Below are 40,892 nucleotides of genomic sequence, written 5' to 3'. Positions count from 1 at the left end.
CCAGGTCCATGGTGCGGTTGGCTGCGGCCTCGGTCAGCTTGACCACATAACCCAGACGCTCGGTGGCGTCGGTGATCTGTGACACCTCTTCGGCTTGCGGCATGTGCGGGTCAATCTGAAAATTGACGATCGCGCTATGCAGCTCGCGCGTGAGCTTGCCCACTTCCTGATACAGGCCGCGGTCACGGGTCTGGTTGAGCTCATGGATCAATTGCACAGCATCGCCAAACCTGCCCTTTTCAAGGCTCGCGACCAGTTCGACGGCGTGTTTTTTCAGGGTCGATTCAAAATCGCCCTGCGAAGATTCGTTATGCCCCATAGCTCCCCCGTGGCGCAGTTCAACCGATGCGTTCGAAAATCTTCTCGATTTTTTCTTTCAACGCCTGGGCCGTGAAGGGTTTGACCACATAGCCGTTTACACCGGCCTGGGCCGCTTCGATGATCTGCTCGCGCTTGGCTTCAGCGGTCACCATCAACACCGGCAGGTGCTTGAGCTTTTCATCGGCACGCACGTGGCGCAGCAGATCGATACCGGTCATGCCAGGCATGTTCCAGTCGGTCACCAGAAAGTCGATGCTCCCGCTGTTGAGGACCGGAATGGCGGTAGTGCCATCGTCGGCCTCGACCGTGTTGGTGAACCCAAGGTCACGCAACAGGTTTTTTATGATCCGCCGCATCGTTGAGAAGTCATCAACGATGAGGATTTTCATGTTCTTGTCCAATTCGACCTCCAAGCAGACTAAAACGCGCCCAGCACCTGGACGCGCCATTTCAATCAATCTGGCAAAGCACTCGATGACTGTCTGGAGTACAACGAAGCGAGACCGGCGCGGTTCATCACCCCACCAGCCACGTCGCAGTGCCCCCACACTGCCTTCAGCGCGCTCGCCACTCTCCCAAACGCCCCCGCAAACGGGCCGCGCACTGGCTATGTAACTGGCTGACCCGAGATTCGCTGACCCCCAGGACCTCACCGATTTCCTTGAGATTCAACTCTTCGTCGTAGTACAGCGCCAACACCAGTCGCTCGCGCTCCGGCAAATTGGCAATCGCGTCCGCCAGCGCTGCCTGGAAGCGTTCATCCTCCAGATCGCGTGACGGCTCGAGATGAGCACTCGCGCCATCCTCGTGCAGCCCTTCGTGTTCGCCGTCCTGCAACAGATCGTCGAAACTGAATAACCGGCTGCCCAGGGTGTCGTTCAAAATCCCGTAATAATCGTCGAGACTCAATTGGAGTTCGGCCGCAACTTCGTGATCTTTAGCGTCACGGCCGGTTTTAGCTTCAATCGAGCGAATCGCGTCGCTGACCATGCGGGTATTGCGGTGAACCGAACGTGGCGCCCAGTCCCCCTTGCGCACTTCATCGAGCATCGCGCCGCGGATTCGAATGCCCGCGTACGTCTCGAAACTCGCGCCTTTGCTGGCGTCGTATTTGGTCGAGACTTCCAGCAGGCCGATCATCCCGGCCTGGATCAAGTCTTCGACCTGGACACTGGCCGGCAGACGCGCCAGCAAGTGATAGGCAATGCGTTTGACCAGCGGCGCGTAACGCTCGATCAGCTCGTACTGCGCATCGCGTGCCGATTTCTTGTAGAGGTTGTAGCCGCTGGCTGTCATAGCACGGGTCCTGCCGTTTGTTGCACGAGGCGTTCGACGAAGAACTCCAGATGCCCACGCGGGTTGGCGGGCAACGGCCAGGTGTCGACCTTCTGCGCGATTGCCTTGAACGCCAGCGAGCACTTGGAGCGCGGGAATGCTTCGTAGACGGCACGCTGTTTTTGCACGGCCTTGCGCACGCTTTCGTCATAAGGCACGGCGCCGACGTATTGCAGGGCGACGTCGAGGAAACGATCCGTGACCTTGGTCAACTTGGCGAACAGATTGCGCCCTTCCTGCGGGCTCTGGGCCATGTTGGCCAGCACGCGGAAACGGTTCATGCCGTAGTCACGGTTGAGCAGTTTGATCAGGGCGTAGGCGTCGGTAATGGAGGTCGGCTCGTCGCAGACCACCAGCAACACTTCCTGGGCGGCACGGACAAAACTGACTACCGAGTCACCAATCCCCGCAGCGGTGTCGATCACCAGTACGTCGAGGTTGTCGCCGATATCGCTGAAGGCCTGGATCAGGCCGGCGTGCTGCGCCGGGCTCAAGTGAACCATGCTCTGGGTGCCGGACGCGGCGGGAACGATGCGGATGCCGCCGGGGCCCTGCAACAGGACGTCGCGCAGCTCGCAGCGACCTTCGATCACGTCGGCCAGGGTCCGTTTGGGTGTCAGCCCCAGCAGAACGTCGACGTTCGCCAGCCCCAGGTCGGCGTCCAGCAACATGACGCGCCGGCCAAGTTCAGCCAAAGCCAGGGACAAGTTCACTGACACGTTAGTTTTCCCGACGCCACCTTTGCCGCCGGTCACCGCGATCACCTGTACGGGATGCATGCTGCCCATGTTATTTCTTTACCTTGTCTTGCATAGACGGAGGCCACATTACTGGCTGCGCGTTCACAATCGGAACAATGCATGGCAGACCATCGATGTAGGTACAAAAACTATTCATTGTTACCTCAGCCTACCTGCTTGGTGGGGCTGTGGTAGATATCAGCGAACATGTCAGCCATGGCTTCTTCGCTGGGTTCTTCCTGCATTTGCACGCTCACGGCACGGCTGACCAGTTGATGACGGCGCGGCAGATGCAAATCATCCGGAATCCGCGGGCCATCAGTCAGGTAGGCTACCGGCAACTCATGGCTGATGGCCAGGCTCAACACCTCGCCCAGACTGGCCGTTTCATCCAGTTTAGTCAGGATGCAGCCAGCGAGCCCGCAACGCTTGTAACTGTGATAAGCGGCGGTTAGAACCTGTTTCTGGCTGGTGGTTGCCAGAACCAGATAATTTTTCGATTTGATGCCACGACCGGCCAGGCTTTCCAGCTGCATGCGCAATGCCGGATCGCTGGCTTGAAGGCCGGCGGTATCGATCAGCACCACGCGCTTGCGCAGCAAAGGTTCCAGCGCCTGCACCAGCGATTGCCCCGGATCGACGTGGGTCACCGACACATTGAGAATCCGGCCGAGGGTCTTGAGCTGTTCCTGGGCACCGATACGGTAGCTGTCCATGCTCACCAGCGCGATGTTCTGCGCGCCGTACTTGAGCACATAACGGGCAGCCAGCTTGGCCAGGGTGGTGGTCTTGCCCATGCCGGCAGGGCCGACCATGGCAATCACACCGCCCTCTTCCAGCGGCTCGATTTCCGGCGTGGCAATCATCCGCGCCAGATGCGCCAGCAACATGCGCCAGGCTTGGCGGGGTTCTTGAATATCGGTGATCAGTGCCAGCAAGTCGCGGGACAACGGCCCGGACAAACCGATACGTTGCAGACGGCGCCAGAGGTTGGCCTGGCCCGGGCTGCTGCCTTGCAGCTGATTCCATGCCAGGGAGCCCAGCTGTACTTCCATCAGTTCGCGCAGGCTGTTGAGCTCAAAACGCATCGAGTCAAATACCCGGGAATCCACCGCGGGCGCCGCAGCAGGCGCTGGCGCAGGGCGACGAGGCTCGGCGTAGGTCGGCTCGATCAGTGGCTCGGCGGCGGTGAGGGGCAACCCGGCGAACAACTGGCGATTGGTGGCATTGTCGCTTTCGCCGTCGCTGCGCAGGCTCAGCTCGGCCTGGGCGGTGACGATGCGCGACTGCGTCTTGCGCAGCTCGTCTTCGAGTTCCATGTTTGGCACGCGTGGCGCCAGCGCCGACAGTTTGTAATCCAGGGCAGCCGTGAGCTCGACACCACCGGCGATGCGGCGGTTGCCGATGATGGCCGCTTCAGCGCCCAGCTCATCACGAACCAGTTTCATGGCCTGACGCATATCGGCGGCGAAAAAACGCTTAACTTGCATAAACCACTACCTCAGCCGTTGGGCCCTACTGTCGCAACGATGGTCACTTGCTTGTTGTCAGGGATTTCCTGATAAGCCAACACGTGCAAACCCGGGACTGCCAGCCGGCCAAATCGCGAGAGCATCGCGCGAACCGGACCGGCCACCAGCAGAATCACCGGTTGACCTTGCATCTCCTGGCGCTGCGCCGCATCGATCAGCGAGCGTTGCAGCTTTTCAGCCATGCTTGGCTCCAGCAGAACGCCCTCTTCCGAGCCTTGTCCTGCCTTCTGCAGACTATTGAGCAATATTTGTTCCAACCTTGGCTCCAGCGTGATCACTGGCAGCTCGGAGTCAGTGCCTACAATGCTTTGCACGATTGCGCGGCTAACGCCGACACGCACCGCAGCCACCAGGGCGGCGGTATCTTGACTCTTGGAAGCATTGTTGGCGATGGCTTCGGCAATGCTTCGAATGTCACGCACCGGCACCTGCTCTGCCAGCAGCGCTTGCAGAACCTTGAGCAGTTGCGACAGCGACAACACACCCGGCACCAATTCTTCGGCCAGTTTCGGCGAGTTTTTCGCCAGCAACTGCATCAGTTGCTGCACTTCCTCGTGCCCGATCAGCTCGCTGGAATGCTTGTACAGAATCTGGTTCAAGTGAGTGGCCACTACTGTACTGGCATCGACCACTGTATAGCCAAGGGATTGTGCCTGGGCACGCTGACTGATTTCGATCCAGACCGCTTCCAGACCGAAAGCCGGATCTTTGGCGGTAATGCCGTTGAGCGTGCCGTATACCTGCCCCGGGTTGATCGCCAGTTCGCGATCCGGGTAAATCTCGGCCTCGGCCAGGATCACCCCCATCAAGGTCAGGCGGTAGGCGCTCGGTGCCAGGTCGAGGTTGTCGCGGATGTGCACGGTCGGCATCAGGAAGCCCAGGTCCTGTGACAGCTTCTTGCGGACACCCTTGATCCGCGCCAACAATTGACCACCCTGATTGCGATCCACCAATGGAATCAGGCGGTAGCCGACTTCCAGGCCGATCATGTCGATCGGCGTCACGTCATCCCAGCCGAGCTCCTTGGTTTCCTGCGCGCGCGCTGGCGATGGCAGCAACTCTTGTTGACGCTTGACCTCTTGCAACGCCTGGACCTTGACCTGGTTCTGCTTGCGCCAGAACAGGTAGGCACCACCCGCCGCCAGGGCAGCCATGGTCAGGAAGGAAAAGTGCGGCATGCCGGGCACCAGCCCCATCACCGCCATCAAGCCTGCCGACACGGCCAGCGCCTTGGGCGAAGCGAACATCTGACGATTGATCTGCTTGCCCATGTCTTCCGAACCGGAAGCACGGGTCACCATGATCGCGGCAGCGGTGGACAACAACAGTGATGGCAATTGCGCCACCAAACCGTCACCGATGGTCAGCAGTGCGTAAACCTTGCCGGCATCGGCGAAGGTCATGTTGTGCTGGAAGATACCGACCGCCATGCCACCGATCAGGTTGATGAACAGAATCAGCAAACCGGCAATGGCGTCACCACGCACGAATTTGCTGGCACCGTCCATGGAGCCATAGAACTCGGCTTCCTGTGCCACTTCCGAACGGCGGGCCTTGGCCTGGTTCTGGTCGATCAGACCGGCGTTGAGGTCGGCGTCGATGGCCATCTGTTTACCGGGCATCGCATCGAGGGTGAACCGCGCACTCACCTCGGAAATCCGCCCGGCACCCTTGGTTACCACGACGAAGTTGATGATCATCAAGATCGCGAAAACCACGATACCGACCACGTAGTTACCGCCGATCACCACCTCACCGAAGGCCTGGATCACCTTACCGGCGGCAGCGTGGCCGTCCTGACCATGGAGCATCACCACCCGCGTCGACGCCACGTTCAACGCCAGCCGCAACAGCGTCGCCACCAGCAGAATGGTCGGGAACACGGCAAAATCCAGCGGCCGCAGGGCGTAGACGCAAACCAGCAGCACGACGATGGACAAGGCAATGTTGAAGGTGAAGAACACGTCCAGCAGAAACGGCGGAATCGGCAACATCATCATTGCCAACATGACCAGCAGCAACAGCGGCACGCCCAGATTGCCTCGACTGAGGTCTGCCATGTTCGTGCGGGCACTGTTGATTAACTGAGAGCGATCCACCGGTATTCCCCGTTCCTTTGAAGCAAACTTTTGACGCCTGAAGCAGGCTCGGGGCGGCTATTGCAAGAAGCCTTCCAACTTTAGCGGGGGTTGAAATACAGGGCTTTATCGGGGGGAATTTGTATCGCATGAACGGGCCCTTTCGCGGGCAAGCCTTGCTCCTACGGGTGAATCGATATTTTGTGAGAGCGAGGCTTGCCCGCGAAGAGGCCGGAACTGCCCACCTATCAGTTCTGCTAGTACCCAACTCCTGGCAAAGCCGCCAATACTGAGCGCCTGATCTTCGGACCTTCGGAGCACCCGCTCATGACATCGCCCCGTGAAACCGTACTTTGCCGATACCACTACGATCCCCTTGATCGCCTGATCAGTCACGCCCTGCCAGACATCCCCGAGCGAGAGCGCTTTTACTGCAAGAGCAGGCTGGCCACCGAGATACAGGGCGCGATGCGGTTTTCGATTGTCCAGCAGGGTGACCAGTTGCTGGCGCAACAGCGAAGTGAAGGTGATGCGCCTGTTACCACGCTGTTGGCCACTGATCAGCAGCGTTCGGTGTTGCAGACGCTCAAGGCCAATCATCCACCGCAGCCCATCACCTATTCGCCCTATGGTCACCGCACCGTTGAAAGCGGGTTGCTCAGCCTGCTTGGTTTTAACGGCGAACGGCCAGACCCGGTGACGGGGTGTTATTTGCTAGGGAACGGGTATCGGGCGTTTAATCCGGTTTTGATGCGGTTTAATAGTCCGGACAGTTTGAGCCCGTTCGGAAAAGGCGGGATGAATCCATATGCATATTGCTTAGGGGACCCGATAAATCTGTACGATCCAAATGGGCACTTCCCCGCTATCGTCAACCTAGGATACTTTATAAAAAACAGTCTCAAGCGCGTAGGAACACTAGCACCTACTAAACAATCATTGAAGACAGACGTTTTTTGGAAACGTGTGATTCTTCAAAACGAAAGACATACAGTTCGGCAAACCAATGAAATGGCTAACCATAGGCTTAGAAATGCTTTTTTCATAGACGATTACGCACGAATTCTTACAGAAAGCCGGACTTCCATGCCTTCAAACAAAATAGTAAATAGCGGAATCATCGAATCAAACAGAAAGATCGAAAGCGAAAGACTCTTACCTTTGTACGAAAAAATCGCAAACGTCCCTGGCGTTCCCCTAGGAGGCTACAGCCCTGAGAAATTGGAAGACCTATTGAAACAGGCTTCACTTCCCGAAAACATTCGGATGGAGGATGTTAAAGTTCTTGACCGAAGGATCACCGAGATCAGAAACCCTGACGACCTTATAAATAAGCTAAAAATCGTAGATCTCACTTCCCAAATCAGATATCTACAAACAATGCGCGATCTCATGTAGGACAACAATCCAAATCTAAGAATCCGAAAGAAAAAAGAAAGAAAAAAGGGGACTGATTTATTTTTTGACAAAATAGATCAGTCCCCTTTTCAAGTCCCCTTTTCAATTCTTTTCAATTCTTTTCAATTTGTCCCCTTTTCACTCAATCATGTTTAATCGACACCGCTAGTCACAGATCCAGCCTACACATTCTTGCGCCGTAGCCTACGACTACGCCAGAATCCGCCGGCTTGTGCGCCTGAGGGCCGGGCTCTATCGTTTCCGGGTCGCTGAAAACAGCGATCGGGTTTGGTAGCCCGGTTACCTGTCGCATAACGCAACGTAATGCAGATACTCTTCATCGTCTGTTATATGGCGGTCATGCGTAGGGCGTCCTCGGGCGCGCCGGGCTCTTGCTCCAGGTAACCGGTCTACCAACCTGCGTATGGCCGCCACCTTTCGTTTGGTAGCGAGGGTGATGGCTCCCCTCTTATGTCTTACCTGGAGCTTCACCATGAGCAAACCGACCACCACCCCACCGGTATCCGACGACCCAATCGATCCACAAAAACTCCACGAAGCTGCCGACCGCGCTCTCGATGACTACATCAACCTCTCCTTCCGCATCAACGCAACCGGGCGAAAACCCAGCACGATGTTTGTCATCGCCCCCGATATCGACACCGAGAGTCTGCTGGCGCACGCCAGTGAGTCTCTGGCCTCGGCCAGCGTGCTGGCCAGTGACTTTGCGGCGGGGCTGTCGGGGACGCAACGCAATACGATGCTGGCCATCCAGCAAATCATCATGCTCGGAGAACTGGCGGTGAATGGCGCGCTGGATAACATCGATCCGCAGGGGTAGCTAAAGACTTGAGCAAGGTCAATCTCTGCGGGTGACCTTGCTCGCGATGGTCTGTCAGTCGACATCGTGGTGCCTGACGTACCATCGCGAGCAGGCTCGCTCCTACAGGGTTTGTCGCTCTATCAGGAATCGCGGCGCAAATCCGGTGGAATCGGCAAATCATCCTTGAGCGGATCCGGGCGCTTGCCCTTGCCTGCGCGGTACTGGCGGATCTGATAGACGTAGGCCAGAACCTGGGCGACGGCGAGGTAGAGGCCGCCAGGAATTTCCTGCTCCAGTTCGGTGGAGTAATAAATCGATCGCGCCAGCGCCGGCGATTCCAGCAACAGAATCTCGTTGGCCGCCGCGATCTCTCTAATTTTCAGGGCCAGGAAGTCGCTGCCCTTGGCGATCAGCATCGGCGCGCCGCTCTTGTCCGGGTCGTACTTGAGGGCGACGGCGTAGTGGGTCGGGTTGGTGATGACCACATCGGCGTCAGGGATCGCCGCCATCATTCGCCGCTGAGACATTTCGCGCTGGAGCTGGCGAATGCGCTGTTTCACCTCGGGCCGACCTTCCTGGTCCTTGTGCTCGTCGCGCACTTCCTGCTTGGTCATTTTCAGCTTCTTGATGCTTTCCCAGAGCTGGATCGGTACGTCCACGGCGGCGATGATGATCAAGCCGCACGCCATCCACAACGTACTCCAGCCGACCACTTGCAAGCTGTGGATGATCGCCCGGTCCAACGGTTCATGAGCGATGCGCAGTAAGTCGTCGATGTCCGCCGACAACACCACCAGCGCCACGAACAGCACGATGAAAAACTTCGCCAGGGCTTTGAGCAATTCGGCAATGGCCTTGGCCGAGAACATGCGCTTGAGGCCCGCGCCAGGGTTCATGCGGCTGAACTTGGGCGCCATGGTACCCGCTGAAAACAGCCAGCCGCCCAGGGAAATCGGGCCGATCAAAGCAGCCAGCAGCAAGGTGACCATCACCGGCTGAATCGCCAGCAGCGCGATCTGCCCCGAGTGCAGCAGGTAGGTGCCCATCGAACGCTGATCCAGCACCACCTCCCGCGACAGGGAAAAGTTCAGGCGCATCAGATCCATCATTTCCTCGGCCAACGCACCACCGAATATCAGCAAAGCGCCCGCACCGGCAAGCATGATCGCCAGGGTGTTAAGTTCCTTGGAACGGGCAATCTCACCCTTCTCCCGGGCGTCCTTTTTCTTTTTCTCCGTGGGGTCTTCTGTTTTGTCCTGACCGCTTTCGCTCTCAGCCATGACTCAGCGCGCCTGTGCCAGTTCGCGTAAAAACTGCAGGGCCTCGGTGGCCAGCGGTTGATACTGATTGATGATGTCCGCCAACCCGACCCAGACGATAAACAGCCCGAGCACCAGGGTCAGCGGGAAGCCGATGGAGAAAATGTTCAGTTGCGGTGCCGCTCGGGTCATCACGCCGAAGGCAATGTTGACCACCAGCAGCGCAGTGATCGCCGGCAGCACCAGCAACAGCGCCGCACCCAGCACCCAGCCGAGCTTGCCAGCCAGCTCCCAGTAATGATTGACCGTCAGGCCGCTGCCCACCGGCAACGTGGTGAAGCTCTCGGTGAGGACTTCGAACACCACCAGATGGCCATTCATCGACAGGAAAATAAGGGTCACCAGCATGGTGAAGAACTGCCCGATGACGGCGACCGAGACACCGTTGGTGGGGTCGACCATCGAAGCGAAACCCATGCCCATTTGAATGGAGACGATTTGCCCGGCAATCACAAACGCCTGGAAAAACAACTGCAGCGAAAATCCCAGTACCGCGCCTATGAGGATCTGTTCGGCAATCAGCAGCAACCCGCTCAAGTCCAGCGCATTGACCGGCGGCATCGGCGGCAGGTTGGGGGCAATGACCACGGTGATGGCGAGGGCGAAATACAGGCGGATACGTTTGGGAACCAGAGACGTACCGAATACCGGCATGACCATCAGCAAGGCGCCGACACGAAACAACGGCAACATGAACGTCGCCACCCAGGTGCTGATCTGGGTGTCCGTCAGTTGCAGTAGCGACGACATGGCTTAGCCGATGACCTGCGGAATGCTGCCGTACAACTGCAGGATGTACTCCATGAACGTCTGCACCAGCCATGGGCCGGCGACGATCAGCGTCACCAGCATCACCAGCAGGCGCGGCAGGAAGCTCAAGGTCTGTTCGTTGATCTGGGTAGCCGCCTGGAACATTGCCACGACAAGGCCCACCAGCAGGCTCGGGATCACCAGCACCGCGACCATCAACGTGGTCAGCCACAACGCCTCACGGAAGATGTCGACCGCAACTTCGGGCGTCATGGCGAAACACCGCCGAAGCTGCTGGCCAAGGTGCCGATGATCAGCGCCCAGCCATCGACCAGAACGAACAGCATGATCTTGAACGGCAAGGAAATGATCAGCGGCGACAGCATCATCATACCCATGGCCATCAACACACTGGCCACGACGAGGTCGATGATCAGGAACGGGATGAAAATCATGAAGCCGATCTGGAACGCGGTTTTAAGCTCCGACGTCACGAAGGCCGGTACCAGAATGGTCAGCGGCGCCTGATCCGGCGAGGCAATGTCCGTGCGCTTGGACAAACGCATGAACAGCTCCAGGTCACTGGTTCGGGTCTGGGCCAACATGAAGTCCTTGATCGGCACCTGGGCCTTGGCCACCGCATCCTGAGCGCTCATCTTTTCCGCGAGATACGGCTGCAAGGCGTCCTGGTTCACCCGGTCGAACACCGGTGCCATGATGAACAGCGTCAGGAACAGCGCCATGCCAGTGAGAATCTGGTTCGACGGTGTCTGCTGCAAGCCAAGGGCCTGGCGCAGGATCGAGAAGACGATGATGATCCGGGTGAAACTGGTCATCAGCATGACGAACGCCGGGATGAAACTCAGCGCAGTCATGATCAGCAGGATTTGCAGGCTGACCGAGTACTCCTGAGCGCCTTCGGCGTTGGTGCCCAAGGTGATCGCCGGGATCGACAGCGGATCGGCGGCGAACGCCAAAGGTGCGGCCAGCATCAGGGCCAGCGTCAAGACGATGCGCAGCGCACCCATTACTTCTTATCCTTCTGATCTTTGCCCAGGATATCCAGCAGGCGCTGGGCAAATTCCGGCGTCGTTTTCTCAGTCGTGCTCGGCACCTGCACCGGTTCCTTGAGCACGTGCAATGCGGTAATGCTGCCGGGGCTCAGGCCGAGCAGAATCTGCTCGTTGCCGACCTGCACCAGCATCAGCCGGTCACGTGGGCCTAGGGCGCGGGAACCGATCAGCTCGATCACCTGGCCCTTGCCGGCAGGCCCCGCTTGCTGAACCCGACGCAACAGCCAGGCGAGGAAGAAGATCAACCCCAGCACCAGCAGCAGGCCGAACACCAGTTGCGTCAATTGCCCGGCCACACCGCTGCTCGCTACAGGCGCCGCTGCAGCGGTGGCGGTCGCAACAGGCTCTGCCGCCAGCACGCTCAACGGCAACGCCAGAAGAACCCCGAGAAGCCTTTTCACTCAGCGCAGCTTCTTGATGCGTTCGCTTGGGCTGATCACGTCGGTCAGGCGGATGCCGAACTTCTCGTTGACCACGACCACTTCGCCATGAGCGATCAGCGTGCCGTTGACCAGTACGTCCAGCGGCTCACCGGCCAGGCGATCGAGCTCGATCACCGAACCCTGGTTGAGTTGCAGCAGGTTGCGAATGTTGATGTCGGTGCTGCCCACTTCCATGGAAATCGACACCGGGATATCAAGGATCACGTCCAGGTTCGGCCCTTCCAGGCTCACCGGATCGTTGTTTCTCGGCACACTGCCGAACTCTTCCATGGGCAGGCGATTGTTGGAGGATCCGGATGCATCGGCCGCCAGCAGCGCGTCGATATCCGCCTGCCCGGCATCACCGGTTTCTTCCAGGGCCGCAGCCCATTCATCAGCCAGTGCCTGGTCGTCCTGGGTATTCATATCATCAGCCATCATTTGTCCTCGGCGGGCCACCTTTGAGGGGAAGCCGTCAGTTAAAAGCGAATGTGTCAGCGTCGATCAACGACGCTCGATCGGCTCGATCACTTGCAACGCAAGGTTGCCTTTGTGCGAGCCCATCTTGACCTTGAAGGCCGGCACGCCGTTGGCGCGCATGATCATGTCTTCCGGCATCTCGACCGGAATAATGTCCCCGGGCTGCATGTGCAGGATGTCGCGAAGGCGCAGCTGACGGCGGGCCACGGTGGCACCGATCGGTACGTCGACGTCCAGCACGTCCTGGCGCAAGGCGTTGATCCAGCGCTCGTCCTGATCGTCGAGGTCCGACTGGAAGCCGGCGTCGAGCATTTCGCGCACCGGCTCGATCATCGAATACGGCATGGTCACGTGCAGGTCGCCGCCACCGCCATCGAGTTCGATGTGGAAGGTCGACACGACAATCGCTTCGCTCGGGCCGACGATGTTGGCCATGGCCGGGTTCACTTCCGAGTTGATGTACTCGAAGTTGACTTCCATGATCGCCTGCCAGGCTTCCTTCAAATCGATGAAGGCCTGCTCCAGCACCATGCGCACCACGCGCAGTTCGGTCGGGGTGAATTCACGCCCTTCGATCTTGGCGTGACGACCGTCGCCGCCAAAGAAGTTGTCCACCAGCTTGAACACCAGTTTGGCGTCGAGGATGAACAGCGCGGTGCCGCGCAACGGCTTGATCTTGACCAGGTTGAGACTGGTCGGCACGTACAGCGAGTGCACGTATTCGCCGAACTTCATCACCTGCACGCCACCGACCGCCACGTCTGCCGAACGGCGCAGCATGTTGAACATGCTGATGCGCGTGTAGCGGGCGAATCGTTCGTTGATCATTTCCAGGGTCGGCATGCGTCCACGGACGATGCGATCCTGGCTGGTCAGGTCGTAGCTTTTGACGGTGCCGGGTTCGGCGGCGTTATCGGTCTGTACCAGACCATCGTCCACGCCATGCAACAGCGCGTCGATCTCATCCTGGGACAGCAGGTCCTGCACGGCCATGTCGTGTTCCTACTGCAGTACGAAATTAGTGAAAAGCAACTGTTCGACAACCACTTTGCCGAGCTCTTTCTGCGCCACTTCCTGGACGCTGGCCGTGGCTTTCTGGCGCAGCATTTCCTGACCGACCGGCGACGCGAGCGTGGCGAAATCCTGCCCGGAAAACAGCATGACCAGGTTGTTGCGGATCACCGGCATGTGCACTTTGAGCGCTTCCAGATCGGCCTGGTTGCGGCCAAGCATGGTGATGCTCACCTGCATGTAGCGCTGACGGCCGTTCTGGTTGTAATTGGCGACAAACGCTGGCGCCATCGGCTCGAATATCGCCGGCTGCTTGCCCAGCGGCGCGGTTTCGACCACGGCGGCAGGCTTGCTCTGGGCGCTGTGCATGAAGTACCAGGTCGCCCCCACGGACAAACCGACCGCCAGCAGCAGGGCCAGCACGATCACAATAATCAGCTTGAGTTTGCCTTTGGTTGCGGGGTCTTTTACTGCTGCGTCGCTCTTCGCCATGCCAATAATCCGTCACTATTCGGGTTTTCACAGTCGCACGGCAAGGCAAGAGCAAGTGTTATGCCAGAAGTGTCGGGAGAGGGATGGGTGGGGATGTGCGCGTTTTGAAGAACACTGCGCCCCCTGTGGGAGCGGGCTTGCCCGCGAAGAGGCCGGAACATTCAACATTGATGCTGACGGTGCCGACGCCTTCGCGGGCAAACCCGCTCCCACAGGGTCATAGGTCTGCCGGGATCAGGCGTAATAGTCGACTGCGCTGGAGCCGATAACACTGGTCACCGGAGCAGCGACTTCAGCAACGGCTGGCGCCACGTCGTCATCCATCGAATCAAGACGACCACCAGTGGTATTGGTCCTGCCACTCTGCGCCTGCTGATTCTGCCCCTGATCCTGGAAGCCTCGGTTCTGGTCGGAGACGTTGACGTCAACCTGGCCCATGCCCTGCTGGGCAAACATGTCACGCAGGCGATGCATCTGCCCGTCGAGCGCTTCGCGAACACTCGGGTGCGCGCTCAAGAAGGTAACCTGGGTCTGCTGATCCGGAACCATGTTGACCCGAATGTCGAGACGCCCCAACTCTGCCGGTTGCAACTGAATGTCCGCTGCCTTGAGATTGGCGCTGGACAGGTACATGACCCGGTTCACCACCTCTTCTGTCCAGCCATTCTGATTCATGGCAATCGGTTGATTGACCGGCAAGGCGTTGGCGGTTTTCGGCGTGGCAGCCTGGGTCAGCGCCGCCAGACGGTTGGCGAAATCGTCGACCCGGGTATCGCTGCTGGCCGATTTCAAGTCCTTGAGACCGTCATCGATCAAGCCACTGAAGGCCTTATCGCCACCTTGGCTGGTGCTGTCCTTGTCGGCCTGCACCTCGAGCATACCGGCCATCCCGGCAGCAAAATTTTGCGCAGCGGTCTGTTCGCCATCGGCCTGGGCCTGGGCGGTAGTCGAAGCCGCTTTCGGCTGTGCCTGACTTGACGCGGAAACGTGGCCGCTTTGCTCCATCGCCATGCGCAAGGCCGGCAATGCATCAAGAGGATCAGCCTCGGGATCGAATTCGGCATCCGTGACAACAGCCGCCGACGCGGCTGTCACAGGAGCAGCAACTGGCGCGCCAAGCGCAGCCTCAACCGGCAATTGAGCGGCATCCACGACCGGCGTCGTCACCGGTGCAGGCGCGACCACGGCGGGTTGAACCACCAGCAGCAAGGCAGGATCAAGCGTCGGATCAACAGGTGCGGTTTCGGCGACCGGCGTTTGCGCGATATCGGTAGCATCGTCGCTGGCAGCCTGGCCTTCGGTCTGCGCCGGATTATCGGCGGGCAAGGTTTTGCCGCTATCGGCAACCTCCGGTTGCGCAGCGGCAGGTTTGTCGTCCACGACGTCTTTCTTGCCAGCGCTGTCCACAGCCTTTTCACGCACCGGTTTGACCGGGCTATCAGCTGTTGCGGCAGGTTTGTTCTGGGCTTGCTTGGCATACACCTGAGCGAAGCTTGCAGCCTTGTCCCCGGGCTCAGCGGTCAATGCCGTGGAATTGGCGGACGCCGCTTGAGCCTTGGCCGGCGCGACGGCCTGAAGAAGATTATTGGGGGTAACGGGCATTTAACGGTCTCCGCTGCACTGGGATCGTAGGTACAGTTGGAAGAGTTAACTGCAAGGGTCGCGCCAGTTTCGCCAGCAGACGACGAAAGGCGCCAAACGACTCAGCTCGCCGCCGGGGAACGCTGTCGTTCAAATTCATAGAGAGGACGAACGATGGCGAACTCGCCATCGATGTCGGTGATCAATTGGCCAATTTCGGCAGTCGGGAACGCACTGGCCATCCGCTCAAGCTGACCACACAACTCGGCGAGCCGCACAGCGCCCATGTTGCTGCTGCTGCCTTTGAAGCTGTGGGCAGCCTCGATCACTTGCGTGGCCGTATCTGCCTGTCGCAACAATTGCAGGCGTACTTCGCAGTCAGCGAGGAAGGTATCGACCAACGTCGAAAACCCATCCTCCATGACTTCCCGCAACGCGCTCAGCGCGTCCGGGTCAAGATGTGTGTCAGCCACTTGCTCACTCCTTGATCAAGAATGCGTGGATTATGCCAGAGCCTCCCAGAAAAACTCCACGCGGGCACTTCGACCATCGTCGGACCAACTGGCGTTACGCCCCAACTGACGGATCAGACTCACACCACGTCCCGACAGACGGACAGGATCAACCGGGCGATCCAGCACCCGCGCGACGTCAAACCCTTTGCCGCTGTCCTCGACGCGGATCACCAGACAACCACCTTCACCCTGCGGTGTGACCTGCAGATGCACCCGTACGTAGCCGTCCTGCAGCTCGTCCAGGCGTGTGTTGCGCTGTTGATAATAACGGGTGAACCCCGAAACATCGCGCTTGAGGCTTGAGTCCAGACCCAGGACACCATGCTCGAGCGCATTGGAATACAACTCGGCCAACACACTGTAGAGCGCCCCGCTCTGCGTCCGTAGACCATGGACCTCAAGCAGTAATTGCAGGAGGAACGGCAGTGGATTGAAGCGCTTGAGGGTCGCGGCGCGAAATTCGAAACCCACTGACCAGTCCAGCGGGCACGACTGACCGCTGTCGGAATACACCGGGGTCGGAGCAATCAGCGGCGAAGTCTCAAGCAAGCTGATTTCAACCATACTGACATCGTCGCGGGTCTCACCGCCAAAGTCGCGCAGCGCCTGGCCGATTTCCTCGAACAGCGCATCCGGTTCACGATTGTCCGAAAAAACCCGTTGCAGGCGCTCCACCCCGAACAACTGATCGTTGGCATCGCAGGTATCGATTACCCCGTCGGACAAGAGGAAAACCCGGTCACCCTCCGCCATCGGAAACACTTGCGTGCTGTCATCGAATGTCTGCGCGCTCAGCACGCCCAACGGCAAGTGCCGAGCCGACAACGGCGTGCGTTCACCCGTGGCGATGCTGTGCAGATAACCGTCGGGCATGCCGCCGTTCCATACTTCCACCGAACGGCTCTGAAAACTCAGACACAGCATCGTTGCGCAACAGAACATGTCCACCGGCAAGATGCGTTTGAGCTTGGCGTTCATCTCGCGCAGGGTTTCCGACAAGCCGTAACCCTTGGCCGTCATCCCGTAGAAAACTTCCGCCAGCGGCATGGCCCCTACCGCGGCGGGCAAACCATGGCCGGTGAAGTCACCGAGCAGCACATGCATGTCGCCCGCCGGTGTGTACGCAGCCAACAACAAGTCACCATTGAACAGTGCGTAAGGCGATTGCAGGTAGCGGATATTGGCAGCGTTCAAGCAACCGGAATGGGCCACCTTGTCGAACACGGCCTTGGCCACCCGCTGCTCGTTGAGCAGATAATCGTGGTGCCGGGCAATCTGGTCACGCTGTTGCAACACGGTCGCTTGCAGCCGCCGCAAGCGATCCATCGCCTTGATTTTGGCGGCGAGGATCACCTGGTTGTAGGGTTTTGCCAAAAAATCGTCGCCCCCGGCCTCCAGGCAGCGGGCGAGCGCTTCACTTTCGGAAAGCGAGGTCAGGAAGATGATCGGCACCAGGGTTTCCCCGGCCAGTGCCTTGATCTGCTGTGCTGCCTCGAAGCCGTCCATCACCGGCATCATTGCGTCCATCAACACCAGTTGCGGACGATTCTGGCGAAACGCCTCGACCGCTTCGGCACCGTTGGCTGCCGTCAGTACTTCGTGGCCCTGACGGCGGACAATACTCGATAGCAGCATGCGATCGGCCGCGCTGTCTTCGGCGATGAGGATCGTCAATGATTCGAGTGCAGCGTGCACGGCGGTCAACTGATGTCGAACAGTTTGTCGAAGTTGGAGATGGCGAGGATTTTCCTCACATCCGAACTGCTGTTGACCACGCGGATATCGGAGTTTTCACCGCCAGCGTGATCACGCAACAGCAGCAACATGCCCAGCGCAGAGCTGTCGAGATAGGTCGCTTCTTTCAGGTCGACTACAACCGCTCCAAGATCTTTGTGTTCGTAGGACTCACGAAACTCTTGATGCTTGGCGAAATCGAATCGTCCCTTGACCGATATCGTCAGCTTCTGGCCGTCGGGGGATACTTCTGTAACAACTGACATGTCATGGCTTCCTTGTCATTGGTGAACCTGCTTGTACAAGGTTTAGCATTTGGTAGAGGTTGGGGCAAGGCAAGGCGTTGTGACGGCCGTCGGATCGCTATCGCGGGCAAGCCATGCTCCTACAGGTTTCATGAAGCTCACAAGATCGCAACAATCCCGTAGGAGCATGGCTTGCCCGCGATGAACGATAACGCGGTCAGCCTGATTCAATACTGATCCTGCCGTGGCAAGCGCTGCGATAATTCATCCAGCAGTTTCTGTTCGCGCTTGTCCTCGATGGCCCGCGCTTCATCGGCATACCGCTGCACCAGTTTGCGCAAACCTTCGACACGGGCAAACGCCTGTTGCCAGGTGTCCCGTGCCTTGTTCAGGTTGTTCTGGTGCCAGGCCAGGCTTTGCCGCTGCTGATCGATGGCCGTGCCCAATTGCGCCAGAAACCCCTGATACCCGAGCAGCCATTGACCCGATACGCCACTGCTGCCGCGCACGATCCACTGTTCCTGATAGTCGAGACGAAAGGCTTCAAGGTCGGCGAGTTTACTTTCGGCCAGCCGCACTTGCCCTTGAAAGTGCCCCAAGCGCTGGACCGCGGTTTTTTCGGCCTTCTCGGCCATTTCCACCACGGGGGCCAGGCGCCCTGCCCGAGTCTGGGCCATGGCCGGTTAGCCGCCCGCCGCGGGCGCGAAGATCGAGGCGAGATACGCTTCGCTTTCGCCCAGGCTGATGCTGTCGTTGAGACCCTGGCGCAAGTACTTGACCAGTTGTGGTTGCAGGGAGATCGCCAGGTCGGTCTCGCGGTCACCACCGGCGACGTATGCGCCGACGCTGATCAAGTCGCGACTTTGCTGATAACGCGACCACAATTGCTTGAAATACTGCGCACGGGTCATGTGTTCCGGTGACACCACCGCTGGCATCACCCGGCTGATGGACGCCTCGATATCGATAGCCGGGTAATGCCCCTCCTCGGCCAAGCGCCGGGACAGCACGATGTGCCCGTCGAGCACGCCCCGCGCCGAGTCGGCAATCGGGTCCTGCTGGTCATCGCCTTCGGACAGCACGGTGTAGAACGCTGTGATCGAACCGCCGCCCTTCTCGGCATTACCCGCTCGTTCCACCAGTTTCGGCAACTTGGCGAACACTGAAGGCGGATAACCCTTGGTCGCAGGTGGCTCGCCGATGGCCAGGGCGATTTCCCGCTGGGCCTGGGCGAAACGGGTCAGCGAATCCATCAGCAACAGGACGTTCTTGCCCTTGTCACGAAAATATTCGGCAATGCGCGTGCAGTACATGGCGGCGCGCAGACGCATCAGCGGTGCATCGTCCGCCGGGGACGCCACCACCACCGAACGCTTGAGCCCTTCTTCACCGAGGATGTGCTCGATGAACTCTTTAACTTCACGACCCCGCTCGCCGATCAGCCCGACGACGATGATGTCGGCCTCGGTGAAGCGGGTCATCATGCCCAACAGCACGGATTTACCGACGCCAGTACCGGCGAACAGACCGAGGCGCTGGCCGCGACCGACCGTCAGCATGCCGTTGATGCAACGAATGCCTACGTCCAGCGGCTCGCTGATCGGTTCGCGTTTGAGCGGGTTGATGGTCGGGCCGTCCATCGGCACCCAGTCTTCGGCCTTCATCCCGCCCTTGCCATCCAGTGCACGACCGGCGCCATCGAGTACACGGCCAAGCATGCTCATGCCCATCGGCAAGCGACCCGTGTCGGACAAAGGAACGACGCGGGCACCGGGTGCAATACCGGCGACGCTGCCGACCGGCATCAGGAAGACCTTGCTGCCGGAGAAGCCCATGACTTCGGCTTCGACCTGCACCGGATGATAGCTGTCGTCATTGATGACCATGCAACGACTGCCCATCGCAGCGCGCAAGCCTTCGGCCTCGAGCGTGAGGCCGACCATACGCAGCAAGCGGCCTTCAAGAATCGGTGCGCCAGCCAGTTCCGTGGCCTCTGCATAGCTGCTCAGGCGCTTGGCGAAACTGGTCCGTTCAAGGCGCATCGGGGAGATCCGCATCGGCTGCGACTGCGGGCTTGTTTTCGACCGGCAGCTCAAGGCTCACGTCCGGCGCAGCTGGGTGCAGTGCCTGCTCGTGGAGCTGATCGAACAATTTGTCCATGACCTGTTTGACGCGGGTTTCCACCGTGGCGTCAATACGACTGTGCTCGGTCTCGACCCGACAGCCGCCCGGCAACAGCGATTCGTCTTCGACAATGCGCCAGGTTTCTTCATGGCGTTCGCGCAGGGCTTTGACCTGTTCGAAATCCTGCGGATTGATGTACAGCCGCACGTTGCCCACGCCCAGCGGCAACAACTTGAGCGCCTCGCGCATGACGTGTTCGATCTGCGTCGAGTCAATGGCCAGTTCGCGCTGAATCACTTGTTTGGTGATGTGCTGCACCAGATCGACCAAGGACTTTTCAATCAGGGTGTCCTGTTCGGCGATCGGCTCGAACAGATGCGCCATCAGTTGCTCCAGCCCGGCGATCTTTGGCGCCAATGCCTGTTCGGCTTCCTGGCGGACCTTGAGGGTGGTGCTATGGAAACCTTCTTTTTCACCCACCGCGAAGCCTTCGTTGTAGGCTTCCTGGCGAATGCTTTCGAGCTCCTCGAGAGTCAGTGGCTGGACTTCCTCCAGCGGCACTTCTTCCATTTCCGGCGGCTCGGGTTCCGGCTCCGGTTCAGGCTCGGGGGCTGGCGGGTCGAAGCTGGGCAGCGCCCAGGTATCGAAACCACTGACATCCCCGGCCCGGATCAGGTCAGTGGGTAAATCATCATGCTTGGCCATGGGCTTAAATCATTTCCTCGCCGCCCTTGCCACCGAGAACGATTTCTCCGGCTTCGGCCATTCGGCGGGCGATGGTGAGGATTTCTTTCTGCGCGGTTTCCACATCGCTGACGCGCACCGGGCCTTTGGCTTCGAGGTCGTCGCGCAACAGTTCGGCGGCACGCTTGGACATGTTCTTGAAGATTTTCTCTTTGACGCCTTCGTCCGAGCCCTTGAGCGCCAGCACCAGCACATCGGAAGACACTTCGCGCAGCAATGCCTGGATACCGCGGTCGTCGACATCGGCCAGGTTGTTGAACACGAACATGAGGTCTTCGATCTGACCGGACAGGTCTTCGTCGACTTCGCGGATCGAGTCCATGAGCTGGCCTTCGATCGAACTGTCGAGGAAGTTCATGATGTCCGCCGCACGCTTGATGCCGCCCAGGGTGGTTCGCGAAGCGTTGGAGTTGCCGGAGAACTGCTTCTCGAGAATCTGGTTGAGTTCTTTCAGGGCCGCTGGCTGCACGGTGTTCAGCGAGGAAACCCGCAGAATGATGTCCAGACGCACCTTGTGGTCGAAGTTGCCGAGCACTTCACCGGCCTGATCCGGGTCGAGGTAGGCCACCACGATCGCCTGGATCTGCGGGTGCTCGTAACGAATAACGTCGGCGACGGCGCGGGGTTCCATCCACTTCAGGCTGTCGAGGCCACTGGTGTTGCCACCCAACAGAATGCGGTCGATCAGGCCGTTGGCCTTGTCTTCGCCCAAGGCCTGGGTGAGCATTTTGCGCACGTAGTCATCGGAACCGACGCCCAGGCTGGTCTGGTCGCCGACGATGTCGACGAACTCGCTCATCACCTGCTCGACCTGCTCACGGTGAACGTTCCCCATCTGCGCCATGGCCACGCCCACACGCTGGACCTCTTTGGGCCCCATGTGGCGCAACACCTGGGCGGCATCGGTAGAGCCAAGGGACAGCAGCAGAATCGCGGCTTTGTCGACCTTGGTCAGCTTGGCGGCAACGGCTCGGTTATCACTCATCTGCGTTAATCCACTCTTTCACGACCTGGGCCACACGACCCGGGTCTTCTGCCACCAGACTCTTGATTGCGTTCAACTGTGCGTCATAGCCTTCGCTCGGGCTAGGCAGCAAGATGCTTTGCGGGCCGCCAAGGCTGACACGGTCGTTGGCCAGTTCGCCGTCCAGACCACCCATGCCACCCAACTCGACATCGCTGCCGATACCGGCCAGCTGCTTGCCCTTGCCACCACCGGTGATGTTGTTGAGCACCGGGCGCAGTACGCCGAACACCAGCACCAGAATGAACAGGACACCCAGCACTTGCTTGACGATGTCCCAGAACCAAGGCTGGGAATAGAACGGTATGTCGGCGATCACTTCGCCGCGATCGGCAGAGAACGGCATGTTGATCACACTGACGCTGTCACCACGGCTGGCATCGAAACCGACTGCGTCCTGGACCAGGCGAGTAAAGCGCGCCAATTCGTCGGCGGTCCACGGTGCGCGGGTGGTTTCACCGTTGGCCGGGTTGACCTTGACCTGGTCATCCACCACCACCGACACCGACAGGCGATTCAGACGCCCCTGTTGCTGCTTGGTATGGCTGATGGAACGGTCGAGTTCGAAGTTCTTGGTGGATTGTTGACGCTTGTCAGCCGGGTATGGCGCCAGCATCGGCTGGCCGGTGGCCGGGTCCATGATTTGCTGGCCGTTGGCATCGATCAGCGGCTGGCCTGGCTGGACCATCCCGGCAGCAGGCGCAGCGCCAGCGGTGGTTTGCGGGGCGGAGGCCGGCGCGGGTGGCTGGTTGCTCAAGGCACCGGGGACACCTTGCGGACCATTGCTGGCGGTACGTTGTTCGTTGACCGACTGCTCGCTGCGCAACGCCGGTTGATCGGGGTTGAACTGCTCGGAAGTCGACTCGACGGCACTGAAGTCCACATCGGCGGAGACTTCGGCTTTATAGCGATCGTTGCCCAGCACCGGTTGCAGGATGTTGTGCACACGCTGGGTGAGCATGCTTTCCATGCGGCGGCTGTAATCGAATTGCTTGCCGGCCATGGTCAGTTCGGAGTTTTCCGCCTGATCGGAGAGCAGGTTGCCCTTTTGGTCAACAACAGTGATCTGCGACTTGCTCAGCTCGGGAACGCTGGTCGCCACCAGATTGACGATGGCCACCACCTGGCCCGGCTCCAACGAGCGGCCAGAATACAGTTCAACCAGTACCGACGCACTCGGCTTGCGTTCATCGCGCACAAACACCGAGCTTTTCGGAATCGCCAGGTGCACGCGAGCACCCTTGACATTGTTCAGGCTGGAAATGGTCCGGGCCAGTTCACCTTCGAGGCCACGACGATAACGGGTCGCTTCCATGAACTGGCTGGTGCCCAGGCCCTGCTCTTTATCGAGAATTTCAAAACCGATGTTGCCATCGCTGGGAGTGACACCAGCGCCGGCGAGCTTGAGCCGCGCACGGGACAGGTCTTCAGCCTTGACCAGCAAGGCGCCGGAGTTCGGTTCGACGGTGTAGGCAATGTCGGCGGCGGCCAGGGTGTCCATGACTTGCTTGGCGTCCATACCGGCCAGGCTGCCGTACAGCGGACGGTAGTCCGGCTGCTGGGACCACAACACCACGGCAAAACCAATCGCCACGCTCGCAGCCAGGCCGACCAACAGGCCCACCTGACGCAGCATGGTCATCTCGGAGAGGTTTTCCAGGAAGGACAACCCGAACAGCGGCGGTTTGCCGTCTACTGGAGTGGCCTTGGCCGGAACATTATCGGCGACTGCTTCTGCCATGACTCAATCTCGTCCTTAAACCGGCATCTGCATGATGTCTTGGTAAGCCTGAACCAGCTTGTTACGTACTTGGGTCAATGCCTGGAAAGACACGCTGGCCTTCTGCGAGGAAATCATCACGTCCGTCAGATCGACGCCGCTCTTGCCGATCTCGAAGGCGCTGGCCAACTGAGAGGAAGCCTGTTGGGTGTCGTTCACTTTATTGACGGCCTGACCGAGCATGTCGGAAAAGCTGCTGCCATTCAGTTCAGGGACGGCGGCAGTCGATTTAGGCGCAGACATGGCATCCATTTGCATGGCGCGCATATCCAGCATCAACCGATTGAATTCAATACCTTGGCTCATGATTTCTCTCTTTGGCGGCCCGCAATTTTTTGACACTCACTCGGCGGGTAATGAGGTGTTAGCAACAAGGGTGCCAGCTTTCCAGCCAGCCCCTCTGCAAGAGCGGGTCAGGTGGCGAACAGATACGCCTCGACATCCATCCCGGCATCCCGCATCTGCGCCAGCTTGTAGCGCAAGGTGCGCGGGCTGATGCCCAGACGCTCGGCAGCTTCCTTGCGGCGGCCGCGCTCGGTGCGCAAGGTGTCGATGATCATCTGGAACTCGCGACGTCGCAGGTCATCGCCCAACGCCCCGGCAGACTCGGCGTCAACTTCCACCGTGCGCAGCGGCGTCGACAGCGGCACCAATGCCGGCAACGGCGCGCAAGCCACCGGCCCTGCCAGACAGAAATCCTGAGGCTGAATCATGCCGCCATGTTGCAGGATCAATGCGCGTTGAATCGCGTTATCCAGTTCGCGCACATTGCCCGGCCACGGGTAGGCGATCAGGCACGCCTGCGCCTCGGGCGACAACCTCGCCGCGGCATGCTTCATTTTGTTGACGTGCTTGGCCAGCAGCCGCTCGGCCAGCGGCAGAATATCGGCGGTACGCTCCCGCAGCGGCCGCCATGCCAGCGGGAACACCGACAGACGATAATAGAGATCCTCACGGAAGCGCCCCGCCGCCACTTCCCCGGCCAGATCCCGGTTGGTGGTGGCGACCACGCGAATATCCAGCGTGATCGGCTTGCGCGCACCGACCCGCTCGACTTCGCGCTCTTGCAGCACACGCAACAACTTGGCTTGCAGCCCCAAGGGCATTTCGGAGATTTCGTCGAGCAGGATGGTCCCGCCGTCGGCCTGCTCGAACTTGCCGGCCTGGGCCGCGATGGCGCCAGTGAACGAGCCCTTCTCGTGACCAAACAGCGTGGCTTCGAGCATATTGTCGGGAATCGCCGCGCAGTTGATCGCAATGAATGGCTGACTGGCGCGGTGCGAGTGCTGGTGAATGTAGCGCGCCAACACCTCCTTGCCGGTGCCGGACTCACCCGAGATCAACACTGTGGAATCGCTGCGTGCTACACGTGCGGCCAATTCCAGGAGTTGCGCACTGGCCGGCTCGAAAGCCACCGGCCCTTCGTTGTCGCTGGCGCCAAGATTGCCCAACGCATGGCGCGATACCAGATCGAGCAATGCCTTGGCTTCGAACGGCTTGACCAGATAATCGGCCGCACCCTGGCGCATTGCATCGACCGCCCGCTCCACGGCACCGTGCGCCGTCATCAGCAACACCGGCAGTTGCGGTTGTCGCGCGCGCAGCAGGCCAAGCAGTTGATGCCCGTCCATACCCGGCATGTTGACGTCGCTGACGACCAGGTTGAACGCCTCGGTTTCGACCGCCGCCAGGGCTTCTTCCGCCGAACCGACGGCTTTGTAATCATGCCCGGCGAGCAAGAGCGTATCGGCCAACGCTTCACGCAGCGCGCGGTCATCTTCGACCAGCAGAACCTTGATACCCATGACCTTCACTCCGCTCCCTGAGCGCTGCTTTTATCGCTGACAAAAAGCGGCAGGACTACCTGCGCACACGTGCCGCGACCGATTCGCGAACGCAGCTGCAATTCTCCCTGATGAGCACGGGCAACCGCCTTGACCACGGTCAGGCCGAGACCGGTGCCGGTGGCTTTGGTCGTGAAAAATGGCTCACCCAGACGCGCCAGCACGGTGCCTTCGATGCCACTGCCGCTGTCGCTGACACACACACGCAAATGGTTGTCCCGGGCATACAGATGCACCTTCAAGCGCACGTCACCGGCGCTGGCTTGAATGGCGTTTTCGATAAGGTTGAGAAGCGCACCGACCAGGGTGTCGCGATTGCACAGCAGATCACCGGCATGACTGTCGCACTGCCAGCGGATCGGCAGATCCTGCACGTGGGGCAGCGCCGCCGCTTGTAACGATTGCATCAATTGCTTCGGCGTGACGCGGTCGGTCAACGGCAACTCGCCGCGCGCGAACACCAGCATGTCGCGTACCTGATGCTCCAACTCGTGCAAACGCTCCTTGAGCCGCCCGGCGAAACGCTGCTGAGTCTCGACGGGCAACGCTTGCTCGGTCAAATGACTGGCGTAGAGCAATGCAGCGGACAAGGGCGTACGAATCTGATGGGCCAGCGAGGCAACCATGCGCCCCAGGGAGGACAGCCGCTCGTGTCGAGCCAGTTGATCTTGCAGATGACGGGTTTCAGTCAGGTCGTTGAGCAACACCAATTGACCGGGCTCAGCGTCCAGCGAACGCGTGGCAATCGACAGGCGTCGACCATCCTTCAAAGAGACTTCGTGACCATCGTCTTTACGCGGCGCAAAGCAGCGCGCAATGACATGACGCCACAACTCACCCTCGAGCGGCAGGCCGAGCAGCTCGCAGGCCGTCGGGTTGGCCTCACGCACCACACCCTGAGCGTCGATGACGATGACACCACCGGGCAACAGATCGAGAAGGTTTTGCAGACGGTTGGCCAGGCGTTCTTTTTCCGCCAGCTCCTGCATGCGCTGGGCACTGACGACCGCCAGTTCGCCCTTGAGCTCGGTGACCCGCGCTTCAAGCATGCTGTAGGAGTCGGTCAATTGACTCGACATCTGGTTGAACAGTGCGAAAGCCTGCTCGAGGCCAAGCCGGCTGGCCTGTTCTACGGACGATGATTGCCCCAGGGCATCAGGGCCATGAGACATCTGGGCGGCTTGGGGCATCGTGCTCTCTCGCTGTGCTGACCGTCAGTTAAACGGAACGTTGCGAGGGATGTAGCAATACCCGTGCCTAAAAAAAACCGCCTATAAATGAATGACTTGAAAAACAGGCGTCAATCATCCGCCTGTTCATCTCCGTCACGACGGCTCATGCCGTACTTGCGCATCTTCTCCACGAGCGTGGTGCGTCGGATACGCAGGCGTTCGGCAGCACGCGCCACAATGCCGTTGGCATCGTCGAGCGCCTGTTGAATCAAGCCCTGCTCCAGGCCACCCAGGTAGTCCTTAAGGTCCAGGCCTTCCGGCGGCAGCATGGCACCGGCGGTGAAGTCCGGGGTATGGCCGTTAATCGCCACGCGCTCTTCGAGATCACTGCGCAGGGTGTCGACCATCTGCTCGTCTTCGTCGTCGACGTAGCGGAATTTCTTCGGCAACTCGACCACGCCGATTACCCCGTACGGGTGCATGATCGCCATGCGCTCCACCAGGTTCGCCAACTCACGGACGTTGCCCGGCCAGCCATGACGGCACAGGGACATGATGGCGGCGGAGTTGAAGCGAATCGAACCACGCTTCTCGTGCTCCATGCGCGAGATCAGCTCGTTCATCAACAGCGGAATATCTTCGACGCGCTCGCGCAAGGGCGCCATCTCGATCGGGAACACATTCAGGCGATAGTACAAATCTTCGCGGAAAGTGCCGATCTCGATCATGCTTTCGAGATTCTTGTGGGTCGCCGCAATGATGCGCACGTCGACGCTCTGGGTCTTGTTGCTGCCCACGCGCTCGAAGGTGCGCTCCTGCAACACGCGCAGCAATTTGACCTGCATCGGCAGCGGCATGTCGCCGATTTCATCGAGGAACAGGGTACCGCCGTTGGCCAGTTCAAAACGCCCGGCGCGGCTGGTGATCGCGCCGGTGAAGGCGCCCTTCTCGTGGCCGAACAATTCGCTCTCGAGCAGCTCGGCAGGAATAGCCCCGCAGTTGACTGGCACGAACGGCGCTTCGCGGCGCTTGGAATGGTAATGCAGGTTGCGCGCGACCACTTCCTTGCCGGTACCGGACTCACCGAGGATCAGCACGCTGGCATCGGTGTCGGCGACTTGCTGCATCATCTGGCGGACGTGCTGAATCGCCCGGCTGGTGCCGACAAGACTACGGAAAAGATTGGGTTCGCGATGACGACCGCGCTCCCGGGCCTGGTCGTACATCTCGCGATAGACCTGGGCACGGTGCAACGAATCGAGCAATTTGCTGTAGCTCGGTGGCATTTCGAGAGTCGAAAGCACCCGGCGACGCTGGTCTTCAGGCAAGTCAATGGAAGAATTATCGCCCATTAGCAAAACCGGAAGGAACTCATCCCAGGTCGAGAGTGTCTTTAGCAAGCCCAAAAGTGCACCAGGAGCATTGACCGTCCCGATGAGGACACAGATTACTTCTCGACTAGACGACAAAGAGCCGACAGCCTGCTGCCAGTCATGGCTTCCGCAGGGTAAATTTTCTTCACCGAGAAAATTTAAAATCACCGCCAGGTCGCGGCGGCGGACGCTATCGTCATCAATCAGCAGAATTTTGGTTTCACGCCACATGCAATAGCAACTTCCCTAGTCAACTCAATGCCCAAAATGCTGGGGCAAGCTAAACGCTTGCAGGCCTGATATGCCTGAAGACGACTGAAATCTGGAACAGCCACTAGTTAAGTCAAAAATCCGTGCACAGTCAAATTTATGGCGCACTTTGTTTGGATTAACTGGCGTCAATTAACCAAACAGATGGTAAACCTTTGATGCCTTTTGTGCTTGGGTGATCTGCGACATCTCGTCGACTATCGCCTGACGCTCACCCATCGTCGCCGTCAGCAAGTCTTTATACACGGCCAACAACCCCTCAAGATTGGCTCGCACCGCATCTTCATTGATCGGTGCTTCACTGAGTACCTCATCGACACACTCCCGACATGCCGCATCCAGCTCGCCAATAGCGTCCCAATTTCGCGCCGCCAGGGCGTCGACCAGGGCCTCGCGGGTTTCTGCGATTCGCTGCAGTGCTTGACTCATGACGTCATCCTCGGCCGTCAGGCCTGTGGGCTGGCAATCGCATCCCAACCGCTTTTCAGGGTTTCGAGCAGGCCAGATACTTCGTCGATGATGGCTACATCGTTGCTAGTGTTAGCCTCTATCAATCGGTTGGTCATGTAGGCATACAAGCTGTCCAACTGTTCAATAGACGCAGGATCTTCGGTTTTCTCCGGGTTCAACCCATCCCGTAGCCCGATAATGATGTCGGTAGCCTTGCCCAGCATCAAACCCTTCAGGGCGATGTCACCCCGCTCCAGAGCACCCTTGGCTTGAGCCATACGATCAAGGCCACCCTCCATCAGCATCTGCACCAGACGATGAGGATTGGCTTCAGAGATCTGGGCATGGGAATTGACCTTCTGGTATTGGCGAAGGGCTCTCATGGGGTTCATGTTTCTACCTCGTGACAGACAACAGCTTGAAATTGGGAAGGCTCTGATCTTTATGTCGACTGAGCGACAGAGAACTTTAACGCAGACCGTCCACCAATGAAAAAACCCAGGCGCTGTCATTACAGACTGCCTGGGTTTTTATGCCCGACGAAATTAGTCGTCTTTTTGGTTATTCAGCGCATTGAGCGTAGTCATGATGCTGTCGCTCTGAGCACGAAGCTTAGCTACCAGGGAGTCCATAGCGTTGTACTTTGCCGAAAGACTGGTTTGCAACAAAGTCATACGCTCATCAAGGGTAGACTGTTGTTTTTTCAGCTCAGTGAGGCTTTCGGTCAAGGATTTCGAACGCTCGGCCAAGGTGCCCGTACTTGCCTTGGCATAGTCGTCAGTGGCCGTCGTGAGACGCTTCAGCAAGCCGGTTTCGCCATTGAAAATACTGCCGATGTCCGCAGCATTCGTAGTTATTGCTTTATCCCACTTTTTGTCGTCCATCGTCAGCAGACCCGTTGTCGAGTCTGTACTAATTCCGAACTGCGCCAGTGATTTGAAGGTTCCGTTCCCTGACATCGCATTCAGTTCGTTGCGGATCGAACTAGTCAGGGTGCGCATCGAAGCATCGCCGGTCAATGTACCCGCAGTCGGCGTTCCATCTTCGCCGATAGTGACCTTAGTCTCGTCACTTATAGCCTTCATCAAAGCGTTGTAGGTATCGACAAAACCCTTTACCCCGGATTTCATTACCGTGGTATTGGTACTTACTGCAATGGTAATCGGTGTCTGCACTCCGGTGGTGGCGTCCTTAGGTGAGACCGCCAGTAACTTGATACTCACGCCGCTGACCGCTTCCTCAATGGTATTGGTCTTGGACTCCAAGGCAATACTGCCGTCAATGGTGTACTTGGCATTCTTCGGCACTTCCACAACAGTGGCGCCGACATCGACGCCTGAATTACCCGACAACGTGATATCTGAACCAACGCCCATGGTTGTGGAGGTCAACACCAGCCGGGAACCAGTGGAGTCAGTCAGGATGTTTGCACTTAAACCGGCAGTTGAAAATTGCGAGTTGATCGAGTCACGCACTTGCTGCAGCGTCGCGCCTGCAGGCACGCTCAGATCATATTTCTTGCCCGACTGCGAAATCGTCAAGGTGGTCGGAGACGTTCCACTGTTAACCACCGAGGATGCTCCGCCAGCAAAGGTCTTGGTCGACAGTTTTGAGGCGCTGGCCAACTGCGAAACAACGAGCTTGAAACTACCGGTAGACGCGCCATTACCAGCTGTCATCGTAGCGATTTTCTCATCCGACGACGTACCGGTCAGCCCCGTGAAACTACTGCCTGTGCTCATGGTGGTAAGAGCACCACGAAAAGCATCCAGCGCCGCCTGAATCTTTCCGATCGACGACAGCGTGGTGGTTGCTTTCAACGTTTGAGTGTTGATCTGCGTTTGTTTAGGAACTCTTTCGGCATCAACCAAAGATTTAACAATCGCCTGGGTATCGATGTTCGAACCAATACCGCTAACCGTTGAACCCGCCATCGTCTTACTCCTTATCCAGTGGCCGCCGTTTTCTTGGCGAGGTGCGCCTCAATCACAGATACCAACAATATTCATGCCAGCTCAGACCTTGTCGTCAAACAACAGGCTGCTGGCTTGGCTCAGGCTTTGCGCCAGTTTTAATGCAGTTTCCGAAGGAATCTGGCGAATCACGTCACCACTTTCGGTGGCGATGACCTTGACCACAACCCGGCCGGTAGAGTCATCAATGGAAAAGTCGAGCTTGCGCTGGCTTGCTTGAACAAACTCGCGAATATCGGTAACCGCTTTTTCCAGCTCGTCGCGCTTGGGTTCTGTCGCCGCCTGGGCAACAGCTTCAACCTTCGGCCGACTGACCGGTTCAACCGGTGCAGGTTGGCTTTGAGGTGCAACCTGTGGATAAGACTGGTTCAACTTGACGCTCATATCCATGTCCCATCTCCTCATCACGGAAAAGACAAAAGGGCACGTAAACGCGCCCCTCCGTCATTTACCAAACGCTGAAATTACTGAAGCAGCTTCAGTACAGCGGATGGCAGCTGGTTAGCTTGCGACAGGATGGCAGTCGAAGCCGATTGCAGCGTTTGTTGCTTGGTCAACTCTGCAGTTTCAGCCGCAAAGTCCACGTCCTGCACGGTAGAACGAGCAGCGGTGGAGTTCTTCTGGATGTTCTGCAGGTTGTCAGCAGTGGTGGTCAGACGGTTCTGGGTAGCACCCAGACCCGAACGGACGCCGTCGATGGTGCCGATGGCCTTGTCGATAACTGCCAGTGCGTTTTGAGCATTGGTAGCATCGGTCACGTCAGTCTGAGCGATGGTTTTCTTGGTCGACGAAACAGTTGCACCAGAGAACACATCCGAGACGCCAGTAGCGGTGTCGCTCAGCGAATAGCCTTTGGCGGAGTCGAGGGAGACCTGACCGGTAACAACAGTCGTTGCGCCAACCAATGCAGTTGGGGTAGCGAATGCACCGCTGCCATCTTTTGCACCGACTTTGATGTTTGCAATCGCGTTAGCGTCAGCACCCGAGAAAGTCAGGTTTTCGCCCGAATCGGATTTTACCGAAAGGCTCTTGTTCACTTCGTCGTAGTTAACGCTGATACCGAGCTTGGCAGCGTTGGACTTCAGTTGGTCTGCCAGGCCTGCCAGATCGGTAACACCTACGAAGTCAACGGTACCGCTGCTACCCACAGCCAGCTTGAAGTTTGCTGGTGTAGCGGCACCCACTTCCAGCTTGACTTCGGTGCTGGCAGTAGCAGTCAGACCACCAATTGCGCCGTTCAGGCCAGTGGCAATGTCTTTCGCCGAAGCAGCAGCGCCATAAGCAACAGTCTTGGTTTGGCCGTTACCAGTAACGGTGATATTGCCGCCAGCCAAGCCAGTAGCGCTCGGTGCGATTGCCTTACTTTTGATCTGCTGCGAACCGATATTGCTGGCCGCTACGTTTTCCAGGCTCAGGTTGATGGTTTCGTTGGCATTGGCGCCGACCTGAATAGCCTTGGTGCCGTACGAACCGTCCAGCAGCTTCTGGCCACCGAAAGTGGTGGTCTGGGAGATACGCGTCAGTTCAGCTGTCAGAGCCTGGTATTCGTCGTTGTTCGACTTACGGTCGTCTGCGCTCAGGGAGCCGGTAGCCGAGGACAGAGCCAGGGTACGCATTTTTTGCAGGATGTCGGTCGAAGCCTGCATCGCGCCTTCAGCAGTTTGAGCGATGGAGATACCGTCGTTCACGTTCTTGACCGCTTGGCCCAGGCCGTTGATCTGGCTGGTCAGGCGGTTAGCGATTTGCAAGCCAGCAGCGTCGTCTTTGGCGCTGTTGATACGCAGGCCGGAAGACAGGCGCTGCATGGAAGTAGCCAGGGCACCGCCGGCTTTGTTCAGGTTACCCTGGGTGCTGATGGAGGCAATGTTGGTGTTTACGGTTAAAGCCATGACGAAATCCTCGTTGGATGGATACTGCGGCTTCCGGCCCTGGCAACCGCCGGGTGTGGCCTAGAGAACCTACGTAATAGTTATCGTCGTGAGGTGGCTTTGCTTGAGGGGTTTTTTCGAATTTTTTAGTGGCAGCGTGCCAGCCCTTTATTTTCAAGGCTTTACAGACAAAAAGTCGGCGCCAGAAAAACGCAAAACGCCCGGCAACCTGAGTTGCCGGGCGTTTTTTTTGCCTGCGTTCGGATTGATTAGCCGCGATAAAGAATCGCCGAGCCCCACGAAAGGCCTACGCCAAAGCCGCTGATCGCCACGCGCGTCCATTTCGAATCGAACACGTGGTTCTGCAACAGCAACGGAATACTCGATGAAACCGTGTTACCGGTTTCGAGCATGTCCTTGACGAACTTCTCCGGCTCACCTTCTTCAAAGCGACGCGCCACGGCATCGACAATGGCCGCGCTGCCCTGGTGAATGCAGAAGGCATCGATGTCGCCGGCTTGCAGGTTCGACTCGTCCAGCAGCTCATGCAAATGCGCCGGGACTTTCAACAGTGCAAAGTTGAATACCTGACGGCCATTCATGAAGAACACACCATCGGTAACCTTCAAGTGCGGTGCACCGGAACCGTCGGTGCCGAACTTCGACTTGCCCAGCTGCCAGACAGCGTTTTCGCCCATCCAGGTTGCGGTGGCGGCATCGCCGAACAGCATGGTGGTGTTACGGTCTTCCGGGTCGACAATCTTCGAATACGGGTCGGCGGTAATGAGCAGGCCGTTTTTCAGCCCCGCCGCTTCCATGAAGCCTTTGATCGCATAAATGCCGTAGACGTAACCGGAACAGCCCAGGGAAATATCGAAAGCGGCGACATGGGTCGGCAGGCCCAACTTGTCCTGAACGATCGCAGCGGTGTGCGGCAGCCCTTCTTCATCACCGTTCTGGGTGACGACGATCAGACAGTCGATGGCTTCACGCTTGAGTTCGGGACTGGCGGCGAACAGCGCATTGGCGGCTTCGACACACAGGTCGGAGGTTTCCTGATCGGCATCCATACGCGGCAAAAACGCCGAACCGATCTTGCCAAGGATGAAGGTTTCATCCTTGTCGAACTTTGCACCCTGGGCGTAGTTATCAACCCCGGCTACCGGCACGTAACTCGCAATATTTTTTATGCCAATCATTATGGCTTCCCAATAATAAACAGCTGAACATCGCCGCTCGCTGAATCGAGGGCGTCTACAGTCAGGGCCTGGCATCGTCGGCGCTCAAGCAAACACCTTGAACATCCGCCACCTTTCACCGCCCGCAGACAGGATACAGTGAAGATGCGCGTTTTGACTGACGGGTCACTCAGAGATCGCTGCTTTATTTGATTTTATGGCCCTGATTCCGCCCTTTGCGCCTCGCTTCCTACAAAAAAAGAGCAAAAAAAAGCCAGCCCCCGGTGACAGGGACTGGCCGCGAGCGGTCAGGACCGACTCAAAGCTTGTTGAACAGACTCAGCTGGGAAACCTTGGCGAACGCCAGTTGCGCAGCCTGCAGCATGGTTTGCTGCAAGGTCAGGCGCGTCAGGACTTCAGCCGGGTCGGCTTCCCTGATTGCCGACTGCGAACTGGTGTTGATCAGGTCGGTGCTTTGAATCGAATTGCGCTGCATGTCCATCACGTTGCCCCGGGCACCAATTGCACCACGCGCCAGATCCACCTGGTTCTTGGCGTTGCTCAAGTTGGCAATGGAAGAAGCAATGACGCTGTCCAGATTACGCTGCGCTGCCGGGTTACCAGAAGTCGGTACTTCAAGCGCCTTACGTAACTGACTGACCGTATCGAGTACGTTCTGAGTCTGGTGTGTGTTGACCGTAATGTCGAACTGATCACCTGCCGCAGGAGCCGTGGCGCCACCGAGGGTAAAGCTGACGCCAGCGGCTGTCGCCACGCCAGCCACCACGGTTCCGGTAGTCACTGGAGTGCTGCCGCTAGTCATCGGACGGGTGTACAACTCAAAGGTCCCAGGCCCGGTAAACTTCAGGACGGCCCCGCCTTCAGGGAAAAAGCTCTTGTAATCGGTACTGTTGGTTACCGAAGTCTGACTGATGACTGCCGCCGACGTGTTGCCCGGAGCACGCGTGCTGACGAAGCTGTCTGGCTTTGCTGCCAACTGGAAACTGTGTCCCGCGATGACCGCATCCGCATTGGCTGGATTGTCGGTCGCCTGGAATGAGATATCCAGAGCAAAACTCACACCACGGAAACTGATGTCAGAGCCGTCCTTGTTGTTCGGATCGAATTTACCCCCACCCGTCGCTTCGGCGGTTACGTCGTTACCCAAGGCATCCGTTATCACAAATTGCGTACTGCTGGTGAACGCCAGAGTGTAAGGCTGTCCATTGCGGAAGCTGGCGTCGAACGCAGGACCGGAACTCACCAGGCCTTGGGTCAAGGATACTCGCCCGTCATCGACAGCCGGCGCGGTCATGGTGGTCGTGCTGCGTGCGGCGTTGATTGCCTGTTGAAAAACATCCCAACCGGTATCATTCAGACCCAGCGACATCGAATCGCCGATCTTCAGTTCCAACTGGGTCTGGTCACCTTGATAGCTGTAGGTGCCGTCACTGTTGCGCACAAAAGGCTGTGTGTTATTGCTGGCGCCGGAAAAGATGTATTTACCATTGGCGTCCTTGCTGTTCATCAAATTCAACAGTTGCTCTTCCGCCTGCGCAACTTCAGCGCCAATGGATTTGCGGTCGTCGTCGTTCAACGAGGCGCCACCGGCGCGCACGGCCAGCTCGCTGACTTTTTGCAGCACGGTGTTGATGCTGTCCAGCACGCTTTCTTCCTGCGCCTGAGCCGTGTTCAACGCGTTGATGTTGGTCGTGTACTGACCCAGCATTGCCTTTTGTTGCTCGAGTTGCAGCAAACGCGCCGCTCCGACCGGATCATCAGCTGCTTGCGCCAGTTTCACGCCGCTGCTGGCTTGCTCAGCCGTTTTCACCACATTGTTGAGGTTGCGCGAATAGTTGGCAGCCGTCGTGGCGTAATACTGTGCTGTAGAAATACGCATGTTCTACGGCTCCTTAAAGGGCATTGATCAGGGTGCTGAAAATTTCCTGCGCAGTCTTGATGATCTGCGAAGAGGCCGTGTAGTACTGCTGATACTTGGTCAGGTTGCCCGCTTCTTCATCGAGGTCGACGCCCGACAACGAGTCACGGGCATTGCGTGCACCGGTCATGATGGTGTCGGTAGCCGTGGCATCCAGTTGACCTTGCTTGGTCAGGGAGCCGACGGTCGATACCAGGCCACCATATGCATCGGTAAAACTGACACCCGGGCTGGTAGCGCTGGCACCGACGGTAGCCTTGGTTTGCAAAGCGAGCAGTGCCTGGGAGTTGCGGTTGTCGGTGCTGTCGGCCGCTGTCATGGCGATATTGAAACTATCGCCCGACTTCGGGCTACCGCTGACGGTCATACCCACACTGAAGGTTTTGGCGTTGCCACCGGCATCGGTGTAAGGCACCGAAATGCTCACATCATTGTCCTGGCCTGGCACGATGCTGCCGGTGCCGATGCTGTTGCCCTTGGAGTCGAACACTTCGTACGCCGTGGCGCTGGTCATCAACATACGGACCGGCATCGATGCCTTGACCGCCGTCTGCACTTCCAAACGCTGCACTGGATCGTAAATATCCAGCTGGGTTTTCAGGTTCGGCTGGCTGACCGCACCGGTCCCATTATTGCCGGAGGCCTTGGTCGAGGTCAGCGGCGCGGAGGTGGCCAGGGTCTTTGTGTCGGTCATGACGGTGGTCATGTCCGCCGCTGAGCCGCGGGTCGGGGTGATCTTGAAACTGTCGCCAGCGGCGACGGTGCCGGCGTTGATGCTCAGGCTGAAGCCGTCGATGACCGGTTGTGCAGCGGGCGGCGTGGCGAAGGCGAAGTTGCCCATGTCGGTGTTGTCCGACAGGCGACGCACGTTGTAACCGGTGGCGGTGATGGTCACCTGATAGTCACTGGCCTGCACCTTGCTGGTGTCATTGATGGTGACGTTCAGGTTGCCGGAAGCCGGGTTGTTGTTGCCGTTGGCAATGCTGCGCTGGCTGATCGCTGCGGCACTGTTGATGTTGTTGAACAGATTCGCGCCGAAGTTGCCGTTCTGGTCCAGACCTTGGCCCAACTGCTTGTTGACCTGATCGGCCACGACCATGGCGATGCGCCCCAGGCCATTGACCGCTGGCGTCAACACCTCATTGCGATAACGCACCAGCCCACCCATTTCGCCGCCGCTCATCACCGACGTGATATCCACCGACGAGCCGTTGCGATCCATGATGATCGCCGAGCGAGTTGGATCGGCAGGATCCGGCGCCACGCGCAACTTGTTGACGGTATCGCCGACCACCAGTGGCTGGCCGCTGCCCAGATAGATATCGAGGCGGCCTTCGGTTTCAGTCACCTGAGTACCGACCAGCTCGTTGAGTTGGCGAATGGTTTCGTTACGCTGGTCCAGCAGTTCGTTGGGCGTGCCGCCAGAACCGCTGACTTCGGCGATTTTCTTGTTATAGGCCGCAACATTCGACGCCAGCTTATTGACCTGATCGGCCATCGAACCCAACTGGTCGTTGATGTAAGTATTTTGCTGCGACAGCTGCTGCGAGATGGCATTGAAGCGGCTGCTCAAACCCTGGGCATTGGTCAGCAATGCCTGGCGAGCAGCGTTGTCATTGGAGTTGCCGGCCAACGTCTGCAAGGAAGCGAAGAACGATTGCAGGGTCTTGGTCACACCGGTACCGCTGTCGGACAGCAGCTTGTCGACCTGGGTAGCCTGTCCCAGATAAGCCTGCGCATCGCTGTTGAGCGAGGTGGTGGTTTGCAACTGGGCATCGAGATAGCTGTTGTATACCCGACGCACATCGGCCAACGTGGTCCCGGTGCCAATGAACACATTGCCATACTGAATAGAATTTTTGCTGTTCTGCACAGTTTGTTGGCGCGAGTACCCGACGGTATCGACGTTGGAAATGTTATTACCGGTAGTCACCAGCGAGGCGTGGCTAGCGGACAAACCCGACATTCCGATGTTGAGCAAACTCATGGTTCAGACCTTATGACCTTATGCCTATAAAGGCGTGGTGGAAACGCCCGCCGCAGCGTAGTTCTGGTAACTCGTCATCTGCTTGGCTATCTGCGAAATCTTGCTTGCGTAGTCCGGGTCGGTTGCATAACCGGCCTTTTGCAACTCGCGTACAAACTGTTCTGGGTTATCGGCCGACTTCACGACATCTTGATAGCGATTATTCGTCTGCAACAACGTCACAAGATCATGGAAACTGTCCTTGTAAGAGGCATAGGAACGGAACTCGGCCGTCTCCTTGACCATCTCGCCATTTCTGAATTCGCTGGTGATCGCGCGCGCTGAATCGCCCTTCCAATTGCTGCTGGCCTTGATGCCGAACAGGTTGTGGCTGCTGCTGCCGTCCTGTGCGCGCATGACCGATTTACCCCAACCGGTTTCCAGGGCAGCCTGCGCCACCAGGTAACGCGGATCGACACCAATGCGTTCGGCGGCTTCCTTGGCCATCGGCAGCATGGTGTTGACGAATTGGTCGGCGGAACTGAAGGCTTTCTTCGCCGGCGCCAGTGGAATCTGGGCGATGGCGCGACCATGGATCTGCAAGCCTGCGCCCGATGTTGCCTGCGCATTGGCCAACCAGTCGCCGTTGTACAGAGGCCCGGCACCGGTGAGGGTGGTGCGCTCCGGCAATGGCGTTTTGTTGACTGCCGCAGTCGCTGTAGTCGTTGCCGAAGGCACCAGGCCGGCGAGCAAGCGGTCAGCCAGTTTCGGCGGCAATGCCAGGCGCCGCTGATTGATCAGCGCCATGTCGTTGCTGTGTGCGCCCTCGCCTGTCGGTGCGCTGACCGAACGCGAAGCCCATAAAGGACGTTGACCATTGACCCGCGACAACGGCCCGTTGATTGCCACCGTGCCCGCCGCGATCGGCGTTTGCGCGGCGGCTTTCGCCGCCTCCTGCTTGGCGGCGGACAACGTCGCCGCCTCACCCGGAGCCAGCGGTTTGTTTTTCGACATCTGCCGCATCAACACGTCCGCCAGCCCGATGCCACCGCCCTCGCGGGACATGGAGACGGCCAGTTGCTGGTCGTACATTTCCTGATACTGCTTGGCCTCGGCGGTGTTCAGCGGGTTGTCCTTGCCCAGCGCTTCGGTGGCCGAGCGCATGGACTTGAGCATCTCGCCGAGGAACAGCGATTCGAACTCCTGCGCAACCTTGCGCATGTTGGCGTCGCTGTTCTTGTCGCCGACCTTGAGCTGGTTCAGGCGGTTCAGGTCGGAGAACGCACCCGAATCGCTGCTGCTGACCCGCCCACTCTTGAACATGTCCATAGGATCGCCGTCCTTAAATCACGATCAGGTCGGCTTGCAACGCGCCGGCCTGCTTCAGTGCTTCGAGGATGGCCATCAGGTCGCCCGGTGCCGCGCCGACCTGGTTCACCGCACGGACGATTTCGTCGAGGGTGGTGCCCGGGCCGAATTTGAACATCGGCTTGGCTTCCTGCTCGGCGTTGACCCGCGAGCGCGGCACGACGGCGGTCTGGCCATTGGACAGCGGGCCGGGCTGGCTGACGATCGGGTCTTCGGTGATGGTTACCGTCAGGCTGCCGTGGGTGACGGCGGCCGGAGAAACCTTGACGTTCTGACCGATCACGATGGTGCCGGTACGGGAGTTGATGATGACTTTCGCCACCGCCTGGCCCGGATCGATTTCGAGGTTTTCGAGGATCGACAGATAGTCGACCCGCTGGCTTGGATCGAGCGGCGCAGTCACGCGAATCGAACCGCCGTCGATGGCCTGGGCCACACCAGGGCCGAGCATGTCATTGATCTTGTCGACGATGCGCTTGGCCGTGGTGAAGTCGGAACGATTGAGGTTCAGGGTCAGGCTGTTGCCCTGGTTGAAACCGCTCGGCACCGCTCGTTCAACCGAAGCACCGCCGGGGATGCGACCGGCCGAGGGAACGTTGACAGTGATCTTCGAACCGTCGCGACCTTCGGCATCGAAACCGCCCACCACCAGGTTGCCCTGGGCCACCGCGTAGACGTTGCCATCGATACCCTTGAGCGGCGTCAGCAGCAATGTACCGCCGCGCAGGCTCTTGGAGTTACCGATGGACGATACGGTAATGTCGACCTGCTGCCCCGGTTTGGCGAACGGAGGCAAATCGGCGCTGATCGACACTGCCGCGACGTTTTTCAATTGCACGTTGCCCGAGCCAGGCGGCACCTTGATGCCGAACTGCGACAGCATGTTGTTGAAGGTCTGCAGGGTGAACGGGGTTTGCGTCGTCTGGTCGCCGGTACCGTTAAGCCCGACCACCAGGCCGTAACCGATCAATTGGTTGGAACGCACGCCGGAAATACTGGCGATGTCCTTCAGCCGCTCGGCTTGAGCGTTGAAGGCCGCGGACAGCATCAGTGCGGCAACGATGAGACTTCTGAAATTCAACGTAGCCACCTAGAAAGGGAACAGCGGGCTGAGGAAGAAACGGTCGAACCAGCCTGGCTGACTCGCATCGGCAAACGAACCGGTGCCCGAATAAGTGATGCGCGCATCGGCGACACGGGTCGACGACACGGTGTTATCGGTGGAGATATCGTCGGCACGAACCAATCCGGCAATCCGTACCAGCTCATCGCCGGTGTTCAGCGTCATCCACTTCTCGCCGCGCACGGCAATGATGCCGTTGGGCAGCACGTCGGCCACGGTCACGGTGATCGAACCGGTCAGGGTGTTGCCCTGCGCCGCCTTGCTGTCACCCTTGGTCGCGCGGTCGCCTTCATAGCTGGCGTCCAGGCTCAAGTCGCCACTGCCGAACGGGTTGTTGGTGTTGGGGGTGGAACCGAACAGCGAGCTCAGGCCGATGCTGGCCTTGCTGTTCTTGCCGATTTGCGAGTTGGCGTTTTTGCTGGCCTGGGTCTTCTCGTTCAGGGTGATGGTGATGATGTCACCAACCCGGAACGCCTTGCGGTCGCTATAGAGGTTCTGCTCGAAACCGGCCTGGTAGATCGAACCGTTGTTCGCGGCAGCCGGCAATGGCGTGCGCGGCAACACCGGAGCGTAGTAAGGATCATTGGGCTTGGGTGTCGGACCGACACAGCCGGCGAGCACGGTGATCCCACTCAATGCCAGAACAGAAACGAAGCGATTCATGACCCTTACCTCACGGTGTTGCAGGCGGCCGCATGACCGCCTCATAGACTTGATTACAGATTCTGCGTTACGAACGAGAGCATCTGATCGGCGGTGGAGATCACCTTGGAGTTCATCTCGTAGGCACGCTGAGTGGTGATCATGTTGACCATCTCTTCAACGGTGCTGACGTTGGACGTTTCCA

Annotated in this window: 41 protein-coding genes; 2 read left to right on the top strand and 39 right to left on the bottom strand. The window is 58.7% G+C overall.

Features of this window, described 5'->3' with window-relative positions:
- From D8U18_RS06885 to flhA, 6 genes are all read right to left on the bottom strand, one after another.
- A partial coding sequence (locus D8U18_RS06885; RefSeq protein ID WP_177434999.1) for a protein phosphatase CheZ occupies window positions 1-319 on the bottom strand: 319 nt, incomplete at its 3' end.
- A gap of 19 nt (window positions 320-338) precedes the next feature.
- On the bottom strand, window positions 339-710 hold the full coding sequence (locus D8U18_RS06880) for a chemotaxis response regulator CheY (RefSeq protein WP_003183998.1): 372 nt from the start codon (window positions 708-710) through the stop codon (window positions 339-341).
- 166 nt (window positions 711-876) lie between these two features.
- A complete protein-coding gene (fliA, locus tag D8U18_RS06875; protein WP_007894214.1) occupies window positions 877-1,617 on the bottom strand; it encodes an RNA polymerase sigma factor FliA in 741 nt (246 codons plus the stop codon).
- On the bottom strand, window positions 1,614-2,444 hold the full coding sequence (gene fleN, locus D8U18_RS06870; protein ID WP_008001746.1) for a flagellar synthesis regulator FleN: 831 nt from the start codon (window positions 2,442-2,444) through the stop codon (window positions 1,614-1,616). The genes fliA and fleN overlap by 4 nt, the downstream gene beginning before the upstream one ends.
- A gap of 116 nt (window positions 2,445-2,560) precedes the next feature.
- Entirely contained in the window at window positions 2,561-3,886 is a 1,326-nt protein-coding gene (flhF, locus tag D8U18_RS06865) for a flagellar biosynthesis protein FlhF (protein WP_130903480.1), read from the bottom strand.
- Between the two features lie 11 nt (window positions 3,887-3,897).
- Window positions 3,898-6,027 carry a flagellar biosynthesis protein FlhA gene (gene flhA, locus D8U18_RS06860; protein ID WP_056853009.1) on the bottom strand — a complete coding sequence of 710 codons (2,130 nt, stop codon included), beginning with the start codon at window positions 6,025-6,027 and terminating at the stop codon, window positions 3,898-3,900.
- A 306-nt stretch (window positions 6,028-6,333) separates the two neighbouring features.
- On the opposite strand from flhA, the gene D8U18_RS28995 reads away from it, so the two are divergent.
- Together D8U18_RS28995 and D8U18_RS06850 are read left to right on the top strand one after the other, a co-directional pair.
- Window positions 6,334-7,404: an RHS repeat-associated core domain-containing protein gene (locus D8U18_RS28995; RefSeq protein WP_241664304.1), complete on the top strand. Its 1,071-nt coding sequence runs from the start codon at window positions 6,334-6,336 to the stop codon at window positions 7,402-7,404.
- A gap of 493 nt (window positions 7,405-7,897) precedes the next feature.
- Window positions 7,898-8,245: a DUF6124 family protein gene (locus tag D8U18_RS06850; RefSeq protein ID WP_131107325.1), complete on the top strand. Its 348-nt coding sequence runs from the start codon at window positions 7,898-7,900 to the stop codon at window positions 8,243-8,245.
- A 122-nt stretch (window positions 8,246-8,367) separates the two neighbouring features.
- Here the strand turns inward: D8U18_RS06850 and flhB are convergent, their stop codons facing one another.
- From flhB to D8U18_RS06680, 33 genes are all read right to left on the bottom strand, one after another.
- The gene (gene flhB / locus D8U18_RS06845) at window positions 8,368-9,507 is read right to left on the bottom strand and encodes a flagellar biosynthesis protein FlhB (RefSeq protein WP_131107324.1); all 1,140 of its coding nucleotides are present in this window, start codon (window positions 9,505-9,507) and stop codon (window positions 8,368-8,370) included.
- Window positions 9,508-9,510: 3 nt separating this feature from the next.
- On the bottom strand, window positions 9,511-10,296 hold the full coding sequence (gene fliR / locus D8U18_RS06840) for a flagellar biosynthetic protein FliR (RefSeq protein ID WP_056853011.1): 786 nt from the start codon (window positions 10,294-10,296) through the stop codon (window positions 9,511-9,513).
- Between the two features lie 3 nt (window positions 10,297-10,299).
- On the bottom strand, window positions 10,300-10,569 hold the full coding sequence (gene fliQ, locus D8U18_RS06835; protein WP_020796969.1) for a flagellar biosynthesis protein FliQ: 270 nt from the start codon (window positions 10,567-10,569) through the stop codon (window positions 10,300-10,302).
- The gene (gene fliP, locus D8U18_RS06830; protein ID WP_056853012.1) at window positions 10,566-11,324 is read right to left on the bottom strand and encodes a flagellar type III secretion system pore protein FliP; all 759 of its coding nucleotides are present in this window, start codon (window positions 11,322-11,324) and stop codon (window positions 10,566-10,568) included. The genes fliQ and fliP overlap by 4 nt, the downstream gene beginning before the upstream one ends.
- The gene (gene fliO / locus D8U18_RS06825; protein ID WP_056853013.1) at window positions 11,324-11,770 is read right to left on the bottom strand and encodes a flagellar biosynthetic protein FliO; all 447 of its coding nucleotides are present in this window, start codon (window positions 11,768-11,770) and stop codon (window positions 11,324-11,326) included. The genes fliP and fliO overlap by 1 nt, the downstream gene beginning before the upstream one ends.
- Window positions 11,771-12,229: a flagellar motor switch protein FliN gene (gene fliN, locus D8U18_RS06820; protein WP_056853168.1), complete on the bottom strand. Its 459-nt coding sequence runs from the start codon at window positions 12,227-12,229 to the stop codon at window positions 11,771-11,773.
- A gap of 66 nt (window positions 12,230-12,295) precedes the next feature.
- A complete protein-coding gene (gene fliM / locus D8U18_RS06815) occupies window positions 12,296-13,264 on the bottom strand; it encodes a flagellar motor switch protein FliM (protein ID WP_131107323.1) in 969 nt (322 codons plus the stop codon).
- 9 nt (window positions 13,265-13,273) lie between these two features.
- Window positions 13,274-13,774 (bottom strand): flagellar basal body-associated protein FliL, encoded by a 501-nt coding sequence (gene fliL / locus D8U18_RS06810; protein WP_056853015.1) that lies wholly within the window; start codon window positions 13,772-13,774, stop codon window positions 13,274-13,276.
- 234 nt (window positions 13,775-14,008) lie between these two features.
- Entirely contained in the window at window positions 14,009-15,376 is a 1,368-nt protein-coding gene (locus D8U18_RS06800) for a flagellar hook-length control protein FliK (protein WP_131107322.1), read from the bottom strand.
- 101 nt (window positions 15,377-15,477) lie between these two features.
- On the bottom strand, window positions 15,478-15,828 hold the full coding sequence (locus tag D8U18_RS06795) for an Hpt domain-containing protein (protein WP_056853017.1): 351 nt from the start codon (window positions 15,826-15,828) through the stop codon (window positions 15,478-15,480).
- Between the two features lie 30 nt (window positions 15,829-15,858).
- Window positions 15,859-17,565: a fused response regulator/phosphatase gene (locus D8U18_RS06790; protein WP_131107321.1), complete on the bottom strand. Its 1,707-nt coding sequence runs from the start codon at window positions 17,563-17,565 to the stop codon at window positions 15,859-15,861.
- Between the two features lie 5 nt (window positions 17,566-17,570).
- Window positions 17,571-17,870 carry an STAS domain-containing protein gene (locus D8U18_RS06785; protein ID WP_056853018.1) on the bottom strand — a complete coding sequence of 100 codons (300 nt, stop codon included), beginning with the start codon at window positions 17,868-17,870 and terminating at the stop codon, window positions 17,571-17,573.
- Window positions 17,871-18,076: 206 nt separating this feature from the next.
- On the bottom strand, window positions 18,077-18,526 hold the full coding sequence (fliJ, locus tag D8U18_RS06780) for a flagellar export protein FliJ (protein WP_056853019.1): 450 nt from the start codon (window positions 18,524-18,526) through the stop codon (window positions 18,077-18,079).
- A gap of 6 nt (window positions 18,527-18,532) precedes the next feature.
- Window positions 18,533-19,891: a flagellar protein export ATPase FliI gene (fliI, locus tag D8U18_RS06775; RefSeq protein WP_056853020.1), complete on the bottom strand. Its 1,359-nt coding sequence runs from the start codon at window positions 19,889-19,891 to the stop codon at window positions 18,533-18,535.
- Window positions 19,881-20,678 (bottom strand): flagellar assembly protein FliH, encoded by a 798-nt coding sequence (gene fliH / locus D8U18_RS06770; protein ID WP_131107320.1) that lies wholly within the window; start codon window positions 20,676-20,678, stop codon window positions 19,881-19,883. The genes fliI and fliH overlap by 11 nt, the downstream gene beginning before the upstream one ends.
- A 4-nt stretch (window positions 20,679-20,682) precedes the next feature.
- Window positions 20,683-21,702 (bottom strand): flagellar motor switch protein FliG, encoded by a 1,020-nt coding sequence (fliG, locus tag D8U18_RS06765; RefSeq protein ID WP_056853022.1) that lies wholly within the window; start codon window positions 21,700-21,702, stop codon window positions 20,683-20,685.
- Window positions 21,695-23,482 carry a flagellar basal-body MS-ring/collar protein FliF gene (fliF, locus tag D8U18_RS06760; RefSeq protein WP_056853023.1) on the bottom strand — a complete coding sequence of 596 codons (1,788 nt, stop codon included), beginning with the start codon at window positions 23,480-23,482 and terminating at the stop codon, window positions 21,695-21,697. Before fliF ends, fliG begins: the two co-directional genes overlap by 8 nt.
- Window positions 23,483-23,497: 15 nt before the next feature.
- Window positions 23,498-23,827: a flagellar hook-basal body complex protein FliE gene (gene fliE / locus D8U18_RS06755; RefSeq protein WP_056853024.1), complete on the bottom strand. Its 330-nt coding sequence runs from the start codon at window positions 23,825-23,827 to the stop codon at window positions 23,498-23,500.
- A gap of 107 nt (window positions 23,828-23,934) precedes the next feature.
- Complete coding sequence (locus tag D8U18_RS06750; RefSeq protein ID WP_130932058.1) at window positions 23,935-25,326, bottom strand: sigma-54 dependent transcriptional regulator; 1,392 nt, start codon at window positions 25,324-25,326, stop codon at window positions 23,935-23,937.
- A 5-nt stretch (window positions 25,327-25,331) separates the two neighbouring features.
- The gene (locus D8U18_RS06745; protein ID WP_162250570.1) at window positions 25,332-26,537 is read right to left on the bottom strand and encodes an ATP-binding protein; all 1,206 of its coding nucleotides are present in this window, start codon (window positions 26,535-26,537) and stop codon (window positions 25,332-25,334) included.
- A 128-nt stretch (window positions 26,538-26,665) separates the two neighbouring features.
- Entirely contained in the window at window positions 26,666-28,141 is a 1,476-nt protein-coding gene (locus D8U18_RS06740) for a sigma-54 dependent transcriptional regulator (protein ID WP_056853027.1), read from the bottom strand.
- 171 nt (window positions 28,142-28,312) lie between these two features.
- Window positions 28,313-28,609: a flagellar protein FliT gene (gene fliT / locus D8U18_RS06735; RefSeq protein WP_131107319.1), complete on the bottom strand. Its 297-nt coding sequence runs from the start codon at window positions 28,607-28,609 to the stop codon at window positions 28,313-28,315.
- Window positions 28,610-28,626: 17 nt separating this feature from the next.
- Window positions 28,627-29,022 carry a flagellar export chaperone FliS gene (gene fliS, locus D8U18_RS06730; protein WP_131107318.1) on the bottom strand — a complete coding sequence of 132 codons (396 nt, stop codon included), beginning with the start codon at window positions 29,020-29,022 and terminating at the stop codon, window positions 28,627-28,629.
- Between the two features lie 153 nt (window positions 29,023-29,175).
- Window positions 29,176-30,564, bottom strand: a complete 1,389-nt coding sequence (fliD, locus tag D8U18_RS06725; protein ID WP_131107317.1) for a flagellar filament capping protein FliD — start codon at window positions 30,562-30,564, stop codon at window positions 29,176-29,178.
- Window positions 30,565-30,645: 81 nt separating this feature from the next.
- Window positions 30,646-30,993, bottom strand: a complete 348-nt coding sequence (locus D8U18_RS06720) for a flagellar protein FlaG (protein WP_131107316.1) — start codon at window positions 30,991-30,993, stop codon at window positions 30,646-30,648.
- Window positions 30,994-31,067: 74 nt separating this feature from the next.
- Complete coding sequence (locus D8U18_RS06715; protein ID WP_131107315.1) at window positions 31,068-32,492, bottom strand: flagellin; 1,425 nt, start codon at window positions 32,490-32,492, stop codon at window positions 31,068-31,070.
- Between the two features lie 248 nt (window positions 32,493-32,740).
- Complete coding sequence (locus D8U18_RS06710) at window positions 32,741-33,670, bottom strand: ketoacyl-ACP synthase III (RefSeq protein ID WP_056853033.1); 930 nt, start codon at window positions 33,668-33,670, stop codon at window positions 32,741-32,743.
- 298 nt (window positions 33,671-33,968) lie between these two features.
- Window positions 33,969-35,549 (bottom strand): flagellar hook-associated protein 3, encoded by a 1,581-nt coding sequence (locus D8U18_RS06705; protein WP_131107314.1) that lies wholly within the window; start codon window positions 35,547-35,549, stop codon window positions 33,969-33,971.
- A gap of 13 nt (window positions 35,550-35,562) precedes the next feature.
- Window positions 35,563-37,575: a flagellar hook-associated protein FlgK gene (gene flgK, locus D8U18_RS06700; RefSeq protein ID WP_131107313.1), complete on the bottom strand. Its 2,013-nt coding sequence runs from the start codon at window positions 37,573-37,575 to the stop codon at window positions 35,563-35,565.
- A 24-nt stretch (window positions 37,576-37,599) separates the two neighbouring features.
- Window positions 37,600-38,883: a flagellar assembly peptidoglycan hydrolase FlgJ gene (gene flgJ / locus D8U18_RS06695; RefSeq protein ID WP_131107312.1), complete on the bottom strand. Its 1,284-nt coding sequence runs from the start codon at window positions 38,881-38,883 to the stop codon at window positions 37,600-37,602.
- A 13-nt stretch (window positions 38,884-38,896) separates the two neighbouring features.
- Entirely contained in the window at window positions 38,897-39,970 is a 1,074-nt protein-coding gene (locus D8U18_RS06690; RefSeq protein WP_162250571.1) for a flagellar basal body P-ring protein FlgI, read from the bottom strand.
- 42 nt (window positions 39,971-40,012) lie between these two features.
- Entirely contained in the window at window positions 40,013-40,708 is a 696-nt protein-coding gene (gene flgH, locus D8U18_RS06685; RefSeq protein ID WP_056853038.1) for a flagellar basal body L-ring protein FlgH, read from the bottom strand.
- Window positions 40,709-40,761: 53 nt separating this feature from the next.
- Window positions 40,762-40,892, bottom strand: a 131-nt coding sequence (locus D8U18_RS06680) for a flagellar basal body rod C-terminal domain-containing protein (RefSeq protein WP_277752465.1), incomplete at its 5' end; no start/stop codon positions are given.

Source organism: Pseudomonas sp. Sample_10, assembly GCF_004321495.1.
GTDB lineage: Bacteria > Pseudomonadota > Gammaproteobacteria > Pseudomonadales > Pseudomonadaceae > Aquipseudomonas.
This window is presented reverse-complemented; position numbering and strand designations above follow the sequence as displayed.

Coding starts and splice junctions, on each gene's coding strand:
- D8U18_RS06880 (WP_003183998.1), bottom strand. CDS start 710: ATGAAAATCCTCATCGTTGATGACTTCTCAACGATGCGGCGGATCATA.
- fliA (WP_007894214.1), bottom strand. CDS start 1,617: ATGACAGCCAGCGGCTACAACCTCTACAAGAAATCGGCACGCGATGCG.
- fleN (WP_008001746.1), bottom strand. CDS start 2,444: ATGGGCAGCATGCATCCCGTACAGGTGATCGCGGTGACCGGCGGCAAA.
- flhF (WP_130903480.1), bottom strand. CDS start 3,886: ATGCAAGTTAAGCGTTTTTTCGCCGCCGATATGCGTCAGGCCATGAAA.
- D8U18_RS28995 (WP_241664304.1), top strand. CDS start 6,334: ATGACATCGCCCCGTGAAACCGTACTTTGCCGATACCACTACGATCCC.
- D8U18_RS06850 (WP_131107325.1), top strand. CDS start 7,898: ATGAGCAAACCGACCACCACCCCACCGGTATCCGACGACCCAATCGAT.
- flhB (WP_131107324.1), bottom strand. CDS start 9,507: ATGGCTGAGAGCGAAAGCGGTCAGGACAAAACAGAAGACCCCACGGAG.
- fliR (WP_056853011.1), bottom strand. CDS start 10,296: ATGTCGTCGCTACTGCAACTGACGGACACCCAGATCAGCACCTGGGTG.
- fliQ (WP_020796969.1), bottom strand. CDS start 10,569: ATGACGCCCGAAGTTGCGGTCGACATCTTCCGTGAGGCGTTGTGGCTG.
- fliP (WP_056853012.1), bottom strand. CDS start 11,324: ATGGGTGCGCTGCGCATCGTCTTGACGCTGGCCCTGATGCTGGCCGCA.
- fliN (WP_056853168.1), bottom strand. CDS start 12,229: ATGGCTGATGATATGAATACCCAGGACGACCAGGCACTGGCTGATGAA.
- fliM (WP_131107323.1), bottom strand. CDS start 13,264: ATGGCCGTGCAGGACCTGCTGTCCCAGGATGAGATCGACGCGCTGTTG.
- fliL (WP_056853015.1), bottom strand. CDS start 13,774: ATGGCGAAGAGCGACGCAGCAGTAAAAGACCCCGCAACCAAAGGCAAA.
- D8U18_RS06800 (WP_131107322.1), bottom strand. CDS start 15,376: ATGCCCGTTACCCCCAATAATCTTCTTCAGGCCGTCGCGCCGGCCAAG.
- D8U18_RS06785 (WP_056853018.1), bottom strand. CDS start 17,870: ATGTCAGTTGTTACAGAAGTATCCCCCGACGGCCAGAAGCTGACGATA.
- fliJ (WP_056853019.1), bottom strand. CDS start 18,526: ATGGCCCAGACTCGGGCAGGGCGCCTGGCCCCCGTGGTGGAAATGGCC.
- fliI (WP_056853020.1), bottom strand. CDS start 19,891: ATGCGCCTTGAACGGACCAGTTTCGCCAAGCGCCTGAGCAGCTATGCA.
- fliH (WP_131107320.1), bottom strand. CDS start 20,678: ATGGCCAAGCATGATGATTTACCCACTGACCTGATCCGGGCCGGGGAT.
- fliG (WP_056853022.1), bottom strand. CDS start 21,702: ATGAGTGATAACCGAGCCGTTGCCGCCAAGCTGACCAAGGTCGACAAA.
- fliF (WP_056853023.1), bottom strand. CDS start 23,482: ATGGCAGAAGCAGTCGCCGATAATGTTCCGGCCAAGGCCACTCCAGTA.
- fliE (WP_056853024.1), bottom strand. CDS start 23,827: ATGAGCCAAGGTATTGAATTCAATCGGTTGATGCTGGATATGCGCGCC.
- D8U18_RS06750 (WP_130932058.1), bottom strand. CDS start 25,326: ATGGGTATCAAGGTTCTGCTGGTCGAAGATGACCGCGCGCTGCGTGAA.
- D8U18_RS06745 (WP_162250570.1), bottom strand. CDS start 26,537: ATGTCTCATGGCCCTGATGCCCTGGGGCAATCATCGTCCGTAGAACAG.
- D8U18_RS06740 (WP_056853027.1), bottom strand. CDS start 28,141: ATGTGGCGTGAAACCAAAATTCTGCTGATTGATGACGATAGCGTCCGC.
- fliT (WP_131107319.1), bottom strand. CDS start 28,609: ATGAGTCAAGCACTGCAGCGAATCGCAGAAACCCGCGAGGCCCTGGTC.
- fliS (WP_131107318.1), bottom strand. CDS start 29,022: ATGAACCCCATGAGAGCCCTTCGCCAATACCAGAAGGTCAATTCCCAT.
- fliD (WP_131107317.1), bottom strand. CDS start 30,564: ATGGCGGGTTCAACGGTTAGCGGTATTGGTTCGAACATCGATACCCAG.
- D8U18_RS06720 (WP_131107316.1), bottom strand. CDS start 30,993: ATGGATATGAGCGTCAAGTTGAACCAGTCTTATCCACAGGTTGCACCT.
- D8U18_RS06715 (WP_131107315.1), bottom strand. CDS start 32,492: ATGGCTTTAACCGTAAACACCAACATTGCCTCCATCAGCACCCAGGGT.
- D8U18_RS06710 (WP_056853033.1), bottom strand. CDS start 33,670: ATGATTGGCATAAAAAATATTGCGAGTTACGTGCCGGTAGCCGGGGTT.
- D8U18_RS06705 (WP_131107314.1), bottom strand. CDS start 35,549: ATGCGTATTTCTACAGCACAGTATTACGCCACGACGGCTGCCAACTAT.
- flgK (WP_131107313.1), bottom strand. CDS start 37,575: ATGAGTTTGCTCAACATCGGAATGTCGGGTTTGTCCGCTAGCCACGCC.
- flgJ (WP_131107312.1), bottom strand. CDS start 38,883: ATGGACATGTTCAAGAGTGGGCGGGTCAGCAGCAGCGATTCGGGTGCG.
- D8U18_RS06690 (WP_162250571.1), bottom strand. CDS start 39,970: ATGCTGTCCGCGGCCTTCAACGCTCAAGCCGAGCGGCTGAAGGACATC.
- flgH (WP_056853038.1), bottom strand. CDS start 40,708: ATGAATCGCTTCGTTTCTGTTCTGGCATTGAGTGGGATCACCGTGCTC.